This window comes from Duganella aceris (assembly GCF_011090165.1).
GTDB classification, from domain to species: Bacteria; Pseudomonadota; Gammaproteobacteria; order Burkholderiales; family Burkholderiaceae_D; genus Rugamonas; species Rugamonas aceris.
The window spans coordinates 223,104-278,847 of the sequence record NZ_JAADJT010000009.1 but is presented as its reverse complement, the minus strand read 5'-3'; the positions used below and the strand labels follow the sequence as shown (position 1 = coordinate 278,847).

At 64.5% G+C, this 55,744-nt stretch carries 53 protein-coding genes and 1 tRNA gene (2 of these 54 only partly in view); 22 read left to right on the top strand and 32 right to left on the bottom strand.

Translation table 11 applies throughout. The features are described from left to right. From gmhB to GW587_RS20660, 7 genes are all read right to left on the bottom strand, one after another. Positions 1 to 552, bottom strand: the 5' portion of a protein-coding gene (gene gmhB, locus GW587_RS20690) for a D-glycero-beta-D-manno-heptose 1,7-bisphosphate 7-phosphatase (protein ID WP_166106492.1). It extends 15 nt beyond the left edge of the window; the window shows 552 of its 567 coding nt (coding positions 1-552); it begins with the start codon at positions 550 to 552; its stop codon lies off the left edge, out of view. Positions 553 to 567: 15 nt separating this feature from the next. Beyond that, entirely contained in the window at positions 568 to 2,676 is a 2,109-nt protein-coding gene (glyS, locus tag GW587_RS20685; protein WP_166106491.1) for a glycine--tRNA ligase subunit beta, read from the bottom strand. 5 nt (positions 2,677 to 2,681) lie between these two features. Next, positions 2,682 to 3,599 (bottom strand): glycine--tRNA ligase subunit alpha, encoded by a 918-nt coding sequence (glyQ, locus tag GW587_RS20680; protein WP_166106490.1) that lies wholly within the window; start codon positions 3,597 to 3,599, stop codon positions 2,682 to 2,684. A 92-nt stretch (positions 3,600 to 3,691) separates the two neighbouring features. Next, positions 3,692 to 5,263, bottom strand: a complete 1,572-nt coding sequence (lnt, locus tag GW587_RS20675) for an apolipoprotein N-acyltransferase (RefSeq protein ID WP_166106489.1) — start codon at positions 5,261 to 5,263, stop codon at positions 3,692 to 3,694. Beyond that, positions 5,263 to 6,147, bottom strand: a complete 885-nt coding sequence (locus tag GW587_RS20670; protein WP_166106488.1) for a CorC family transporter — start codon at positions 6,145 to 6,147, stop codon at positions 5,263 to 5,265. The genes lnt and GW587_RS20670 overlap by 1 nt, the downstream gene beginning before the upstream one ends. 102 nt (positions 6,148 to 6,249) lie before the next feature. After that, positions 6,250 to 6,714, bottom strand: a complete 465-nt coding sequence (gene ybeY, locus GW587_RS20665; protein WP_166106487.1) for an rRNA maturation RNase YbeY — start codon at positions 6,712 to 6,714, stop codon at positions 6,250 to 6,252. Beyond that, positions 6,698 to 7,795: a PhoH family protein gene (locus tag GW587_RS20660; protein WP_166106486.1), complete on the bottom strand. Its 1,098-nt coding sequence runs from the start codon at positions 7,793 to 7,795 to the stop codon at positions 6,698 to 6,700. Before GW587_RS20660 ends, ybeY begins: the two co-directional genes overlap by 17 nt. Positions 7,796 to 8,164: 369 nt before the next feature. On the opposite strand from GW587_RS20660, the gene GW587_RS20655 reads away from it, so the two are divergent. Next, the gene (locus tag GW587_RS20655) at positions 8,165 to 8,497 is read left to right on the top strand and encodes a hypothetical protein (RefSeq protein WP_166106485.1); all 333 of its coding nucleotides are present in this window, start codon (positions 8,165 to 8,167) and stop codon (positions 8,495 to 8,497) included. Positions 8,498 to 8,559: 62 nt separating this feature from the next. Here GW587_RS20655 and GW587_RS20650 read toward each other — a convergent pair whose 3' ends face one another. Continuing rightward, on the bottom strand, positions 8,560 to 9,405 hold the full coding sequence (locus GW587_RS20650; RefSeq protein ID WP_166106484.1) for an HDOD domain-containing protein: 846 nt from the start codon (positions 9,403 to 9,405) through the stop codon (positions 8,560 to 8,562). After that, complete coding sequence (locus GW587_RS20645) at positions 9,398 to 9,745, bottom strand: hypothetical protein (RefSeq protein ID WP_166106483.1); 348 nt, start codon at positions 9,743 to 9,745, stop codon at positions 9,398 to 9,400. Before GW587_RS20645 ends, GW587_RS20650 begins: the two co-directional genes overlap by 8 nt. Before the next feature lie 178 nt (positions 9,746 to 9,923). On the opposite strand from GW587_RS20645, the gene GW587_RS20640 reads away from it, so the two are divergent. Genes GW587_RS20640 through GW587_RS20630 form a run of 3 tightly spaced genes read left to right on the top strand, consistent with a single transcriptional unit; the run spans position 9,924 to position 12,113 of the window. Further along, entirely contained in the window at positions 9,924 to 11,504 is a 1,581-nt protein-coding gene (locus GW587_RS20640) for a sensor histidine kinase (RefSeq protein ID WP_166106482.1), read from the top strand. 11 nt (positions 11,505 to 11,515) lie between these two features. Continuing rightward, positions 11,516 to 11,917: a DUF3224 domain-containing protein gene (locus tag GW587_RS20635; protein ID WP_166106481.1), complete on the top strand. Its 402-nt coding sequence runs from the start codon at positions 11,516 to 11,518 to the stop codon at positions 11,915 to 11,917. A 28-nt stretch (positions 11,918 to 11,945) separates the two neighbouring features. Continuing rightward, entirely contained in the window at positions 11,946 to 12,113 is a 168-nt protein-coding gene (locus GW587_RS20630) for a hypothetical protein (RefSeq protein WP_166106480.1), read from the top strand. A 45-nt stretch (positions 12,114 to 12,158) separates the two neighbouring features. On the opposite strand, the gene GW587_RS20625 is transcribed toward GW587_RS20630, so the two are convergent. Beyond that, the gene (locus tag GW587_RS20625) at positions 12,159 to 12,509 is read right to left on the bottom strand and encodes a PEP-CTERM sorting domain-containing protein (protein ID WP_166106479.1); all 351 of its coding nucleotides are present in this window, start codon (positions 12,507 to 12,509) and stop codon (positions 12,159 to 12,161) included. 189 nt (positions 12,510 to 12,698) lie between these two features. On the opposite strand from GW587_RS20625, the gene GW587_RS20620 reads away from it, so the two are divergent. The 6 genes from GW587_RS20620 to GW587_RS20595 all read left to right on the top strand — a co-directional run bounded on the left by GW587_RS20620 (position 12,699) and on the right by GW587_RS20595 (position 18,984). Next, the gene (locus GW587_RS20620) at positions 12,699 to 13,559 is read left to right on the top strand and encodes a ChaN family lipoprotein (protein ID WP_229259566.1); all 861 of its coding nucleotides are present in this window, start codon (positions 12,699 to 12,701) and stop codon (positions 13,557 to 13,559) included. Further along, positions 13,560 to 13,886: a thioredoxin family protein gene (locus GW587_RS20615; protein ID WP_166106478.1), complete on the top strand. Its 327-nt coding sequence runs from the start codon at positions 13,560 to 13,562 to the stop codon at positions 13,884 to 13,886. It begins immediately after the preceding gene. A gap of 69 nt (positions 13,887 to 13,955) precedes the next feature. Further along, positions 13,956 to 15,233 (top strand): MFS transporter, encoded by a 1,278-nt coding sequence (locus GW587_RS20610; RefSeq protein ID WP_166106477.1) that lies wholly within the window; start codon positions 13,956 to 13,958, stop codon positions 15,231 to 15,233. Positions 15,234 to 15,373: 140 nt separating this feature from the next. Beyond that, a complete protein-coding gene (locus GW587_RS20605) occupies positions 15,374 to 16,771 on the top strand; it encodes an MFS transporter (protein WP_166106476.1) in 1,398 nt (465 codons plus the stop codon). A 19-nt stretch (positions 16,772 to 16,790) separates the two neighbouring features. Then, complete coding sequence (locus GW587_RS20600; RefSeq protein ID WP_166106475.1) at positions 16,791 to 17,921, top strand: aldose epimerase family protein; 1,131 nt, start codon at positions 16,791 to 16,793, stop codon at positions 17,919 to 17,921. Between the two features lie 70 nt (positions 17,922 to 17,991). Next, positions 17,992 to 18,984 carry a LacI family DNA-binding transcriptional regulator gene (locus GW587_RS20595; RefSeq protein ID WP_166106474.1) on the top strand — a complete coding sequence of 331 codons (993 nt, stop codon included), beginning with the start codon at positions 17,992 to 17,994 and terminating at the stop codon, positions 18,982 to 18,984. Positions 18,985 to 19,084: 100 nt separating this feature from the next. Here the strand turns inward: GW587_RS20595 and GW587_RS20590 are convergent, their stop codons facing one another. From GW587_RS20590 to GW587_RS20570, 5 genes are read right to left on the bottom strand one after another with little or no spacing between them, the layout of a single operon-like run. Next, complete coding sequence (locus GW587_RS20590) at positions 19,085 to 19,996, bottom strand: dihydrodipicolinate synthase family protein (RefSeq protein ID WP_166106473.1); 912 nt, start codon at positions 19,994 to 19,996, stop codon at positions 19,085 to 19,087. 20 nt (positions 19,997 to 20,016) lie between these two features. Then, positions 20,017 to 21,267 (bottom strand): NAD(P)/FAD-dependent oxidoreductase, encoded by a 1,251-nt coding sequence (locus GW587_RS20585; protein WP_166106472.1) that lies wholly within the window; start codon positions 21,265 to 21,267, stop codon positions 20,017 to 20,019. After that, positions 21,264 to 21,506 (bottom strand): (2Fe-2S)-binding protein, encoded by a 243-nt coding sequence (locus GW587_RS20580; protein ID WP_371875630.1) that lies wholly within the window; start codon positions 21,504 to 21,506, stop codon positions 21,264 to 21,266. Before GW587_RS20580 ends, GW587_RS20585 begins: the two co-directional genes overlap by 4 nt. 43 nt (positions 21,507 to 21,549) lie before the next feature. Further along, the gene (locus tag GW587_RS20575) at positions 21,550 to 22,656 is read right to left on the bottom strand and encodes an NAD(P)/FAD-dependent oxidoreductase (protein WP_166106470.1); all 1,107 of its coding nucleotides are present in this window, start codon (positions 22,654 to 22,656) and stop codon (positions 21,550 to 21,552) included. After that, a complete protein-coding gene (locus GW587_RS20570) occupies positions 22,653 to 23,585 on the bottom strand; it encodes a 4-hydroxyproline epimerase (protein ID WP_166106469.1) in 933 nt (310 codons plus the stop codon). Before GW587_RS20570 ends, GW587_RS20575 begins: the two co-directional genes overlap by 4 nt. 102 nt (positions 23,586 to 23,687) lie before the next feature. Here GW587_RS20570 and GW587_RS20565 point away from each other — a divergent pair, with 102 nt between their 5' ends. Beyond that, entirely contained in the window at positions 23,688 to 24,446 is a 759-nt protein-coding gene (locus GW587_RS20565) for an AraC family transcriptional regulator (protein WP_166106468.1), read from the top strand. Here GW587_RS20565 and GW587_RS20560 read toward each other — a convergent pair. From GW587_RS20560 to GW587_RS20540, 5 genes are read right to left on the bottom strand one after another with little or no spacing between them, the layout of a single operon-like run. Further along, positions 24,443 to 25,939, bottom strand: coding sequence for a sensor domain-containing diguanylate cyclase (locus tag GW587_RS20560; protein ID WP_166106467.1), 1,497 nt, complete (start codon positions 25,937 to 25,939; stop codon positions 24,443 to 24,445). The genes GW587_RS20565 and GW587_RS20560 overlap by 4 nt on opposite strands. A gap of 57 nt (positions 25,940 to 25,996) precedes the next feature. Then, a complete protein-coding gene (locus GW587_RS20555; protein WP_166106466.1) occupies positions 25,997 to 28,354 on the bottom strand; it encodes a beta-galactosidase in 2,358 nt (785 codons plus the stop codon). Then, entirely contained in the window at positions 28,354 to 29,625 is a 1,272-nt protein-coding gene (locus GW587_RS20550; RefSeq protein WP_166106465.1) for a DUF2264 domain-containing protein, read from the bottom strand. The genes GW587_RS20555 and GW587_RS20550 overlap by 1 nt, the downstream gene beginning before the upstream one ends. A 14-nt stretch (positions 29,626 to 29,639) precedes the next feature. Then, on the bottom strand, positions 29,640 to 30,770 hold the full coding sequence (locus tag GW587_RS20545; RefSeq protein WP_207393579.1) for a glycoside hydrolase family 88/105 protein: 1,131 nt from the start codon (positions 30,768 to 30,770) through the stop codon (positions 29,640 to 29,642). A gap of 3 nt (positions 30,771 to 30,773) precedes the next feature. Next, positions 30,774 to 33,665, bottom strand: coding sequence for a TonB-dependent receptor (locus GW587_RS20540; protein ID WP_166106464.1), 2,892 nt, complete (start codon positions 33,663 to 33,665; stop codon positions 30,774 to 30,776). Between the two features lie 369 nt (positions 33,666 to 34,034). On the opposite strand from GW587_RS20540, the gene GW587_RS20535 reads away from it, so the two are divergent. Continuing rightward, positions 34,035 to 36,371 (top strand): glycoside hydrolase family 31 protein, encoded by a 2,337-nt coding sequence (locus GW587_RS20535; RefSeq protein WP_166106463.1) that lies wholly within the window; start codon positions 34,035 to 34,037, stop codon positions 36,369 to 36,371. 74 nt (positions 36,372 to 36,445) lie between these two features. Here GW587_RS20535 and GW587_RS20530 read toward each other — a convergent pair whose 3' ends face one another. Genes GW587_RS20530 through GW587_RS20515 form a run of 4 tightly spaced genes read right to left on the bottom strand, consistent with a single transcriptional unit; the run spans position 36,446 to position 38,720 of the window. Next, entirely contained in the window at positions 36,446 to 37,102 is a 657-nt protein-coding gene (locus tag GW587_RS20530; RefSeq protein ID WP_166106462.1) for a hypothetical protein, read from the bottom strand. Next, the gene (locus GW587_RS20525) at positions 37,099 to 38,151 is read right to left on the bottom strand and encodes a DUF2515 family protein (protein WP_207393578.1); all 1,053 of its coding nucleotides are present in this window, start codon (positions 38,149 to 38,151) and stop codon (positions 37,099 to 37,101) included. Before GW587_RS20525 ends, GW587_RS20530 begins: the two co-directional genes overlap by 4 nt. 12 nt (positions 38,152 to 38,163) lie before the next feature. Further along, entirely contained in the window at positions 38,164 to 38,505 is a 342-nt protein-coding gene (locus GW587_RS20520; protein ID WP_166106461.1) for a hypothetical protein, read from the bottom strand. Continuing rightward, positions 38,454 to 38,720, bottom strand: coding sequence for a PAAR domain-containing protein (locus tag GW587_RS20515; RefSeq protein ID WP_166106460.1), 267 nt, complete (start codon positions 38,718 to 38,720; stop codon positions 38,454 to 38,456). The genes GW587_RS20520 and GW587_RS20515 overlap by 52 nt, the downstream gene beginning before the upstream one ends. Before the next feature lie 217 nt (positions 38,721 to 38,937). On the opposite strand from GW587_RS20515, the gene GW587_RS20510 reads away from it, so the two are divergent. The 6 genes from GW587_RS20510 to GW587_RS20485 are packed head-to-tail and all read left to right on the top strand — an operon-like array spanning position 38,938 to position 44,465. Continuing rightward, positions 38,938 to 39,513 carry a TerD family protein gene (locus GW587_RS20510; protein ID WP_166106459.1) on the top strand — a complete coding sequence of 192 codons (576 nt, stop codon included), beginning with the start codon at positions 38,938 to 38,940 and terminating at the stop codon, positions 39,511 to 39,513. Positions 39,514 to 39,527: 14 nt separating this feature from the next. Further along, positions 39,528 to 40,544: an ATP-grasp domain-containing protein gene (locus GW587_RS20505; protein ID WP_166106458.1), complete on the top strand. Its 1,017-nt coding sequence runs from the start codon at positions 39,528 to 39,530 to the stop codon at positions 40,542 to 40,544. After that, entirely contained in the window at positions 40,544 to 41,725 is a 1,182-nt protein-coding gene (locus tag GW587_RS20500; protein WP_166106457.1) for a phosphoribosyltransferase family protein, read from the top strand. Before GW587_RS20505 ends, GW587_RS20500 begins: the two co-directional genes overlap by 1 nt. Further along, on the top strand, positions 41,703 to 42,455 hold the full coding sequence (locus GW587_RS20495; RefSeq protein WP_166106456.1) for an HAD family hydrolase: 753 nt from the start codon (positions 41,703 to 41,705) through the stop codon (positions 42,453 to 42,455). Before GW587_RS20500 ends, GW587_RS20495 begins: the two co-directional genes overlap by 23 nt. After that, positions 42,452 to 43,552: a cysteine protease StiP family protein gene (locus GW587_RS20490; protein ID WP_166106455.1), complete on the top strand. Its 1,101-nt coding sequence runs from the start codon at positions 42,452 to 42,454 to the stop codon at positions 43,550 to 43,552. The genes GW587_RS20495 and GW587_RS20490 overlap by 4 nt, the downstream gene beginning before the upstream one ends. Next, on the top strand, positions 43,545 to 44,465 hold the full coding sequence (locus GW587_RS20485; RefSeq protein WP_166106454.1) for an HpcH/HpaI aldolase/citrate lyase family protein: 921 nt from the start codon (positions 43,545 to 43,547) through the stop codon (positions 44,463 to 44,465). The genes GW587_RS20490 and GW587_RS20485 overlap by 8 nt, the downstream gene beginning before the upstream one ends. 126 nt (positions 44,466 to 44,591) lie before the next feature. On the opposite strand, the gene GW587_RS20480 is transcribed toward GW587_RS20485, so the two are convergent. Both GW587_RS20480 and GW587_RS20475 read right to left on the bottom strand, forming a co-directional pair. After that, positions 44,592 to 45,617 (bottom strand): phospholipase D family protein, encoded by a 1,026-nt coding sequence (locus GW587_RS20480; RefSeq protein ID WP_166106453.1) that lies wholly within the window; start codon positions 45,615 to 45,617, stop codon positions 44,592 to 44,594. A 759-nt stretch (positions 45,618 to 46,376) separates the two neighbouring features. Then, positions 46,377 to 46,453, bottom strand: a tRNA-Met gene (locus GW587_RS20475). 157 nt (positions 46,454 to 46,610) lie between these two features. On the opposite strand from GW587_RS20475, the gene GW587_RS20470 reads away from it, so the two are divergent. Further along, positions 46,611 to 47,015: a VOC family protein gene (locus tag GW587_RS20470; RefSeq protein ID WP_166106452.1), complete on the top strand. Its 405-nt coding sequence runs from the start codon at positions 46,611 to 46,613 to the stop codon at positions 47,013 to 47,015. A gap of 8 nt (positions 47,016 to 47,023) precedes the next feature. Here GW587_RS20470 and miaA read toward each other — a convergent pair whose 3' ends face one another. From miaA to GW587_RS20455, 3 genes are read right to left on the bottom strand one after another with little or no spacing between them, the layout of a single operon-like run. Further along, on the bottom strand, positions 47,024 to 47,977 hold the full coding sequence (gene miaA / locus GW587_RS20465) for a tRNA (adenosine(37)-N6)-dimethylallyltransferase MiaA (protein WP_371875629.1): 954 nt from the start codon (positions 47,975 to 47,977) through the stop codon (positions 47,024 to 47,026). 1 nt (position 47,978) lies between these two features. Beyond that, the gene (mutL, locus tag GW587_RS20460; protein ID WP_166106450.1) at positions 47,979 to 50,027 is read right to left on the bottom strand and encodes a DNA mismatch repair endonuclease MutL; all 2,049 of its coding nucleotides are present in this window, start codon (positions 50,025 to 50,027) and stop codon (positions 47,979 to 47,981) included. A gap of 7 nt (positions 50,028 to 50,034) precedes the next feature. Next, the gene (locus GW587_RS20455) at positions 50,035 to 50,967 is read right to left on the bottom strand and encodes a peptidylprolyl isomerase (RefSeq protein ID WP_166106449.1); all 933 of its coding nucleotides are present in this window, start codon (positions 50,965 to 50,967) and stop codon (positions 50,035 to 50,037) included. 137 nt (positions 50,968 to 51,104) lie between these two features. Between GW587_RS20455 and GW587_RS20450 the strand changes: the two genes are divergently transcribed. Continuing rightward, the gene (locus GW587_RS20450; protein WP_166106448.1) at positions 51,105 to 51,749 is read left to right on the top strand and encodes a VTT domain-containing protein; all 645 of its coding nucleotides are present in this window, start codon (positions 51,105 to 51,107) and stop codon (positions 51,747 to 51,749) included. A gap of 140 nt (positions 51,750 to 51,889) precedes the next feature. After that, complete coding sequence (locus GW587_RS20445; protein ID WP_166106447.1) at positions 51,890 to 52,945, top strand: carbonic anhydrase; 1,056 nt, start codon at positions 51,890 to 51,892, stop codon at positions 52,943 to 52,945. Here the strand turns inward: GW587_RS20445 and GW587_RS20440 are convergent. The 3 genes from GW587_RS20440 to tsaE are packed head-to-tail and all read right to left on the bottom strand — an operon-like array spanning position 52,942 to position 55,676. Then, the gene (locus GW587_RS20440; RefSeq protein WP_166106446.1) at positions 52,942 to 53,781 is read right to left on the bottom strand and encodes a D-hexose-6-phosphate mutarotase; all 840 of its coding nucleotides are present in this window, start codon (positions 53,779 to 53,781) and stop codon (positions 52,942 to 52,944) included. The genes GW587_RS20445 and GW587_RS20440 overlap by 4 nt on opposite strands. Positions 53,782 to 53,796: 15 nt before the next feature. Further along, complete coding sequence (locus tag GW587_RS20435) at positions 53,797 to 55,227, bottom strand: N-acetylmuramoyl-L-alanine amidase (RefSeq protein ID WP_166106445.1); 1,431 nt, start codon at positions 55,225 to 55,227, stop codon at positions 53,797 to 53,799. Then, complete coding sequence (gene tsaE, locus GW587_RS20430) at positions 55,191 to 55,676, bottom strand: tRNA (adenosine(37)-N6)-threonylcarbamoyltransferase complex ATPase subunit type 1 TsaE (protein WP_166106551.1); 486 nt, start codon at positions 55,674 to 55,676, stop codon at positions 55,191 to 55,193. The genes GW587_RS20435 and tsaE overlap by 37 nt, the downstream gene beginning before the upstream one ends. 59 nt (positions 55,677 to 55,735) lie before the next feature. Here tsaE and queG point away from each other — a divergent pair, with 59 nt between their 5' ends. Next, positions 55,736 to 55,744, top strand: the 5' portion of a protein-coding gene (gene queG / locus GW587_RS20425) for a tRNA epoxyqueuosine(34) reductase QueG (protein ID WP_166106444.1). The gene runs 1,092 nt beyond the window's last position; the window shows 9 of its 1,101 coding nt (coding positions 1-9); it begins with the start codon at positions 55,736 to 55,738; its stop codon lies off the right edge, out of view.

Genomic DNA, 55,744 nt, shown 5'->3' with positions numbered 1-55,744 from the left:
CAGCGCCGGCGGGGCGCTGGTTTTCAGCAGGTGGGTGACCATCGCCGCCAGATCCGGGAAAGTCATTGTACCGGGCGGCAGGCCACCCGTGGTTTGCGTTTTCTCGCCTTTGCCGGTCAGGACCAGATAAGGCACGCAGCCGCTGACATAGCCGGCCTGCAGGTCGCGCAGCGAGTCGCCCACCACCGGCACGCCTTTCAGGCTGACCTTGTAGCGCTGCGAGATTTCGGTGAACATGCCCGGTTTCGGCTTGCGGCAGTCGCAATTGTCGGCCGCCGCGTGCGGGCAGAAGAACACCGCGTCGATGTCGGCGCCGACCTGCTGCGCCAGGTTGTGCATCTTCTGGTGGATCGCGTTGAGGATGGTCATGTCGAAGAACTCGCGGGCGATGCCAGACTGGTTCGACGCCACCACCACCCGGTAGCCGGCCTGGTTCAGCCGCGCGATCGCTTCCATCGAGCCGGGGATCGGGATCCACTCGGCCGGCGATTTGATGAAGTCCGGCGAATCATGGTTGATGACGCCGTCGCGATCGAGGATGATCAGTTTCATGGACGGCGCACCCATTTACGCCGCCAGTTTCGAGATGTCGGCGACGCGGTTCATCATGCCGTGCAGGGACGACAGCAGCGCCAGACGGTTGTTGCGCAGCGCGACATCCTCGGCCATGACCATGACGTCGTTGAAGAAGGCGTCGACGTCGTCGCGCAACTGCGCCAGCGTTTTCAGCGTGCCGGCGAAGTCGCCGCGGTTGAACGCCGCGTCGATCTCCGGCAGCACGCGGATCACGGCGGCGTTGAGGTTGATCTCGGCCGCGTCCTGCAGCAGCGAGACGTTGACGCCGGATTCGCCGGCAGCGGCCAAGGCTTCCTCGTTCTTCTTCAGGATGTTGGTGATGCGCTTGTTGGCGGCGGCCAGCGAGGCCGATTCGGCCAGCGCGGCGAAGGCTTGCACCGCTTCCAGGCGCTGCACGATGTCGTCCAGGCGGTCCGGGTTCTGCGCCACCACCGCTTCGATCTCGTTCGGCGAGAAGCCGCGCTCGCGCAGGATGCCGCGCAGGCGGTCGATCATGAAGGTGGTGACGTCGGCGCTCGGGTCCTTGAAGCCTGCCACGAAGGTGAACAGCTGCGCGGCCTGCGCCAGCAGGGCGCTGATCGACAGCGGCAAACGCTTCTCGATCAGCATGCGCAGCACGCCCAGCGCGTGGCGGCGCAGCGCGAACGGATCCTTGTCGCCGGTCGGCGCCAGGCCGATGGCCCAGATGCCGACCAGGGTTTCCAGCTTGTCGGCCAGCGCCACGGCGGTGCCGGTGACGGTCGACGGCAGCGCGTCGCCGGCGAAGCGCGGCTGGTAGTGCTCGGACGCGGCCAAGGCCACATCTTCCGGCTCGCCGTCGTTGCGGGCGTAGTAGGTGCCCATGATGCCTTGCAGCTCAGGGAACTCGCCGACCATCTCGGTGACCAGGTCGGCCTTCGAGAGCTTGGCGGCGCGCATCGCCAGTGTGGCGTCGCCGCCGATGGCGGTGGCGATGTATCCGGCCAATGCTGCGACGCGTTCGCCGCGCGCGGCCTGGGTGCCCAGCTTGTTGTGGTAGACGATCTTGTCCAGCAGCGGCAGACGCGATTCCAGCGTCTTCTTCTTGTCCTGCTCGAAGAAGAACTTGGCGTCCGACAGGCGCGGACGCACCACGCGCTCGTTGCCGTCGATGATGGCGGCCGGCGTGTCGGTGGCGATGTTGGAGACGATCAGGAAGCGCGAGCGCAGCTTGCCGCTGGCGTCGGTCAGCGCGAAGTATTTTTGGTTGGTCTGCATGGTCAGGATCAGGCATTCCTGCGGCACGGCCAGGAACTCTTCCTCGAAATTGCATTCGTAGACCACCGGCCATTCGACCAGCGCGGCCACTTCGTCCAGCAGCGCTTCAGGCATCAGGACCTGGTCGGCGCCGGCCTTGGCCAGCAGCTCGGCGCGGATCTGTTCCTTGCGCTGTTCGACGCCGGCCAGTACCTTGCCTTCGCTTGCCAGCGTGGCGGCGTAGCTGTCGGCGTTGGCGATGGTGACGGCGCGCTGGCCCGGCGCGGTCAGGAAGCGATGGCCTTCGCTGACGTTGGACGCGGTCAGGCCCAGCAGCGTCAGTGGCAGCACCGTCGCGCCGTGCAGCGCGATCAGGCTGTGCGCCGGACGCACGAATTGCACCGTGGCGCCGTCTGGGCGCTGGTAGCTCATCACTTTAGGAATCGGCAGCTTGGCGACGGATTCCTCCAGCGCCGTTTGCAGGCCGGCTTGCAGCGCGCTGCCGGCCGCCGTGTAGGTGTAGAAGAAGCTTTCGGCCTTGCCGTCCTGCGCGCGTTCCAGATCGGCCACGGTCAGGTCGGGGAAGCCCAGCGCGGCCAGTTTCTTGGCCAGCGGCGGCGTGCCGTTGCCGGCGGCGTCCAGCGCGACCGACACCGGCAGCACTTTTTCGCGGATCGCCTTGTCCGGCGAGGTAGCGCGCACCTTGGTGATCGACACGGCCAGGCGGCGTGGTGTGGCGTACGACGTGGCGACGCTGTCGTCTTCCAGGAAGTCGCGCGATTTCAGGCCTTTGACGATGCCGTCGGCGAAGGCGGTGCCCAGTTTGGCGAGCGCCTTCGGCGGCAGTTCTTCGGTCAGCAGTTCGATGAGCAGAGTTTGAGTCATATTATTTATACAGTTTGTTCAGCGGCAGCCGTAGGTGCCATAGGGAAGCCCAGGCGCTCACGCGAATCGTAGTAGGCCTGCGCGACCAGGCGCGACAAGGTGCGCACGCGGCCGATGTAGGCGGCGCGCTCGGTCACCGAGATCGCGCCGCGCGCGTCCAGCAGGTTGAAGCTGTGCGAGGCCTTCATGATCTGCTCATAGGCCGGCAGCGTCAGTTGCAGCTCGATCAGGCGCTTGGCTTCCGATTCGTGGTTGTTGAACTGCGCGAACAGCAGTTCGGTGTTCGAATGCTCGAAGTTGTAGGCCGACTGCTCCACTTCGTTTTGATGGAACACGTCGCCGTACTTCAGCGATTTGGTGACGCCATTCTCTTCCCACGTGGTCCAGACCAGGTCGTACATATTCTCGACGCCCTGCAGGTACATCGCCAGGCGCTCGATGCCGTAGGTGATCTCGCCCAGCACCGGCTTGCAATCCAGGCCGCCGACCTGCTGGAAGTAGGTGAACTGCGTCACCTCCATGCCGTTCAGCCAGACTTCCCAACCCAGGCCCCAGGCGCCCAGCGTCGGCGATTCCCAGTCATCCTCGACGAAACGGACGTCGTTCTGCTTCAGGTCCAGGCCCAGCGCTTCCAGCGAACCCAGATACAGGTCGAGGATGTTTTCCGGCGCCGGCTTCATCACCACCTGGTACTGGTAGTAGTGCTGGCCACGGTTCGGGTTCTCGCCGTAGCGGCCATCCTTCGGGCGGCGCGACGGTTGCACGTAGGCGGCGCGCCAAGGCTCCGGGCCGATCGCGCGCAGGAAGGTGCCGGTGTGGAAGGTGCCGGCGCCGACTTCCATGTCGTACGGCTGGAGCAGGGCGCAGCCTTGCTTGTCCCAGTAGGTTTGCAAGGTCAGGATAATTTGTTGAAATGTCAGCATCTTGTGTGGTCGGTGGCGCGCCAAAAAAAGCGCGCGGTTGCGGTTTCGCTAAAGCGGCAATTTTAGCGGGTTTTACTGGGAGGCTGTAGAGATTAAGCGGCTTTTGGCCGGTTTTTTGCGCGGCGCGCCCAAAACCAGGCGCCTGCCAGCGACAGCGCGGCCAAGGCCAGGAACAGCTTGTTCCCCCACAGGATATACGGGGTGCTGCCGGCCGTGCCTTGCACCTGCGCCGCCAGCACGCCGTAGGTGTTGACCGGCAGCTGTTCGACGATCACGCCCGCGCCGTTGATGATGGCGGTGGCGCCGGTGTTGGTCGCGCGCAGCATCGGGCGGCCGGTCTCCAGCGTGCGCATCTGCGAGATCTGCAAGTGCTGCGGGATGGCGATGGTGTCGCCGAACCAGGCCAGGTTGGAGGTGTTGAGCAGCATGGTGGCGGGCTTCTGGCCCTGCGCCGGATTGTTCAGCTGCTCGGCGATCTCTTCGCCGAACAAGTCTTCGTAGCAGATGTTCGGCAGCACGCGCTGGTCCTTGATCGGGAACGCCGGCTGGATGTCGCGGCCGCTGGTCATGTCGCCCAGCGGGATCGACATCAGGTTGACGAACCAGCGGAAGCCGAGCGGGATGAATTCGCCGTACGGCACCAGGTGGTGCTTGTCGTAGCGGTAGTAGCTCGACCCCAGCCTGGACGGGATGCCGATCACGCTGTTGAAGTAGGCGGTCTGGCTGTCCGCCAGCGGGATGCCGAGGATCAGATTGCTGTTGGTCTTGTTGAGGAATTGCGCGATGCCGGACAGGTAGTCCGGCGGCAGCTGCTGCGGCAGCATCACCACCGCCGTCTCCGGCGTGGCGATCAGGTCGGCCGGGGCGGCCATGATGGCGTCCTGGTACAGCTTCATGGTCGCCATCACCTTGGCGCCGTTGAATTTTTCTTCCTGCGGGATATTGCCTTGCAACAGACGCACCGAGATCGGCTTGCCTTCCGGGTAGGTCCATTGCAGGAAGCTCAGGCCGACGCCGGCCGCCGAGATCGCGACGATCAGGCCGCCCGCCTGCAGGCGCGTGCGGTGCAACAGCAACAGCAGCGCGCCGGCGATCACCGCCGCCAGCCAGCCGAGGCCGTACATGCCGATGATCGGCGCGTAGCCGGCCAGCGGGCTGTGGTTGTGGGCGTAGCCGGCCGACAGCCACGGGAAACCGGTGAACAGCCAGCCGCGTATCCATTCGAACAGCGCCCACATCGCCGGCAGCACCAGCAGGTTGGCGGCCGGCAGCGGCAGGGTCCAACGCTTGCGCAGCCAGGCCGCGCCGCCCATCGCCAGCGCGACGTAGATCGCCATGCAGGCGGCCAGCAGCAGCACGGCGGCCACCGCCAGCGGCGCCGGCATGGCGCCGTAGGTATGCAGCGAAACGTAGAGCCAGTGGGTGCCGGCGGCGGTCCAGCCGAAGCCGAAGGCCCAGCCGATCAGCGCGGCGGACTTGACGTCGGCGCTGCGCAGCACCTGATAGAACAAGGTCGCCAGGCCGAGGATCTCCAGCGGCCACCAGCCGAACGGGGCGAAGGCGAACACGCACAGCGCGCCGGCCAGGCCGGTGATCAGCATCCGGCCCCGGGTGGAACGTTGCGGCTTGGGGGGATCGTTCGGATTGGCGCGGCGAAAACGCATTATGCGTCGTCGCCTTCGGCGGCGGCGGGCGGCAGTTTTTCCACCAGCAGCACGTGGATCTGGCGGGCGTCGGCGCGCAGCACTTCAAAGCGCATGCCGTCCATGTCGAAGGTGTCGCCCTTGTGCGCCATGCGGCCCAGGTGCTTGGAGACCAGACCGCCGATGGTGTCGGCGTCGTCGTCGGGCAGCGCGGTGTCGAGTTCCTCGTTGAACTGTTCGATCTCGGTCAGCGCCTTGATGCGCCAGCGCGGGCCGTGCACGCCTTCCTTGATCGAGAGGATGTTGTCCTCTTCCTCGTCGAAGTCGTACTCGTCCTCGATGTCGCCGACGATCTGCTCCAGCACGTCCTCGATGGTGATCAGGCCGGCCACGCCGCTGTACTCGTCGACCACGATCGCCATGTGATTGTGGTTGGCGCGGAAATCGCGCAGCAGCACATTCAGGCGTTTCGATTCGGGAATGAAGATGGCCGGGCGCAGCATGTCGCGGACGTCGAACGATTCTTCGGCGTAGTAGCGCAGCAAGTCCTTGGCCAGCAGGATGCCGATCACCTTGTCGCGTTCGCCTTCGATGGCGGGGAAACGCGAGTGGGCGGTCTGCAGCACCGCAGGCATCCACTCCTCGATCGGCTTGGAGATGTCGATGACATCCATTTGCGAGCGGGGAATCATGATGTCACGGGCGGACAAGTCGGAGACCTGGAACACGCCTTCGATCATCGACAAGGCGTCGGCGTCGATCAGGTTGCGTTCGTGGGCGTCGTGCAGAACTTCGAGCAGTTCAGCACGGTTCTCTGGCTCGGGGGAAATCAGTGCGGTCAGGCGTTCAAACAGTGACCGATGGGGTTTAGCGTCAGTCTTGACGCTACTAGAGTGCTCTTGCATAGGAGGCGTGAGCCGTTGTTTCGAAGACGCATAGGATACACCAAATGGGCAGGCGGGGCCGTTTTTGTCAAAAAGACAGCCCCGTTCATCCCACAACGGCGCCTAGTCGGCGTAGGGATCGGCGTAGCCGAGCCTGGCCAGCAGTTCGGTTTCGATGCCTTCCATTTCGGTCGCTTCCTCGTCGTCCATGTGGTCGTAGCCCTGAGCGTGCAGCACGCCGTGGACGATCAGGTGGGCGGCGTGTTCCTCGACGGTTTTCTTTTGCTCGGCGGCTTCCTGTTCCAGCACGTCGGTGCAGAGGATGATGTCGGCCTGGGTCGGCGCGTCGTCGTCGAGCTCTTCGCCTTCGTTGTAGGCGAAGGTCAGCACGTTGGTGGCGTAGTCCTTGCCCCGGTATTCGCGGTTCAGGCTGCGGCCTTCCTCGGCGTCGACGAAGCGGATGGTCAGTTCGGCCGGCGCGAACAGCGCGGCTTGCACCCAGCGGCGGATTTTCGGACGGGTGATGCTTTCCTGCAGGCGCGCGTCGGGATATTGCACCGACAGCGTCAATTTATTTTTTACGGACATTTTTCAGTGCGGTGGCTTTGAGGAGGGGAGCGATCTCGGCTTCGTGGTTGTGCGCGGTTTCGTAGGCGTCGACGATGCGTGCGACCAGCGGATGGCGCACCACGTCTTCGCTGTTGAAGTGGCTGAAGGCGATGCCGCGCACGTCTTTCAGCACCTGCACCGCGTCGACCAGGCCGCTCTTCTGGCTCTTGTGCAGGTCGACCTGGGTGACGTCGCCGGTGACCACGGCCTTGCTGCCGAAGCCGATGCGGGTCAGGAACATCTTCATCTGCTCGACGGTGGTGTTCTGCGCCTCGTCGAGGATGACGAAGGCGTGGTTCAAGGTGCGGCCGCGCATGTACGCCAGCGGCGCGATCTCGATGATTTGTTTCTCGAACATTTTCTGCGTCCGGTCGAAACCGAGCAGGTCGTACAGCGCGTCGTACAGCGGACGCAGGTAGGGATCGACCTTTTGCGCCAGGTCGCCCGGCAGGAAGCCGAGGCGTTCGCCGGCCTCCACCGCCGGGCGGGTCAGGATGATGCGCTTGACCGCGTCGCGTTCCAGCGCGTCGACCGCGCAGGCCACCGCCAGATAGGTCTTGCCGGTGCCGGCCGGGCCGACGCCGAAGCTGATGTCGTGCTCCAGGATGTTGCGCAGGTAGCGGATCTGGTGCGGCGTGCGGCCGCGCAGGTCGCTGCGGCGGGTCTTCAGCACCGGGCTGTTGATTTCCGGCTCGTTGAACGGGGCGATGGCGTCGACCACGACCCGCGCCTTGTCGCTGGCGGCGGCGCCGATCGCGGCGGCCGCAGCGCCGGCGGCGGCGTTGACGTTGGCACGCTGTTCGACCAGCGCCAGTTGCACTTCCTCGATCGGCACCACCTTGTTGGCGACGGCATAGAATTGTTCAAGAATCTGCACCGCGCGTTCGGCGTTGTGGCCGCTGACGATGAACTTCTCGCCACGGCGGAAGATGGTGACGTCCAGCGCGGCCGAAATCTGGCGCAGGTTTTCGTCGAGGGGGCCGCACAAGTGGGCCAGGCGCGCGTTATCGAGCGGCTCCGGGACGAAGTAGTGCGGCTGGACTGGAGTGTTGGTTTTCAATGGGCTGCTTTATGAGAAGAGGCCGGCCGTGCCGGCACAGGCGATAGTTTAACGTAATTTATCGGCGTGGGCCGCGATCGTCCCTTCCGGCGCTGGTGCGCGCCCTATTTCGGAACTTGTTTCCTACAAGTTCTTGCGTGCGACACACTCTCGCCCCATATGTTGAAATAGCATTGTTGTTAAGGTTTCTCGCCAGCGATTGATGTTGAACAATCTTCGCTCGACGCACGTTGGCGGGAATGGCCCCTTTGAGCATAAAATTATCTTGCTCGAATGGCAATCATGGGGCCGGCGAACTTATTCATGCAACCTAAGTTATTTTTAAGTTCGAACCAGCACTATCTCTTCACCCAACCAACGAGGAATATCATGGCACACCACGCTCTCGCTTCCCAAGAAAGCTACAACCCCAATCATCTGCTGGATATCTTGCTGGGCAAGATGCAGCTGAAAAACGACGCCGCGCTGTCGCGCCTGCTGGAAGTCGCGCCGCCCGTCATCAGCAAGATCCGTCACCACCGCCTGCCGGTCGGCGCCTCGCTGCTGATCCGCATGCACGAAGTGACCGGCATGAGCATCCGCGACCTGCGCGACCTGATGGGCGACCGCCGCACCAAATATCGTCTGTCCGACGCCCAAGGCCGCCCGAAGCCGGAAGACCGCACCGAAAAGGCCGAAGCAGGCAACTACGCGCGTCACTGATGTGCCCGCGGGGCCCGCACTTGCCGCGCCGGTGTGACAACCCGGCCCGGCAGGTAGCCAGTTCAGCTTAGCAGCACCATAGAAATTTCTTCATACTGCAACTCCGTTTCACGGAACAGCTGCAGATAGATTTCTTCATCGAGGCCCAGTGCGTTCCAGGCCACGGTGGAAACAGGCGGGACCAGATCGTCCTGCACCTGCGCCAGATCGAGCGCATGTACGATCGCGTCGGCCACATGGATGATGGCCGCCAGGAACCCTGCGCCCGGCGCTTCCGGGTCGTGGTGGCCGCCGATGGCCAAGCGCATCGTATCCGAAAAATTCCAATGTTCCGCCAAGGCGAGCCCGGCGTCGACGTGATCGACGCCGAGCACCGTGCGTTCCGCTTCCAGCAGGTAGCAATCCTGTTGCTCGCGCCAGGCGATGGTCTCGGAGTATTGGTTGGGGAAGCACGCCACCAGCACCAGCCGGCCGATGTCGTGCAGCAGCCCGGCCGTGAAGGCGTAATCCTGGTTGAAGCGCATCTGCCGCGCCAGCACCTTGGCGCAGGCGGCGGTGGCGATCGAGTGGCGCCAGAAGGCCTTGTGGTCGAAGCCGGGGCAATGGCCCTCGGCGAAGCAGCCGGTGACGGCGGCCGCCGTGATCAGGTTGCGCGTGGTCTGGAAGCCCAGGTAGGTGATCGCCTGCTGGATGGTGGTGACCTTGACCTGCAGGCCGTACAGCGAGGAGTTGGCCAGCCGCAGCGTCTTGGCGGTCAGCGCCTGGTCGTATGAGACCTTCTTGGCCAGCACCGAGATGTCGACATCGTCCTGGTCGATGCTGTTGAGCAGCTCCATCACCACCGCCGGCAGCGACGGCAGGTCGTCCAGGTTGCGCACCACGTCGTCGTAACTCAGTGTATTACTCATGCTCGGGAGTCTCCTCTACGCCCAGCCGGAAGTCGGTGACGAAGCGGCGCAGCGTGGCCGTGGCCCAGTCGTTGTCGCTGTCGGCGTCGTTCTTGCGAAACAAGTGGGCGATGCGCGCCTCGTGGTGGTCCAGCGTCGCCGCCGCCTGCTCCGGCGACACCTCGTCCTTGACGATCGGCAGCACGGCGATGCCGTGGCGCGGCATCAGCGCCAGCATCGCCTCGGTCAGCACCGTGCCTTGCGGCAACAGCACGTGGCCCTGCACGTCGAGCAGCACGTCGGACAGGACCATGCCCGGCCGCACCTCCGCCAGCGCCAGTTGATGATAATTGCTTGCCATGCTGCCTCCCGGTTGCATCCTGAACTATATTTCCCGATCTTACCATTGCGGGCGGGCAAAGTCTGCGCTCTGGATCAACGTGGTTGGCATCGGGCCACAGCCTATTTCTTGCCAAGTCGCGGCCCATACCGTACATTGGGATGTTGCCGTGAAATCCATATTGCCGGGGAGGGTGTAGATGTTTGGTATTCAAGGCCGGTTGACGCTGCTGTTTGTGGTCATCGTGACCCTGGTGCTGGGCATTTCCGGCACCTATGCGCAATACAGCCTCGGCCATGAACTCGAAGTCAGCAGCCAGCGCCTGCGCCAGGGCGTGCTGACCCGGCTGCAAACCAGCCTGCCGTCGGCGCTGTGGGATCTGGACAAGGCCAAGGTCGACAACATCGTCGCCGCCGAGATGATGCCGCCCGAGCTGGTCTCGATCCGCGTCTACGACACTTCGGTGGGCCTGTTTTCCGGCAAGCTGCGCAATGAAAACGGCAGCGTCAGCGCGATCGAGAACGATGCCGCCGTCGGCGGCACCCCGGTGGTGGCCGACCTGGCCTACCGCGATTCCGGCGCCGCCGGCGCCTCGCTCAAGCCGGTGATCGTCGGCCGCGTGGTGGTCAACTTCAGCCGCGCCCAGATCGACGCCACGCTGGCCGCCGAGGTGCGGCGCAAAGTCACCGAAGTGCTGCTGCTGGACCTGATCCTGGTGGCGGCGCTGGCCTTGTCGCTGCGCATCGTGTTCGACCCGCTCAAGCAACTGCGCGACGGCCTGTTCGACCTGGCCACGCGCGGCAGCGACGAGGTGGAGGAGTTGCCGGACAACCGCCACGACGAGCTGGGCGAGGTGATCCGCGGCTTCAACGCCATCCAGCGCAAGGTGAAATCGAATATCCAGCGCATCCGCGAGGCCGAGGACGAGGCGCGCAAATCGGCCCAGACCACCACCAAGGCGCTCGACGACCTGCGGCGCACGCAGGAATCGCTGCTGCAGGCCGAGCGGCTGGCGTCGCTGGGCGGACTGGTGGCCGGCGTGGCGCACGAGATCAACACCCCGGTCGGCATCGCGCTGACCAGCGCCTCGGTGCTGATGGAGGCCACCGAGAAGGTGCAGCTGGCGGTGCAGGACGGCAACATCAAGAAATCCGACATCACCCGCTACCTGGAGACGGCCGCCGAAAGCACGCGCCTGATCATGAACAACGCCTACCGCGCCGCGCACCTGATCCACAGTTTCAAGCAGATCGCGGTGGACCAGGTCAGCGAGGCGCGCCGCCGCTTCGAATTGCGCGACTATATCAACGAAGTGGTGTCCAGCCTGCAGCCCAAGCTGAAGAAGACCCGCATCACGGTCAGCATCGCCTGCCCGCCGGACGTCATGCTCGACAGCTATCCGGGCGCGCTGGCGCAGGTGATCACCAACCTGACCTTGAACTGCGTCGAGCACGCCTTCGACCCCGAGGACGAGGGCCGCATCATGATCGGCGTGGCGCAGCAGGGCGACTGGATCGAGATGCAGGTCACCGACAACGGCAAGGGCATTCCGCCGGACATGCTGGACAAGGTGTTCGACCCCTTCGTCACCACCCGGCGCGGCCAGGGCGGCACCGGACTGGGGCTGAACATCGTCTTCAACCTGATCGCCAAGCAGTTCGGCGGCAGCATCACCGTTTCCAGCGTGCTGGGGCAGGGCGCCAGCTTCGTGCTGCGCATGCCGTGCGTGACGCCGGTCGACGACGCCACGCTGCACGCCGACGCCCGTCTGCACGCTTAAAGGAGAACGCCATGCCCATGATTACCGGAGAATTCGAGGTCAAGATGCAGCCCGAAGCCATGTCCGCCGTCGCCGCCGACAGCGGCATCGGCCGGATGTCGCTGGACAAGCAGTACCACGGCGCGCTGCAGGCCAGCGGCAAGGGCGAGATGCTGGCGTATATGGATCGCGCGCTGGGATCCGGCGCCTATGTGGCGATGGAACTGGTGCGCGGCACGCTGGAAGGCCGCGACGGCACCTTCCTGCTGCATCACAGCGGCGTCATGACGCGCGGCGCGCCCGGGCTGGCGGTGAAGGTGGTGCCCGATTCGGGCGGCGGCCAACTGGCCGGGCTGGCCGGCACGCTGAACATCCGCATCGAGGGCGGCAAGCACTACTACGACTTCGATTACACGCTGGAGGCCGTTGCTTAAGCGTGGACCGGCAGGCTAGAATGCCGGCATGAATAAAGAGACGATCAAAGGCCTGCTGATTCTGGCCGGCATAGTGGTGGCGGTGGCCTTGTTTGCGGTGATCGCCACCGACAACGGCTGGCAAAAGGTGGGATGCGTGTTTCGCGCCATCCTGCACGGTGTAGCGCTCAGCAACATCCGTTCGATCTGCCTATAAAAAAAGCCCGCATGGCGCGGGCTGGTTCGGTGGCTGGCGGCTGGCTCAGTCCTTGAATTTTTCCGATGCGTTGCTGCGGCGCGAGGCGAAACCCAGCACCACCAATCCCAGCATCAACATCACAAAAGTCTGCGGTTCCGGCACCGGCGAGGCCGGCTCGGCGTTCGGCCGATGCTTCGGGTCCGACGGCGGCAAGGCGTGCAGATCGTCGGCGTCCGTGGTCTTGGCGTCGCTGGCGCCGATGCCGCACGGCGCAGGGCTGTTGGCGTCGCATGAGGCGAGTTCAATTGTTGCAGGTGCAATATTGCGAGTCGCGGGCACGTCGCTGCCGGCGTGGGCGGCGCCGGCGAGACTCACGGCGAGTAAAACAATCGAAATCAAGGTTGGGGATTTCACGGTGCACTCCTGGCGTTACGGCATGAACAGGGCGTTAAGCTGTATTTAATTAGAAAAACCTACATTGCGGGGCAGCAAACGCTACCGATTTGATATTAAACCACGTTTAATAACATAATGCCATTGATATTTCTCTGTGTGCAATTAAATTTTGCGCTGCAGCAACAACACTTTTACGATTGAGAGACGATGTCTACTTCCGCATATCAGATGATTTTCCAGAAAGCGGCACTGGCCGCTGCGCTGGCGGCCGTGGTGATGGCGACCGGCTGCGCCAGCGGCGGCAAGCCGGTGGCCGCCCCGGTCGTCGCCGCCGTCGCCGACAATCCGCAAGTGCTGCTGCTGGGCGAAGTGCACGACAACGCCGAAGGCCACAAGCTGCGTTATGAGTTGCTGCGGCGGCGGGTGGAGGCGGGCTGGCGCCCGGCCATCGTCATGGAGCAGTTCGACCGCGAGAACCAGGATGCGCTGACCCAGGCGCAGAAAGGTTGCCTGGACGCGCAATGCGTGATCCGCGTGGTCGGCGGCCCGCGCTGGGACTGGCAGCTGTATTACCCGGTGATCCAGCTGGCGCTGACCTACCAGCTGCCGCTGGTCGCGGCCAACCTGTCGCGCGCCGACGCCTCGCGCGTGGTGCGCGACGGCGTGCGCGCCACCTTCGATCCGAAGAGCATCCAGGACTACCATCTGGACCAGCCGCTGCCGGCCGACATCCGCAGCGCGCAGCAGCAGGAGATCGTCGTCGGCCACTGCAATATGCTGCCGGAGATGATGGTCGGCGGCATGGTCGACGCCCAGGTGGCGCGCGATATCTGGATGGCCAAGATCGTGCGCGAGCAGCGGCCGCGCGACGTGGTGCTGATCGCCGGCAACGGCCACGTGCGCAAGGACATCGGAGTCGCGCGCTGGATAAACCAGACCGCGCCTACACTGACGGTGCGCAGCATCGGCTTCATTGAAAACGGCGACAACGGCGGCCGATACGACAGCGTCCAGACGGTGGCGCCGCAGCAGCGCAGCGATCCCTGCAAACAAGTGAAAGCGAAATAAATGAAGACCCGCTATACCGCCGAGGCGCCGCAGCGCGCCGAAATCGATGCGCTGAAGGGCGCCGTGATGCTGGAGTTCGGCGCCAACTGGTGCGGCCACTGCATGGCCGCGCAGGCGCCGCTGGCCGAGGCTTACGCCGGCCACGACGGCGTGGCCCATTACAAGGTCGAGGACGGTCCCGGCCGGCCGCTGGGGCGCTCGTTCCGCGTCAAGTTGTGGCCGACCATGATCTTCCTGCGCGACGGCCAGGAAGTGGCGCGGGTGGTACGGCCGTTGGCGCCGGACGACATCGCCGCGGCTTTCGCGCAAATCGATATCAAAGGTTAATCATATCTGCTTGGCAACCTGCGGAAACGGTGTGTATGATGGCCCGCACACCCATCCGCAGGAGCATGTATGAGTCAGCCTCACCCGGGATCGCCGAAGACCAATTCGCCGGCCACCGTGCTGTTCGCCAGCCTGATCGGCACCACCATCGAATTCTTCGATTTCTACATCTACGCCACCGCCGCCGTGCTGGTGTTCCCCAAGCTATTCTTCCCCGCCAGCGACCCGGCCGCCGCCACGCTGCAATCGCTGGCCACGTTCGCCATCGCCTTCTTCGCGCGGCCGGTCGGTTCGGCCGTGTTCGGCCACTTCGGCGACCGCATCGGGCGTAAGGCGACCCTGGTCGCGGCGCTGCTGACGATGGGCATCTCGACCGTGGTGATCGGCATGCTGCCGACCTATGCGTCGATCGGCACGCTGGCGCCGGCGCTGCTGGCGCTGTGCCGCTTCGGCCAGGGCCTGGGCCTGGGCGGCGAGTGGGGCGGCGCGGTGCTGCTGGCGACCGAGAACGCGCCGCCGGGCAAGCGCGCCTGGTACGGCATGTTCCCGCAGCTGGGCGCGCCGATCGGCTTCTTCCTGTCGGGCGGCATCTTCCTGCTGCTGAGCCAGACGCTGAGCGACGCCGAGTTCTTCAGCTACGGCTGGCGCATCCCGTTCCTGGCCAGCTCGCTGCTGGTGATCGTCGGCTTGTACATCCGTCTGAAGATCCATGAAACGCCGGACTTCCAGAAGGTGCTGGAAAAGAACGAGCGGGTCAAGGTGCCGGTCATCACCGTCTGGCGCGAGCACCGCCGGGTGCTGGTGCTGGGCACGCTGATCGCGCTGTGCACCTTCGTGCTGTTCTACCTGATGACGGTGTTCGCGCTCAGCTGGGGCACCACCGCGCTGAAATTCTCGCGCAAGGACTTCCTGATCCAGCAATTGTTCGCCGTGATCTTCTTCGGCGCCACCATCCCGCTCGCGGCGGTGTGGGCCGACCGCTACGGCCGCCGCCGCACGCTGATCTGGGTCTCGGCCGCGATTGCCGTATTCGGGTTGGCGCTGGCGCCGCTGTTCGGCTCCGGCAGCGCGGTGCAGGTCACCGTCTTCCTGTCGGTCGGCCTGGGTCTGATGGGCATGACCTACGGCCCGCTGGGCACCATCCTGTCCGAGCTGTTCCCGGCCGAGGTGCGCTACACCGGCGCCTCGCTCACCTTCAACCTGGCCGGCATCCTCGGCGCCTCGCTGGCGCCGTACGCCGCCACCTGGCTGGCGACCAACTACGGCTTGCAGTACGTCGGTTACTACCTGTCGGGCGCAGCGGTGATCAGCCTGGTGGCGCTGGTGATGGCGAAATCGGCCAAATAGGCCGACCGGCGCGGTTGTCATACAACCGCGCATCTTTCCGCTTGCTTATCCTGTTTTATGGTTGTACGATGACATACGACTTGAATGATCTCGTGGAGACCGAGAGATCATCACCAAAAACCATAATATAAAGTGATGCCATGAACCTGAGCGAGCCTGTGAGTGCGGTGGGTCAATCCGTCGGTAAATACCGCTGGACCATCTGTGCACTGTTGTTTTTTGCCACCACCGTCAATTATCTGGACCGCCAGGTATTGAGTCTGCTGGCCCCCTCGCTGTCGACGGAATTTGGCTGGAGTAATACCGACTACGCCAACATCGCCGCCGCCTTCCAATTCGTCTACGCGATTTCGATGCTGTTCGCCGGCCGCGTGGTCGACAAGATCGGCACCAAGGCGGCCTATGTGGTCGCGATCTGCGTCTGGTCGATCGGCGCGCTGATGCACGCGGCCTCGGTGCCGATGGGCGAGGCCGGCGCCAAGGTGCTGGGCCTGTTCGGCGTGGTCGCCGTGCCGTCCATCGTCGGCTTCATGATTTCGCGCGCGGTGCTGGCGGTCGGCGAGGCGGGCAACTTCCCGGCCGCGATCAAGGCCACCGCCGAATACTTCCCGAAAAAAGAGCGCTCCTTCGCCACCGGCATCTTCAACTCCGGCGCCAACGTCGGCGCCATCCTGGCCCCGATCACGGTGCCGCTGATCGCCGCCGTGTGGGGCTGGCAGGCCGCCTTCATCATGATCGGCATGCTGGGCTTCATCTGGATGAGCGTGTGGCTGTGGCTGTACGAAAAGCCGGAGCAGCAAACGCGGCTGTCCAAGCAGGAGCTGGCCTACATCCGCAGCGACTCGGTGGCGCCGGTGGAGACCACGGAAGAAGCGTCGATCGCCGCCGCCAAGAAGGTGTCGTGGTTCCAGCTGTTGAGCTATCGCCAGACCTGGGCCTTCGCCTTCGGCAAATTCATGACCGACGGCGTGTGGTGGTTCTTCCTGTTCTGGCTGCCGACCTATCTGTCGGCGCAGTACGGCATGAAGGGCGAGGCCATCGTGCTGCCGCTGGCCGTGTTGTACAGCATGACGATGATCGGCTCGATCGGCGGCGGCTGGTTCCCGAGCTACTTCATGGCGCGTGGTTACGCGCCGTATGACGGCCGCATGAAAGCCATGTTGATGATCGCCTTCTTCCCGCTGGTGGTGCTGCTGGCGCAGCCGCTCGGTTCGATCAGCTACTGGATCCCGGTGCTGCTGATCGGCGTCGGCGCCTCGGCGCACCAGGCGTGGTCGGCGAATATCTTCACCACCGTGTCGGACATGTTCCCGCAAAAATCGGTGGCCTCGGTGATCGGCATCGGCGGCATGGCCGGCGGCATCGGCGGCGTGCTGCTGACCAAGCTGGGCGGCTGGGTGTTCGACTACTACAAATCGATCAACGACATCCACACCGGCTACATGATCATGTTCGGCATCTGCGCGCTGGCCTATCTGGTGGCGTGGGGCGTGATGAAGGCCCTGGTGCCGCGTCATAAGGAAATCACCGATCTGTAAGCGCGCCATATGGATGCTGGTGTCGTTGCTGGCCGTGGGCACGGCGGCGGCCGCCACCGGCATCCGCGTCCAGCCGTACGGCGTCACCGCCAAAGGTGAGCCGGTGGAGCGGGTCGTGCTGGAAAACGCGCGCGGCATGCGGCTGGTGTATATCGACTACGGCGCCACGCTGGTCGCCGCCGACGTGGCCGACCGCCACGGCAAGCGCCGCAACGTGGTCCTGAGCCTGCCCGATCTTGCCGCGTTCGAGAAAACCAGGGGGCGCTACGGCGCCATCATCGGCCGCTACGCCGGCCGCATCGGCAACGCGGGTTATACGCTGGACGGCAAACGCGTCAGCCTCCACGCCAACAGCCGGGGCGTCTTCATCCACGGCGATCCCGATCCGTACGACAAGCGCGTATGGCGGCGCCAGGACTTCGCCGACCGCGCGTCGATCGGCTCGATCTACCGCTTGCACAGTCCCGACGGCGACCAGAACTTCCCCGGCGCGATGGACATCAGCGTCACCTACCGGCTGCTGCGCGACAGCGACGAATTCCGCATCGAATACCGTGCCGTCTCCAGCGCGCCGACGGTGCTCAACCTGACCAACCACGTCTACTTCAACCTGGGCGGCGCCGCCGCCGGCGTCGAAGGCATGCAGACGCACCGCTTCCAGATCGACGCCGACCGCTACGCCGAAACCGACGCGCTGCGTGTGCCGACCGGCGTGTTGCGCGGCGTGGCCGGCACGCCGCTCGATTTCCGCGCCGGCGGCAGCGTCAGCGCGCGCTTGCGGGCGCCGCAGGACACGCCGTTGCAGGCGCCGAACGGCGGCTTGGCGGGCTACGATCACAGTCTGCTGTTCAGCAAGAAGGACGGGGCCTACGCCAGGGTGGCGACCATCGCCGATACGGCCAGCGGCACGCGCATGGAGGTGTGGACGTCGGAGCCGTCGGTGCAGCTGTACAGCGTGAATGGTTTCGACGGCAAGGAGGTCGGCAGCGAAGGCGTCGGCTACCAGCGTTATGGCGCCTTCGCCTTCGAAACCCAGCACCTGCCGGACAGCCCGAATCATCCCGAGTTTCCCAGCACGGCGCTGTATCCGGGGCAGCGTTTCGAGTCGACCACCAGTTTTCGTTTTTCCGCCACCGCGCCGCGACGCTAGACGGCGCATACCGACATGATAAGATTGTCGCTTTAGCGCAGCAACCGCCACGCTTTCCGACCATCCGATCATGAAAAAAAACGTAGCAACCATCCGCGATGTCGCGGCGGCGGCCGGGGTCTCGACCGCTACCGTCTCCAAGTTCGTCAACGGCGCGCAGCGCTTCTCGCCCGCCGTCGAAGCGACCATCAAGGAAGTGATCGCCAAGCTGGGCTACCGTTCCAATCCGCTGGCCGCCTCGATGATCACCGGCCGCACCAAGAGCATCGGCCTGTCGGTGCTGGACGTCAGCAATCCCCACTTCACCAGCATCGTCAAGGGCGCCAACCGGGTCGCGCAGGCGCACGGCTACACGGTGCTGCTGGTCGACACCGAGGAGAATCCCGGCCGCGAACGGCCCTTGCTGGAGGCGCTGAGCCGGCGCGTGGACGGCATCATCGTGTTCTCGCGCATGGTCGAGGCGGAAATGGACTGGATGACGGAGCTGGGCAAGCCGCTGGTGTTCTTCGGCCGCCTGACGCGGCTCGACATCCCGTGGGTGATCAGCGACGACCATCGCGGCGCCTACATGCTGACGCGGCACCTGGTGTCGCTGGGACACAAGCGCATCGCCTACCTGGGTTTTCCGCGTTCGCGGCGCGACGAGGAACGGCTGGGCGGCATCCGCGAATGCCTGGCCGCGCACGGGCTGGAGCTGGAGGTGCACGAAGGCAGCGCGCCGACGTCGGCGGAAGGGGAGCGGGTATGTTCGGCCATCATGCTGGGCGCCGAGCATCCCGAAGCGCTGATCTGCTACAACGACCTGATGGCGCTGGGCTTCATGAAATCGGCGCAGACGCTGGGTTTCAAGCTGCCGGAGGATATCTCGGTGGCCGGCTTCGATAATATTCAATACGGTTTATACACTTCACCGCCGCTGACCACGGTGGATCTGCAGAGCGAGCGGATGGGATCGGCCGCGATGGAAAAGCTGCTGGCCGCGATCGACGGCAAGACGCCGCCGAACACCACCACGATCGAGCCGCAACTGATCCTGCGCGGCTCGGTCGCCAAGCGCAGCTAGCCTCCTTCGGTGTCAGTGCCGACATTCGGACACGAGCTCAACCGTAATGGTCAGTTACGGTTGAGCTCGTGTCCGAATGTCGGCACTGACACCGCTGGGGTTAGAAGAAGTTGCCGACGTCCGGGCGGGTCGCCAGCGCCTGCTGGACGATGGCGGTGACGCGGGCGCGGTCGGCGCCTTGCAGCGGCTGTCGCGGACGGCGCACGTTTTCGTTGCCGACGCCGGCCAGCGTCTCCACCAGCTTCAGGTTCTGTACCAGCTTGTTCGAGACGTCCAGGTGCATCAGCGGCATGAACCACTGATACAGCTTGAGCGCTTCGTCCCAGCGCTTGGCCTTCATCAGCTTGTACAGCGCGACCGTCTCTTTCGGGAACGCGACCACCAGCCCGGCCAGCAGGCCGTCGGCGCCAACCGCCAGGCCTTCGAACGACAAATCGTCGACGCCCATGAACAGCTGATAGCGGTGACCGACGGCGTTGCGCAGGTCGGTGATGCGGCGCACGTTGTCGGTCGATTCCTTGATCGCGACGATCCATTCGCAATCGGCCAGTTCCTTGAAGTCGTCCGGCGTCAGGTCGACCTTGTACGACACCGGATTGTTGTAGACCATGATCGGCAGCTGCGCCGCCTTGGCGATGGTGCGCAGGTTGTCCATCGCTTCGCGTGCGTCGGCCGCGTACAGCACCGACGGCATCACCATCAGGCCCTGCACGCCCAGTTCATGCGCTTTTTCGACAAAGCGGCAGGCGGTCGCGGTGCGCGTTTCGCTGACGTTGACCAGTACCGGCACGCGGCCGGCGGCGACGTTCAGCGCGGTCCTGGTCACTTCCAGCTTTTCGTCGAACGACAGCGTGCTGGCTTCGCCCAGCGAGCCGCAGGTCATCAGTGCGTCGACGCCGCTGTCGATCTGGAACGCGAAGTGTTTTTCCATCGCGGCGTGGTCGAGATCCTCGTTCTCCTTGAACTTGGTGGTTACTGCGGGGAAGACCCCTTCCCATTTTGCTGCCGTCATGCTGTTCTCCTTGGTGAGTGCTAATCGATGATGCTTGAAACCCGTGCGGGCGATATCGGCAAGCGGACGGCGTCGGGACGCCAGCCGTACAGAATGTCGGTGGCGCCGCCGCAGATGCGGCCCTGGCACGGACCCATGCCGCAGCGCGTTTGCAGCTTGGCGTCGCGCCATGCGGTGTGCGTGCGCAGTTCGCCGTGGCGCACGTCTTCGCAGCGGCAGACGATGGTGTCGTCGTCGGCCAGCGTGGCCAGCTCCGGCCGCAGCGCGAAGGTGCGCGTCAGCCGCGCGGCGAATTTTTTCCAGTGGGCGCGGCGGCCGAAAGCCTCCTGCGCTTGCCCGACGTGGCCGCTGGCGGCCAGGCCTGCGATGCGGCCTTCGGCCAGTGCGAGGTCGACGCCGCCGACACCCGTGCTTTCGCCGGCGCAGTAGATGCCGGGCACGGTGCTGTGCTGCCATTCGTCCACGTGGACCGCGCCGTCCGTGGTCGTGCAGCCCAGTGCTTGCGCCAGTTCCAGGTTGGGCAGCAGGCCGTAGCCGCAGGCCAGGTAGTCGCATTCCAGCGATGCCGGTTCGGGCCGGCCGCCGCGTTGCACTTGCACCGATCGCAGCGCCTGGTCGCCGTGTGCGGAACGCACGTAGCTGTCGCGCAAGTAGGGAACGCCTTTCAGTTGGCGGGCCAGTTGCAGCGCTTGCGCGATCTTGGATGGTGTCGCCGCCAGGCTCAGAACGAAGCGCGCCAGCGCCGGCGTGGCGGCCTGCTCGACGATGGCGACGATGTGCGCGCCCTTGTCCCGCAGCGTGGCGGCCACCGCCAGCAGCAGCGGGCCGCTGCCGGCCACCACCACGCGTTTGCCTTGCAGCGGGTAGCCGCCCTTGGCCAGCGCCTGCAGGCCGCCGGCGCCGGTGACGCCGGGCAGCGTCCAGCCGGGGAAGGGCAACAGTCTTTCGCGGGCGCCGGTCGCCACGATCAGCTGGCTGTAACGCAGCGTTTCAGATGCGGTGGGCGTTTGCACCAGCAGCCGCCCGGCTTCCGGCGAATACAGGACGCGCGTCTGCCGCAACCATTGGACGTGTTCCGCCGCTTGCAGTTCGCGCCACAGCTGTTGCGCGCGCGGGTCGGCTTGTCGCTCCGGGCCGCCGCGCCAGATCTGGCCGCCGGCCAGTGGGTTGTCGTCGATGATGGCGACTTGTGCGCCATGCGTGGCCGCCGCGTGGGCAGCCGCCAGTCCGGCCGGACCGGCGCCGATGATGATGATGTCGTGGCGCTTCATGATACCGCTCCGGTTACCACTTGCATGCCTTCGGTGCAGAGCGTTTGGCAGGACAACTGGTGCATGCGGCCGTCGATGGTGACGCGGCACTCCTGGCAGATGCCCATGCCGCACAAGGGGGCACGCGGTGCGCCGCCGACCGAGCGGCGCGTCACCCCGCTGCTAGACATCGCGATCGCGGCGGCGACGCTGACGCCGGCGTCGACGCGAATCTCGCGCGCGTCGATGCGAAGCGTCACGCCACCGCCCGCGCCGATGCCGGCGCCATCGCCGATGTCGATGCTATTCATGGAAGCGCCCTGGAAGGTAAGGCGTGGTGGGGATGCGCGTGGTTTCGCCTTGCACCTGGGCGGCCAGCAGCTGCGCCGTCGCCAGCGAGGTGGTGATGCCCAATCCTTCGTGGCCGGTGGCCAGCCACAGCCCGCGCCGCGCCGCGCTGGGGCCGATCAGTGGCAGGCCGTCCGGCGTGGCGGCGCGCAGGCCGGTCCAGCAGCGCAGCACGTTCAGCTGCGCCAACTGCGGCGTGAAGGTGGCGGCATGACGCAGCATGCGCCGCAGCATGTCCGGCTCGACCTCCGGATCGACCGTGTCGAACTGGCGCGAGGAGCCGATCAGGATTTGTCCGGTGGGACGCGGTTGCAAATTGAACGCCACCGAATCGCCGCTGGCCGCATGGGCGCTCTTGATATAGCCCAGCTCCACCAGCTGATGCCGGACGAAGCCCGGATAGCGATCGGTGATCGCCAGGTGTCCTTTTTTCGGCTGCATCGGCAGCTCCGGCAGCAGCGCGGTCGAGCGCGCGCCGGCGGCCAGCACGATGTGCTGCGCCTGGTGTCGCGTGCCGTCGGCCAGCAGCACGCCGTGGTCTTCGATCGCCGCGACCGTGGCGCGACGGGACACGGCGCCGCGCCGCATGGCGCGGTCCAGCAAGATGCGCGCGCTCTTGGGCGGATACACCAGCCCATCGCCGCCGACCAGCAGCCCGCCAGCCAAGCCGGCCCGTAACTGCGGCTCGCGCTCATACAGGCGCGCCGGCGACAACAGCTCGCAATCGAGACCATGCGCCGACAGCGTTTGCGCCTTGACGCGCGCGGCCTCCAGTTCCTCCTCGTCGGCGGCGACCCAGATGGTGCCGCAGCCGCTGTACTCATGCCGCTGCGGCCGGTCGCCCACCAGATCCTTCCATAGCGCGACCGAATACGACGACAGCGCCAGCTCCGCCGCGTTGTCGTCCATGACCACCAGGTGGCCCATGCCGGCGGCGGTGGCGCCGCCGCCGGCGATGTCCTGCTCCACGACCGTCACCCGCAGCCCGCGCTCGCTGAGCGCGTCCGCACAGGCGGCGCCGACGATGCCGGCGCCGATGACGATCACGTCCGGATTGTTCACCGGATGCCCCACACGAAAGGATCGGTGGGATCGAGGATCAACTGGGCCTGCGCGTTGACCCAGGCCTTGCCGCGTATGCTGGGAATCAGTTTCTCGCCCTGGTATTTGTACGACGCTTCGAACACGCTGCCGATCACACTCTCCTGCTTCCACAGCGCGCCCTCGGCCAGCTTGCCGTCGGCCGCCAGGCAGGCCAGCTTGGCGCTGGTGCCGGTGCCGCACGGCGAGCGGTCGTAGGCCTTGCCGGGGCAGAGCACGAAACTCTGGCTGTCGGCGCCGGTGCGCGATGGCGCGAACAATTCGATATGGTCGATCAGCGCGCCGTCGTCGCCGGTGACGCCGTCGCGGACCAGCGCCGCGCCGATGGCCGCGCTGCAGGCCGTCAGCGCTTCGACGTTGTGCACGCCCAACTCCAGGCCATGGTCGGCGACCAGGAAGAACCAGTTGCCGCCGTAGGCCACATCGCCGGTGACCGTGCCGTAGCCCGGCACCTCGACCGCGACCTGCGCGCGGCTGCGGTACGAGGCCACGTTGTCCACGGTGACGCCGCCGTCGGCGTGCAGTTCCGCCTCGACCACGCCGACCGGCGTATCGATGCGGTGCCGTCCCGGCCCGATGCGTCCCATGAACGCCAGCGACGCGATCAAGCCGATGGTGCCGTGGCCGCACATGCCGAGGTAGCCGACGTTGTTGAAGAAGATGACGCCGGCCACGCAGTCGGCCGCATGCGGTTCGCACAGCAGCGCGCCGACCAGCACGTCCGAGCCGCGCGGTTCGCACACCACGGCGGAACGGAAGTTGTCGTGCGCGGCGCGCAGCATGGCCACGCGTTCGCTCAAGGGGCCGGCGCCCAGGTCCGGGCCGCCGTCGGTGACCAGGCGGGTGGGTTCGCCGCCGGTGTGGGAGTCGATGATGGAGATGGTTTTCATGCTCGAATCTTAGGCTTCCCGGGCGCCGCTGTCTTGCACCGTCTGCGCACGATGAATGACGAAATCTGCACAACCGCAAAAAACCTCGCTACAATCGGCGGCATGGAAACCGACTCCCCGCACGACGACGCGCGCCGCGCCCTGGGCGCCGGCATCGCCGATCCTTTCTTCGCCGAGGCGCTGTTCGACGCGCTGCCGGACGTGGTGTTTTTCGTCAAGGATGAGCAGGCGCGCTACGTGGTGGTGAACCAGACGCTGGTGCAGCGCTGCGGCCAGCGGCACAAGTCGGCGCTGATCGGGCGCACCCCGGCCGAGGTTTTCGCCCATCCGTTCGGCCAGACCTACATGGCGCAGGACATGGCGGTGCTGGCCGGCGACAGCGACATCGAGGACCAGCTGGAGCTGCACCTGTATCCCAACCGCGACCCGGGCTGGTGCCTGACGCGCAAGACCGCGCTGCGCGACGCGCACGGCCGCATCGTCGGCCTGACCGGCGTCTCGCGCGACCTGGCGATGGCGGACAAGAAGAACCCGGCCTACCGCAAGGTGGCGGCGGCGGTGACGCTGATTCATGAGCAGTACGGCCAGCCGCTGCATCTGCCGGACCTGGCGCGCACCGCGAATATGTCGGTGGCGCAGATCGAGCGCTACTTCCTGCGCATCTTCCACCTGACACCGCGCCAGATGATCATCCAGACCCGCGTCGACGCCGCCTCGCGCATGCTGGCCGGCGACGCCAGCGTGGCGGAGATCGCGCAAGCCTGCGGCTACGGCGACCACTCCGCCTTCACCCGCCAGTTCAAGGCCACCACCGGGCTCACGCCCAGCCAGTACCGCCAGCTGTCGACCGGCCGGCCTTAGGCCGACTGCTGGGTGGCGCGGCGTTCGATATCGGCCACTTCGACCCGGTTGCGGCCCAGCTGCTTGGCGCGATACAGCGCCGCGTCGGCCGCCTTGAGGAAGGCGACCACGGAATCGTGCTCGCCCGGGACCACCATCGCCACCCCGACGCTCACCGTCAGCACGCCGACGGGGGAGGTGAGATGCGGCGTCTTCATCGCCTCGATGGCGCGGCAAATATTGGATGCGGTGGCCAAAGCCTGTTCCTCGCTGCCCGCTTGCGCGATCAGTGCGAACTCCTCGCCGCCGTAGCGCGCCACGAAATCGCCGCTGCGGCGGATGCGCGCGGTCAGCTCGCACGCCACCGCGCGCAGCACGTCGTCGCCGGCCTGGTGGCCGTAGTGGTCGTTGTATTGCTTGAACAGGTCGACGTCCAGCATCGCCAGCATCAGCGCCTGCTTGCCGCGGCGGGCGCGGCTCCATTCGGTCGCCAGCGTTTCGTCGAAGCGGCGCCGGTTGGCGATGCCGGTCAGGCCGTCGGTGGCGCTGATCGCCGCCAGCCGGTCGTTCGATTGTTCCAGCTCGCGGGTGCGGTCGCGCACGCGGCTTTCCAGTTCCCGTTCGCGCGCCTGCAATTCGCTCAGCAGCACCGCGAAGCCGATGCCGACGATGCACAGCGTCAGGATGAACTCCTGCGCGCGCACCACCTCCAGGTGCGCCGCCACCTCGCCGAAGGGTTTGAGGCCGGTGCTCATCATCATCGCCGTGGCCAGCGAGATCAGCGCCACGAACAGCGTGGTCAGACGCGTGCCGAAGCGGAAGGCGATCACCGCCACCGCCGGCAGCAACAGCGTCGGCGTGACGGAGACGCCGTCGATCTCGCCGCCGTGGGCCGACAGGATGGCGGTCGCCAGCAATAGCGTCAGCACCAGCGCCATGTCGTCCCAGCGGGTCAGGCGCACGCGCTGGTGCTGGCGCTGGGTGAAGGCCAGCAGCAGCGGCGTGTAGATCAATAATCCGAGACCGTCGCCGAACCACCACACCCGCGCCAGCGTGAGGTAGGACGTGGTGGCGCCGCCGAACTGCTGCAGCACCACCGCCGCCAGCAGGCCGGCCAGCATCGCGCCGAACAACGGTCCGGCGAGGATGAACTTGACCAGGTCCTGCACCCGCTGCAGCCGGAACGAGGCGCCGCTGCGCCGCATCAGGTAATAGGTGAAGAAGATCTCCAGCAGATTGACGACGCTCAGCAGCACCGCCTCGTACCAGGGGAAGGGCACCAGGTTGGCCAGCACGTCGGAACTGAAGGTGAGGCAGGCCAGCAAGGGCGCGCGCTGGCCGCGAAAGCGCAGCAGCGCCGCCAGCAGCACCGCGTTGGGCAGCCAGACCACCACCGAATTTTCCGGCGTGACGGCGCAGAAGAAAGTGAGTTTGACGCTGGCGAAGTGAAACAGGGGAAGCAGCAGGCAAAACAACCAGTTCGGTCGTTCCCAGAATTTGTGGCGTTTTATCATTGACAGATGATTCCCGACAACCCGGGGCCTGTCAATCCCCGGGTATCGGCGGTTCACCTATCCATTGGTCAGGCTTTCACCTACATAAACGCGGTAATGGCGGATGCGGCCGGTGACGCCCTCCGCGCCCTGGCGCGGCGTGTAGCGCATGCCGGCCACGATCGCGGGCTTGCCCAGGTCGATGATCAGGCGATGCGGGTGGGCCGGATGCGGCGCCTTGCCGCTGTAAGCCGTGTGCCAATGGTCGGTGTTCTGGCCATTGATGGCATTGAGCGCGGAGCCGTCCTCCTTGGTGGCTTCCTCGCTGCTGGCGTAGGCGATGGTCCAGTTGGACTGGTTCAGCGGCTTGCCGTCGACCCCGAGCAAGGCCAGTTCGGCCACGGCGGCGTAGCCTTTGCCGTCGAAGGCGTCCAGCGATTCGAGGCAGAACTGGCGGCCGCTGGCTGGCTGGGCGAACAGCACATCCTGCGTCGCCGCGCCGCGCGCGAACTCGCCTTCGTGCACCGGCTTGACGCCGTCCAGCCGCGGCTTGACCTTGCTCGGCGGGCGAGGCAGATCGCGGTCGGGACGCAGCCGGTCCAGGATCGGCATCTTCAGGCCGGCGATGCGCGCGCTTTGCGGCCCGGTCAGGTCCAGCACCACCACCTCGTTGCGTCCGCGCTTGATCCATGGGCCGGGCAGGTACATGGTCTGCGTCGGGCCGATGCTCCAGTAGCGCCCCAGGCAGCGGCCGTTGACCCAGACGATGCCCTGGCCCCAGCCCGACATGTCGAGGAAGGTGTCGCCGGTTTGCGCCGCGTCGAAGCCGCCGCGCCAGAAGGCCGGGCCGGCGCTGCGGCCGGTCTTCCATGTCAGCGCCGGAAGCACGCCGTCGGCGTCGAAGTCGATGGCGCGGATTTCCCAGTTTTCCAGCGGTTTCCCGCCCAGCAGCACCGGGCCGTGCAGGCCCTTGCGGTCGTGGATCTCGACGCCGAAGTTGACGCGGGCGATGGTGTACAACAGGATCTCCAGCGTCGCCGGCTGGTCGCGCGCCGGCAGGTCGACGCTGAAGCGGCGGTGGCGCGTGTCCATCGTACCGACCTGCTTGCCGTCGAGGTGGACCCAGGCCAGGTCGCGCACCTTGGCCGCCTCCAGCGTGGCGGCCGGGCCGGCGGGCAGCGTGACGCGGTACGACACCAGGCCACGGCTGATATCGTACTGTTCGATCGGCTGCGGCGAGACGGCCTTGATGACGGCATTGGGCGCCATCGCCGCCATCGCCGCGAGCACCGGCGACGATTCCTTGAACGCGAACGGCGCGATGGCGATCAGCGCGTTCTGCGGCGGCGCGGCGGGCAGCGTTTCGCCGGTCATCAAATGCGGCTTGATGCCGTCGCGGTAGGCCTGGAACTTCTCGCCGGTCCATCCAGCCTCGCTGATCGGGGCGTCGTAGTCGTAGCTGCTGGTGTCGGGGCGGAAGGGGCGGTCGCAGCCGCCCCACAGACCGAAGGTGGTGCCGCCGTGCGCCATGTACAGGCTGAACGAGCCGTTCGCCTTCAGCATGGTCTGGATGTCGGCGACGGCGCCGTTGGCCGAGCCGCGACGGTGCGGCGCGCCCCAGGTGTCGAACCAGCCGGAGTAGTATTCGCCGCACATGCGCGGCCCCTTCTGCACCTTGTCCAGTTCCTTGAAGCCGGCCGCCGGATCGCTGCCGAAGTTGACCACGTCGAACAGGCCGTCGATGTGCGACTTGACCACGGCGTTGGTCGGGTTGCACTGGAATAGCGGCACGTCGAAGCCGGCGCCGAGCAGCATGGCGCGCATCTCGCGCATGTAGTCGAGGTCTTCGCCGAAGAAGCCGTATTCGTTCTCGACCTGCACCATCAGTATCGGGCCGCCTTTTGTGATTTGCTGCGCCCCGAGCACGCGGCCCACTTCGGCCATCCAGCGCCGCGCCGGCTGCACGAAGCTGGCCTCGCGCGTGCGCAGGAAGGCGTCGCCGGGACTTTTCAGCAGCCACCATGGCAGGCCGCCCATTTCCCATTCGGCGCAGGCGTAGGGACCGGGACGCAGGATCACCCACAAGCCCTCCTGCTGCGCCAGGCGGCAGAATTCGGCGGCGTCGCGCTGCCCGCGCCAGTCGTATTTACCTTCGCGCCATTCGTGGTAGTTCCAGAACAGGTAGGCGCAGACGGTGTTCAGGCCCATCGCCTTGATGGCTTTCAGCCGATGGGTCCAGTATTCGCGCGGGACGCGGGCGAAGTGCATTTCGCCGCAGCGGATTTGCAAGCGCTGGCCGTCGAGCAGGAAGTCGTTGTCGCCGATGGCGAAGCGCGGCGTGGCCGCGGAGGCTGCGCCCGCAGGCAGCAGCATGCCGCCCATCGCCGCGCCGGCGCCGCGCAGCACGCGGCGCCGTGATTCCAGGGGTTTGCTCATTAATAGTCCACCGGGTAGTCTTTGGGGAATTTGGCGCCTGCGAAGGCTTTCTTCTGCGTCCAGTCCTGCGCCGGCGCGGTCCAGTAGCTGTCGGTCGGCGCGAGGCCCAGCGGCAGCAGGCTGGCCGAGGCGATGTACATGCTGCCGTTGTTGGAGTACCAGTCGCCCAGCTCCGGATGATGGCCGACGAAGCCGATGGTCAGGTAGCCGTCCTTGGTGAAATTGCTCGGCTCCGTCCACACCGCCCGGTGCACCGCTTGCAGCGCGGCGCGCACCTGGCCCTCGGGCAGGCTGGCCGGCAGCTGCTTGCGCAAGGCCAGCAAGGCCAGCGGCTGGAACGCGGCGGTGCGATAGGTCAGCGAGCGGCCGATCGGCGCAAAGGTGCCGTCCGTGCCGATGAAACGCTCCAGGTGCTCGCCATAGCGCTGCATGCGCTTGACCGCCTGCGCCCGCAGTTCGCTCGGCTTGCCCTTCCAGAATTCGCCCTTGCGCTCATCGAGCACGTCGAGGATTTCGACCAGCATCGGATGCATGACGAAGGCGTTGTAGTAGTCGAAGTGGAAGGCGTCGCCGTCCTTGTACCAGCCGTCGCCGACATACCATTCGTTGAGCTTGCGGATCGCGACGTTCATGCGCAGCGGATCGAACTCCTCGCCGATCGACATCAGCCAGGCCTCGTTCATCGCGGCGAACAGCATCCAGTTGATGTACGGCGGTTCAATGCGGCGCAGCGACTTGATCTCGGCGATGATGCGTTGCTTGGTCCTGGCGTCCAGCGGCTCCCACAGCGCTTTCGGCGCGCGCATCAGCGCGTTGGTGTAGTAGGCCGAATCGACCAGCGTCTGGCCCGGCGCCTTCCATTGCAGGTAGTCCGGACTGGCCGGATCGACCGAGTTGGTATAGCTTTGCAGCGCCAGTTGATGCAGACGCTTGCGGGTGGCGCCTTCCGGCGTGCCGTCGTCGGCCAGGGCCAGCCACGGCGCGATGCCGGCGATCAGGCGGCCGAAGCATTCCAGATACGCGACGTTCTTGTCGCGGCCATCCCAGGTCGGGCTGACTTCCAGCGCGAAGTTCTTCTTCAGCGTGCCGGCCGCCATGTTGACCAGCACCGGTTCGGACATCTTCTGCGCCAGCGCCGCCAGCTCGGCGCGGCCGTTGCCGGCCGGCCCGGTCTTGGCGGCGGCCGTCGCCGCGGCGGCGCCTTGCGCCGCCAGCATGCCGCCGGCGGCCGATCCGGCCACCATCGCCTGGATGAAATTACGTCGTTCCATTGAGTCTCCGTTGTTTATTGACGCAGCAGGCGCACCAGCTCCGACGACGCCAACAGGTAGGCGCCGACGCCGAACGCCGTGGTCGAGTTCTGATCCACCACCTGGCCAGGGATCGCGCGGTCGCCGATCGGCTGCACGTAGCCGATCTTGCCGTCCGCTTGCAGCGCGGTCTTGCTCAGGTAGTGCCAGCCCTTGCGCACCGTCGGCAGGTACTCGTCGCGATCGAGCACGCCGTTGTTGATGCCCCACAGGTAGCCGTAGACGAAGAAAGCGGTGCCGCTGGTCTCCGGTCCCGGCGCGTGCTGCGGATCGAGCAGGCTGCGGGTCCAGTAGCCGTCGGCCGATTGCGCTTTCTTCAGCGTCTGCGCCATGCCCTTGAACTTGGCCACGTATTCGGCGCGGTAGGGATCGTCCTTCGGCAGATCCTTCAGCACCTTGGCCAGGCCGGCGAACACCCAGCCGTCGCCGCGCGACCAGAAGTCCTTCTTGCCGTTGACGCTCTGGTGCTTGGGATAGACGTAGCGCGCGTCGCGGTAATACAGCTGCTCGGCGTCGTCGAACATGATGCTGTTCGAGTACTGGAAATATTCGTGCAGCTTGTCCAGGTACAGGCGGTTTCCGGTGATGTTGTACATCTTGGTCATCACCGGCATCACCATGTACAAGCCATCCGACCACCACCAGTAATCCTTGTTGGCGGTGCTCATCTGGTATTCCATCACCTCGCGGGCGCGGGCGATCTTTTGCGGATCCTTATCCAGCTGATACAGGTCGGCGTAGGTCTGGAAGCAGATCTGCCAGTCGCCGAACATTACATGGTCGTCGGTCTCGCCGTACTGGTACTTCCATGTGGACTTGTCGGTGGCCTTGGCGCCTTGCCACTGATTGTGCCTGGCCCAGTCCTCCGAGTACTTGCGGTAGGCGGCGTTGCCGGTGATCTGGTAAGCCTCCATATTCCCGGTGTGGTAGGCGGCGATATCCCAGAACGCCCATTTCTGCGGGGCTTCGCGCTGCTGCCAGTAGCCGTTGACCTTGTTGATGATGCCGACCACCTCCTGCTCGGACGTGTCGACTGCCGGCTGCAGCGTGCTGCAGCCGGCCAAACCCAGCGCCAGGGCGCCGGTCGCAAAGAGTCGTTTCATCATGGATTACAGTTTTCCCCGGATGCCGAATTTGATCGTGCGACCATCATACTTGGCATAGTCCATGCGCGTCTTCTTGCCGCTGCCGTACTGGCCGCTGGCGTCCTCGAAGTAATCCTGCGCCAGCGTGTTGCTCAGGTTGAGCGCATCGATGCGGAACTCGAGGCTGTCGCTGATCTTGTAGCTGATGTTGGCGTCGAGGTAGCCGCGTCCCGCGCGCCAGCGGATCAGGTCATCGCCCAGGTTGCGCGGGTTATCCGGGTGCAGCGACTTGTCCTTGTAGTTGTAGGACATGCGCAACGCCAGCGGCCCCTGCTCGAAGTAGATGGTGGCGCTGTAGGCATACTTCGGCACCGAGTTGACATCGATGACCTTGCCCGCGTTGGTGATCCACGCCGCGCTGTTGAAGGGGCTGATGTGGGTGTAGCTGCCCAGCGCACCCAAGCCATTGAACGGCGCCGGCAGGAAGCTGAAGGCCTGTTGGTAAGCCAGCTCGTAGCCTTTCAGCGTCTGTTCGCCGGCGTTGGTGTAGGTGCGCAGCGTCATCGCCAGGTTCGGATCGACGTGGCCGTTCGCATCCTGGAACAACGGGCCGAGCGCGGTGTCCGGCAAGCCGAGCGAGGAGAACGGCACCACCTGGGTGTTGGCGACGGTGGCGTCGGTCAGCTTTTTCTGGAACACGGCGGCCGACAGCAGGCTGCCCGGCTGGAAGTACCATTCCAGGCTGGTGTCCAGGTTCTTCGACTGCTGCGGACGCAGGTTCGGATTGCCCGACGTGGCCGAGTTGTCGAACTGGTTCGGGATCACCGTCTGCGCCGCGATGATCGACAGCGAGGCGCGGGTGATGGTCTTGCCCCACGAGGCGCGCCACATCAGGTTGTCGGTCAGGTCCAGCGCGCCGCTGACGGCCGGCAGCAGATTGTTGTACGAGCCTTGCTCATGGTTCGGCGAGTACACCAGGCTGGTGCCCTTCTGCTTGAAGTTGTCGATCTTGGTCTCGGTGTCGGAGAAGCGCACGCCGGCGTTGAAGCGCAGCTCGTGGCCGCCGACCGATCCCTTGAAGTCCGACTGCACGAAGGCGGTCTTCACATCCTCTTCCGCCTCGAAGCTTTGCGACGGCGTGAACGCCGACGCCGGGTTGTAAGTGTTCGGATCGAACTGCGAGTAGAAGTAGTTGCTGTTCCACGTCGCCCAGCTGTGCGGCCAGCCGGCGCCGAAGTCCAGGTTATCGATCGGCAGCTGGCTGGTCATCGCGCTGCGCAAGCCGGCCGCGCCGATGCTGTTCAACTTGGCCGTCGCCAGCGAGGTGCCGTTGCGCTTGTTGACGCCCTTGATGGTGGCGACGTAGGTCAGGCCGGTCTTCAGGTGGCCGGTCCATTCGCCGGGCAGATCGTAGTCCCAGTCGGCCATCACGCGCGCCTGCTTGCCCTTGTCGGTTTCCTTGGTCCAGCCGGTGCCGATGGTGAAGCCGGACCAGTTGTTCGGATCGGTGTAGCTGGTCGGCGACGACAGCGACGGGTAGACGTGGTCGTCGCCGTAGCCGATGGTCGACGTGGCGCCGTAGATGTAGCCGGACAGCTGGCCGGTGGCGCTGGTGGCGGTGCTCTGATTCAGGCTGGCCTGGCCGGACAGCGTCAGTTTCGGGCTGGCTTTCCAGCTGGCGTTCAGTGCGCCGTAGCCGAACTTGGTTTCGTCCTCGGTGTATGCCGCGCCGGCGTTGTAGGTGGTGTTGGCGAAGGTGCCGGTCAGCAGGTTGGTGGTCGGGTCGATCTGCACGTTGACCGGAATCAGGCCGTTGTGGCCGGTGGCGCCCTCCGCCAGATTGCGGTTGGTGGTGCTGGTGCTGCGGATCAGGATGCCGAACAGCTGCTCCTTGCGGGTGTTCTCCAGCTTGGAGTACATGGTGTCGAAACTGACGTTCAGCGTCGGCGTCTTCCACTGCACGGACGAGACCAGGCCGTCACGCGTACGCTCGTTTTCCGAACCGTAGAAGCGGTAGATGCGCGGCAGGAAGGCCTTGGCGATCTGGTCGCGGGTGTAGCCGCCCAGGTTGGCGCGCGGATCGTCGAAGTCCAGCGTGTAGGCGAAGTTGCCTTTGACCGGGCTCTGGCTGCCGTTGAAGGAGCTGTTGTAGCCGCCGGTGGCCTCGAAGCCGGAGCGGGTGTTGATGCTGCCAGAATGCGACACGCCGACCAGGAAGCCCAGATTGTCCCAGGTGTTGGAGAACAGCGCGAAGCCGTTCGGGTCGTTGTGCTTGGAGCTGGTGTTGTAGGTGTCGGTCAGGCCGTAGCGGATGGTGCGCTTCGGATTGTCGAACGGACGCGGGGTCTGTAGATCGACCACGCCACCGAGGCCGCCCTCGGTCAGCTCGGCCAGCGGCGATTTGTAGAAGTCGACGCGGCCGAACAGTTCGGACGCGAACACGTCGTAGTTGAAGCCGCGCGCGGCCGAGCCGATGGTGGCGGTCGAGGTGGTGTTGACCGGCGCGCCGTTCAGCGTGGTGACCGAGTACTCGGTCGGCAGGCCGCGGATCGAGATGCGCTGGCCTTCGCCGGACGATTCGTCGCGGTTCAGGATCACGCCCGGCACGCGCTGCAGCGATTCGGCCACGTTCGCCTCGGGGAATTTGCCGATGTCCTCGGCGACGATGGAGTCGCGCACGCCGATGGCCTGCTGCTTCAGGTTCAGCGCTTTTTGCAGGCTGGAGCGGAAGCCGGTCACGGTCACGGTGTTTTCCGGCGAGGCCAGCGCCTGCGCCGCGATGTCGGCGTCGGCGGCGGCCGGGGCGGTGGTCGGGGCGGCCGGCAGTTGCGCCGGCGCTTCCTGGGCCAGCGCCGCTTGGTTGTACATCGCCGCCAATGCTAGCGGTACCATTGTCTCCAGTATTTTCTTTTTCATATCGTCCTCAGTCTCATTCGGGATCTCTGAGTAGTCTCCTCAGTACGGTCAGACTAAGCATTTACTAGGCACCCGGCAACCGGGCCGAATTCGACGCCGTCTGGCGGCCGTTTTTGCCCGCCGCACTGTGAAAACGCGCAAAAACCAGTCTTGACCAGGGCGCAAAAATGGTCGAAACAATCAAATTACTGATTATTTACTAGCGTGGTATTCCCACTTCGTATAGGCGAACGCAAATTTTCTATACGAAGTTGTGGAAAAAAACCTACGCCAGCAGAAAATCGTTTTCCAACTTGGTGATTTTCATAATTGCCTGTAAACCGGAGAAGGAGGAAACTTGGCGCCCCGACACTCTGCGGCAGATGCTTAATGAAATCACTTTCACTCGTGGCCATCGCGGCTGCCCTGGCCTCGGCCTCGCTGGCGCAGGCCGCGCCGCTGGTCACCCTGGACCGCAACGGCGCCTGGGTCTCGATCCAGGCCTACGGCCCGAACATCGTCCACGTCAGCATCGCCGCCGACAAGGCGGAGGCGCTCAAGGCGCCCGGCTACGGCATCATCGCCGAGCATGCGGACGCCAGCGCCTTCAAGCACAGCGCCGGCGCCGACGGCGACACGTTCGCCTCGGCCGGGATGACGCTGCACGTCGATCCGGCGCCGGCGCCGCGCGTGCCGACCATGGGACAGAAATACTTCGCGCCGTCGCTGGCGCCGGTCGGCCTGCAGGTCAAGAACGCCAAGGGCGAGACGGTGCTGCGCATGAACGGCTGGGAGATGTCGCCGCAGACCGTCAACACCGAGAAGACCTACCAGGTCGGCGCCAGCTTCGCCGCGCCGGCCGACGAGCATTACTATGGCATGGGCCAGAACCAGGAATCGCTCGGCCCGCTGGACCTGCGCGGCCGCACCATCGACTGCGCCCACTGGTACGACGCGCCGGCCGGCGAGACGGTGTGCGTGCCGTTCATGGTCAGCTCCAAGTCGTACGGCATCGTCTGGGACAACGCCTCGGCCACGCGCTTTGTCGCCGGCATCAATGGCCGCACCATGTTCCAGTCCAAGGTGGGGGAGCGGGTCAGCTTCTTCGTCATCACCGGCGACAAGCCGGACGCGCTGTACTCGGGCTATGCGCGGCTGACCGGCAAGACGCCGATCCCGCCGAAGGCCGCCTTCGGCCTGATCCAGTCCAAGGCGCGCTACGACAGCCAGGAATCGCTGCTGACGGTGGCCAAGACCTACCGCGAGAAGAAGTACCCGCTCGACGTCATGGTGCTGGACTGGTTCTACTGGACCCGCATGGGCCAGATGGACATCAACCCGGCCGAGTTCCCGGATCCGGACGGCATGAACAAGCAGCTGCACGACATGGGCATGCAGTCGATCATCTCGATCTGGCCGCGCTTTGAGACGGCGGGGCGCTACTTCAACGAGCTCGATACCAAGGGCTATCTGCTGAAGGACAAGGAGGGCAAGAGCGTCGACGGCCTGCCGTTCCGCTCCGACCGCACCGGCGGTTTGATCGACCCGACCAATCCGGCCGCGCGCGCGTGGTTCTGGGAAAAGGCGCGCGACAACATCCTGTCGCACGGCTTCGACTATCCGTGGCTGGACGAGACCGAGCCGGATCTGGTGCCGGACGGCTTCTTCTACTCGATCGGCTCGGGCGACCGCTATCACAACCTGTTCCCGCTGATGCACGTCGAAGGCGTGGCGCAGAACCTGCGCGCCTGGAAGCCGAGCAAGCGGGTGCTGATCCTGTCGCGCGCGGCGTATCTGGGATCGCAGCGCACCGGCGCGTTGTTCTGGTCGTCGGACATCCAGCCGACGTGGGAAGCGCTGACGCGCCAGGTGCCGTCCGGCTTGAACATGACCGCGTCCGGCATCGCCTACTGGGGCAACGACATCGGCGGCTGGCAGAAGCTGTCGCCGACCACGCAGGCGACCAAAGCGCCGTTGCTCGATCCTTCCGACGCGCGCGACGTGGTCGGCCAGTATCACGACTATCCCGAGCTGTTCACGCGCTGGTTCCAGTACGGGACCTTCCTGCCGACGCTGCGCGTGCACGGCGACCGCAAAGGCGCCGAGCTGTGGGCCTTCGGCCGCGCGGCGGAAACCATCCTGGCCGATTACGACCGTCTGCGTTATCGTTTGATTCCGTATCTGTATTCGAGCGCCAAGGGCACCTACGACACCGGCGCGCCGTTCATGCGTCCGTTGTGGATGGACTTCGGCGGCGATGCCAACGTCGCCAACATCGGCAACCAATACATGTTCGGCCCGGCCTTCCTGGTGGCGCCGGTGACGGAGCAGGGCCAGACGCAGAAGGATGTCTACCTGCCGGCCGGCGCGGACTGGTACAACTACTGGACCAACGAGAAGTTCAGCGGCGGCCAGTGGATCAAGGTCGCGGCGCCGATCCAGCAGATACCGGTGTTCGTCAAGGCCGGCTCGATCGTGCCGGTGGGCGCGGATGTGCAGTCGACGGTGGGCAAGCAAGCGATCGCCGCGATTCACGTCTACCCGGGCAAGGACGGCGAGTTCGCGCTGTACGACGACGACGGGTCGAGCTACGACTACGAAAAAGGCAAAGGCGCGACCACCACCACGCTGCGCTGGGACGACGCCAAGCAAACCCTGAGCGCCAGCGGCGGCGACAAGGCGCTGGCCGGATCGGCGGCGAAGCTGGTCAAGGTGATCGGCAAGTAAGAATGGAAAGGCCAGCGTGAAGCTGGCCTTTTTTTTGACGGTGTTGAACTCTACGGACGCGTTACCTAATGTGATTATTTTCGAGACTCAAAGGCATTTCTTTTCCTAATTTCCGATTTAATATCTGCGCTGATTCCGATATCTATAAGGTAGCGATCCAGACCAATTGTGCTATCGCAACTGTCGGCGCACCAGAGACGAAATGTCATCTCATATTTTTCCGGAACAACAAGCATTGCTGTCTTCATGAAGTTATTGCTTCCGTTTCGAACGTGTTCGCGTAATTGTTTGCGCCCTTGTGAAGTGAGGTCAAACCACTGTGTGTTGAGTTCCGGTTGCCACCCGCCGGCTTGGAACTGGTGCTGCAATATTTCAAGCGTCGTCATAGCCTGATCGAACGTCACTTTCTTTAACATGGGTGAAGTAGAAATGTCATCGACCTTTTGGTCCATGTATCCAATCGCTGCGAATGTCGTCGCCGGCAGAGTGAAACCATGTATGGGATCATTAAATTTAATGACGACAGCAGGCTCTTGGACCCAAGTCGCGCCTGATCCATTTGGATGGTTCGGGATGTTCGAAGAGGCGATGACCGGGAAGGTCGATGAACGTACCACCTCATCGAAAGTCTGCCCAATTCGCACAGACAGGATAGCTGATGCCGGAATTCGAATATAGCTCCATGCCACAAATCCTAGTAACGCGGCTATGGCGATATAACGACTATTCATTTCAGCCCGCCGTCTAGCGCGATTCGCTGAATCGATGCTTCCAAGGCTTCGCGATTATCGCTGTTTAACATCGCATTAAAGCGAGCCGCTGCCGCGTACACAAAAGCCATACGTTGGTCCTGATGGTACAGCTTGGCTGTTTTGTTCTTTGAAAACCAGATGTTGTACGAATCATTTTTTGCTCGACACTCCGAGGAAAGTGTTAGTTCGATCTCTGCGGCTGCGCCATTGGGAAAGCCGGTCGCCCAAGAAAATTGATTGGCGTCGAGGGCGCGGCGCATCGCGACGTCGTTATAGATCGCCGCCTGTAGTATGTTAATTTGCTCATGGTAAGCCAATCTTTCCACGCTTTTTGCAATCTGATTTGTGTCGATCAGATTGAAAGCGTTGACGATCACGTTAAAGGGCTTGCCAAATTCAAGCTTATTCTTCATAACAGGCCATAAGACCTGCTGGGTAATTGCGATGCGCTCCGGAAGGCAATTTGCCAGGTGTTCGGCTCCACGCAGCATGTAGAAGCGGTGCAGTGGATAGATGTCGAGGAACAGTGTCGTATTTCCCAGCGCGAGTTGTTGGAACATGTATGCCGAGCTTCCGCTGATCCCGCTTGGCATGATGTCGATGGCCGCGCCATCGCTGCTGTTCAGGATGTCGGTCCGAGCGTGGTTTTGCCGCATCTCATCTTGCGCCTTCTCGATATTGCCGGCCGCATGCAGCAGGCCGCAGCCGACTTGTTTGGAGGCGAACGCGGCCAAGCCGGCCCACTGGAAACGTTTGTCCGCCAGCCATAGCTGGGCGTAGGCTTTGTTGATCTGGCGATTGCGCTGGATGGGGTCCGCGATCAGTTTGCCGCCTGATGTGATCCACGCCTCCGCCTCCTTCTGCACCCGCAGCCAGACACTCGCGCAGCTCAGTATCGGCACGTCGATCGCTTTGCACGGCTTGCCGCCGACGGTCGCGTTGTGCACGCCGCACTCGGCGACCGGCATTGTGTTGCGGTGCAGTGGAACGGGATCTTGCTGGTGCTCGGTGAAGACTTCATTCGGCATGGTCAGCCTCCGCTAATCAATGATGCGCCATGCGGTCAGGCGCGTGCGGTCGGCCGCGTCGATCGCCTGGGTATAGCCATCCGCATCGGTCATTCCTTCGATCACGCGCTCGGGCAGTTCCAGCCGATAGCGCTTCGATGCAATCGGCGCTTGGGTGAATTCATCCACGAAGCGGAGCGCGACTTGATCGACTTGCTCGGTTATTGCCGCCGCCTGGGCTTGCTCGCGCGCGGCGGAAGCTACGCTGACGGCTGCGGCCTCGCCATGTGCTGCGGCCACACCACCGCCTACCACCTGGCATTTCAGGCTTTGATTGCCACCAGCCGTGGCGGCGACGGGCACGCGCAGACGCACAAGTCGTCCTGCAACGCGACCTGCTTGCCGTCCCAACTCTCCGGAATGCGCGGGCCGAAGATCTTGATGACGCCTTTGGAACGACAGGCGGGACAGACAATGGAGTCGCCCTCGACCGCGACTTTCACGCCATTAATCGAGCAGCAACTGCTGGCCGTGATGACGATTCCACCGGCCGTGGTCTTGGCGCCTATGGTGATGTGGTAGCGTTTCATGAGATTCCCGCTGAGGGCAGAAAGTCTCAACGTTAGCGGGGCGGTTCGCGCTGTGCCTTGTGACGGCACAATAAATGCAAGAGTTGTGACAGCTCGCGCTACCCGCCGCAGCCGGATAGCGTATTCTTGTTAACTCATTCATATCGAATTAAGCGTGTCTTAATTCCAATGGGGATACTGTTGCCCCGAGACATTAACGACCACAAGGAGCGAGAACATGGCAATCAGTTTGCAAAAAGGCGGCAACGTCAACCTGAGCAAAGAGGCCCCGGGCCTGAAAAAAATCGTCATCGGCCTGGGCTGGGACCCGCGTTCCAGCGACGGCGCGGCTTTCGATCTGGACGGCAGCGCCTTCCTGCTCAAGACTGACGGCAAAGTCCGCAGCGATAGCGATTTTATCTTCTATAACAACCTCAAATCGGTCGAGGGCTCGGTGGTCCACGCCGGCGACAACCGCGACGGCCAAGGCGACGGCGACGACGAGAAACTGACCGTCGACCTGGCCGCCGTGCCGGCCGCCGTCGAGCGTCTGGCGGTCAGCGTCACCATCCACGAAGCCGACGCCCGCCGCCAGAATTTCGGCATGGTCGCGAAAGCCTACATCCGCTGCGTCAACGCCGACAACAACATGGAAATCGCCCGCTTCGATCTGTCGGAAGACGGTTCCACCGAAACCGCGATGATTTTCGGCGAAGTCTATCGCGCCGGCGCCGAGTGGAAGTTCCGCGCCATCGGCCAGGGCTTCAAGGGCGGCCTCGGTCCGCTCGCGCGCTCGTTCGGCGTCGACGCTTAATCGTAAGGATGTCCATGCGCGTCTGGTTCAACCGAACTTTCTCCTCCGTCTACACGGCCATGCGCTTGATCCGTGAAGCGGACCAGGCGCACCGCTATCACCTGATCTACACCAGCACCTCGCCGGTCCCGGCGGGGCGCGCGGCGCATCAGTTCGAGCTGGAGCCGATCGGCGTGAAAGGCGAAGACTACGTCGCCTGGTGCCTCGACTTCTGCCGCCGGCATGACGTCGGGATTTTAGTGCCCGGCAAAGAGGCGCGCCTGATCAGCGCCGCGCGCCAGCGCTTCGCCGACATCGGCACGCGCGTGCTGTCGGTGGCGCCGGCCGAGTCGCTGCAACTGTTGCACGACAAGGCGCGCTTCTATGCCACCGTCGATTGCGCCGCCGCGCCGCCGCCGCATTCGATCGCGGTCAACAACGTGGCGCAGTTCGACGCGGCCTACGCCGAGCTGCGTGCGCTGTATCCGCAGCTTTGCATCAAGCCGTCCGAGTCGGTGTATGGCCTGGGCTTCAGCGTCATCGACGAACAGCGCAGCTGCGCCGAGCTGCTGCTGGCCGGCGCGCAGTACACCATCGGCCTGGCCGATCTGCGCGGCGGGCTGGCGCGGCTGCCGGAGTTCCGCACCATGCTGGTGATGGAGTATCTGGAGGGGCACGAGTACAGCGTCGACTGCGTCGGCGAGAACGGCCGTCTGGTCTGCGCGGTGCCGAGGAAGAAGCCGCTGGCGGCCGGCGTCGGCCAGACCATCGACCTGAATCCGCGGATCCTGGAGGCCAGTGCGGCGCTGGCCCGGGCCTATGGACTGAACGGCGTGTTCAACGTGCAGTTCCGCGAAACCGGCGGCGTGGTGCGGCTGCTGGAAATTAATCCGCGCATGTCGGGCGGGATCGGCATGGCTTGCATGGCCGGTCCGAATCTGCCTTACATCGCGCTGGCCGGTTTCGATCGTGGCTTCGGACACATCGAGATCCCGGCCATTCGCGAGGGCATGCGCGTGGCCGAAGTCTCCAATGCGGTCGAGGTATTTTGATGGAACTGCTCGCGGAACGCGACGAGCTGCGCGAGGTGCTACTGCCGACCGGCCGGCTGACGGTCAGGGCGCAACCTGGGCGCTACACGCTTGATGCGCTGGTGGGCTTCGCCGCGCGCGCCAACGCCAAGCGCGGCTTCCTGTTCGTCAGCAAGGTGCTGGGCAAGCACTGGCCGGTGCGCCCGAGCGTGATGCGCGAGCTGCACGTGTCGCTGGCGCGCGATCTGCCGGCGGAGCTGCCCGGCCCCGTGGTGTTTATCGCCATGGCGGAAACGGCGGTGGGACTCGGCCAGGGCGTGTTCGAAGCCTGGCTCGATGCGGACGCTGAACGCGAGGCGGTGTTTCTGCATACGACGCGTTACCGCGTCGGCGACGGCGCGCTGATCGAGTTCGAAGAAGCGCACAGTCACGCGCCGCGCCAGTTCCTGCACATGCCGGAGGATCCGGCGATCGCAGAGCGTTTCGCGCGCGCGCGCTCCATCGTGCTGATCGACGACGAGGCCAGCACCGGCAATACCTTCGTCAACCTGGCGGCGGCCTGCCGCTCGGTCAATCCGGCGATCCATCACGTGCACCTGGTGACGATCACCAATTTCATGGGCCAGGAGGGCAGCGAGCGCCTGATGGGCCGCTTCGGCGTACCGGCCAGCCATAGCGCGGCGCTGAACGGCGAGTTCGCGTTCGAGGCCGGCCAATTGAAAGCCGGCGAGTCGCCGGCGCAGCGCTATGATGGCGCGGCGGATCGCGGCGCCAGCCCCGCCTTCGGACGCCTGGGCGTCGCCGCGCCCTTGCCGCTGCCGCGCGCGCTGGCGGCGGAGCTGGCGTCAGCCATCGCGCCGGGCGAGCGTGTGCTGGTGCTGGGCACCGGAGAGTTCATGCATCCGGCCTTCCTGCTCGGCCGCGCGCTGGAGGCGCACGGCGCGGACGTGGCGGTGCAGTCGACCACCCGTTCCCCGATCCTGGAATGGGGCGCGGTGACCTGCGCGCTGACCTTCCCGGACAACTACGGCGAAGGCATCGCCAACTTCGTCTACAACGTCGCGCCGGGCCAGTACGATCATGTCTTTGTCTGCCACGAGACGCCGCCCACCGCCGCGCTGTATGCGCTGGCGGACAAGGTGCGGGGTCGATTGTTTCACTATCAGCCGGAGAATCTCGTTGAAGAAATACCTGTTCGTTGACCTTGACGATACCCTGTTCAGCTCTCTCGCCAAATGCGGCAGCGACGCTGAACTGCGGCCGGCCGCCTATCTGAAGGACCGTTCGGCGATTTCCTTCACGACCGCCAAACAGCGCGCGTTCTTCGGCATGATGGATCAATCGATGACGCTGATCCCGGCCACGGCGCGCAACCGCGACGCGTTCAGCCGGGTCGACCTGCCGTTCAGCGGCTACAAGATCCTCAACTACGGCGGCCTGATTCTGCAGCCGGACGGCGAGCCGGATGCCTGGTGGATGGAACACATGCGTGCCGAAATGGCGGCGGCGCTGCCCGGCCTGCAGCAGGCGATGGCGCTGATCGACGGCTACGCCGACAGCGTCGGCCTGAAGACGCGCGCGCGCCTGATCGAGGATTGCGGCCTGCCGTTCTACGTGGTCGCCAAGGATCCGGACAAGATCGGCGACCGCCTGGCGCCGTTCGACAGCGAGGTGCTGGCGCCGTGGGTCGCCGATGCCGGCAGTGGCTACTACATCCACCGCAACGGCAACAACCTGGCGCTGCTGCCGAACGCCTTGAACAAGGCGCGCGCGGTGGAATACCTGACGCGCAAACTGCGCGAGCAGCACGGCGAGATTCTGACCATGGGCATGGGCGACAGCCGCTCCGACGCGCGCTTTATGGCCGCCTGCGACTACGCCATCGTCCCGAACGGCACCCAGTTGGCGGCGCTGACGGTGGGCGCCTTATGACGCAGCTACCGCACTTCTCGGGCAGCTACCGCGCGGACGATGTGCGGATCCTGCTCAAGCGCCTGCCGCTGCAGCAGTTCGTCAGCGTCGAGGACAAGGAAGTTCTGATCCAGTCGAAGCAGAAGCACTACAGCGAAATGCTGTCGCCGGAATCGCTGCCGTCGGCGCGCTACCTGCAAATCTTCGAAGACGCCTGCGCCGCCAACCTGCAGCAGATGGCGCGCGACTGCCTGCTGCTGGCCGGCCTGATCGCCGCCCGTCGCGACGGCGACATCACGCTGGTGTCGCTGGCGCGCGCCGGCACCCCGGTCGGCGTGATCCTCAAGCGACTGCTGGACCAGGTGTTCGGCCGCCGCGTCAGCCACTACTCGGTGTCGATCATCCGCGACCGCGGCATCGACGAAGCGGCGCTGCGCTTCATCCTCGACAGCGGTCACGCACCGGAATCGATCGTCTTCGTCGACGGCTGGACCGGCAAGGGCGTGATCTCGCGCGAGCTGACGCACTGGATTGGCAAATACAACGCGGAGCACGGCGTCCGCATCGACCCCGGCCTGCACGTGCTGGCCGACCTGGCCGGCACCGCCGCCTGCGCCAGCTCCTCGGCCGACTACCTGATCCCGTCGAGCATTCTGAACGCCACCGTGTCCGGCTTGATCAGCCGCTCGATCCTGAACGACGCCATTGGTGCGGGGGATTTCCACGGATGCGTCTACTATGAAGCGTTCGCCCCGCACGACCGCTCGCGCCAGTTCGCCGACCAGGTGGTGCAAGCCGCGCTGGCGATCGGCAGCGACGGCATGCCGCCGCCGGTGGCGCAGGATGCGCAGGCCTCGGCCCGCGTCTCGCGCGACTGCATGGCGCAGCTGCTGGCCGCTCACGGCATCAGCGATGCGAATCTGGTCAAGCCCGGTATCGGCGAAGCCACGCGGGTGCTGTTGCGCCGCGTGGCACGGCTGCTGATCCTGCGCGACGCCGATGCGCCGGACGTGCGTCACCTCAAGTTGCTGGCACAGGAAAAACAGGTGCCGGTTGTGATCGACCCAGATCTGCCTTACCAGGCGGTGTCGCTGATTAGGAGTGCGTTGGATGGTTAACAAGCCGCTGGGCGCATCGCTGTATGTGCCGACCACCCACAAGGATCTGCTGGAGATCGCCAACGGCGAGAAGATGCCGAAACTGCGCTCGGTGATTTTCTGCACCGAGGACGCGGTCGCTGATCGCGAGCTCAGTTACGCGCTGTTCAACCTGTCGATGATGTTGGAGAACATGGACGCGGTCGGCGTGCTGGATCGCTTCGTCCGCGTGCGCAATCCGGAAGTACTGGAGCGGGTGCTGGCGATGAAGGGCGCGGAGAACCTGACCGGCTTCGTCATCCCCAAGGCCACCAGCGCCAATTTCGACAGCTATTTCAGGCTGGTGAAAAATACCGGCCACCTGCTGATGCCGACGCTGGAAACCGCCGAAGTGTTCGATGATCTCGAGATGGCGCGCTTCCGCGACGTGCTGCGCGCGCCGGGCGTGGTAGGGCGCATCCTGGCGCTGCGCATCGGCGGCAACGACTTGCTGGCGCTGCTGGGCATACGCCGTCCGCGCACGATGACGATCTACCGCACGCCGCTGGGGCAGGTGATCGCGCGGCTGGTGACCACCTTCGCGCCGTATGGCTTCCGCCTGACCGCGCCGGTGTTCGAGCATCTGGACAACGACGCGCTGCTGGACGCCGAAGTGCTGGAGGATCTGGCGCACGGCCTGGTCGGCAAGACCGCGATCCACCCGGACCAGCTGGCGCTGATCGAGAGCCACTACCGGGTGCAGCCGATCGACGTGGCGGTGGCTGAGAAGATCATGGACCAGGACAGCCCGGCGGTCTTCAAGATGGGCAATTCGATGTGCGAAGTCGCCACCCACCGCGCCTGGGCGCAAACGGTGATCCAGCAAGCCAACTACTTCGGCACCTACCCCAACAACAATTTCCCTGTCTATAACCCGATAGCGGACCCGAACTAGCACCGGCCTTACTACGATGCCGGAATGTTTGAGGCGTTCACTTAATCTTTAGGTCATGTAGAAACTCAAACAGGGAATCAGGTCGAGTCGGTCTACCAGACCTGTTCCTCACCTCGGCTACGCTAATTACGCCGTGGCTAAGCGTTTCCATTCGGCGACAAAAGCCTTGAAATTGGGGAATGTCCGATTTAGAGACCATGCCTTACCACTCGAATCGGGGAAAAATTCGGGAAATTTTCCGCTAACGAGGAGTTCCTTAAGTGCCGCTTTTTGTTTTTGCTTAAGTGTGAACGGTGGTGAACCTATGCCACGCGCACCTTCCCACTGTATTGCGAGTTTTGTGTAGCCATATTCACGATCTTCTGCTCCGTTCGGAACAATCGCTTGAATGTACATCCACTGCGCCTCCATCTTCAGCGGAGCTGGTTCATCGATCCACGCTTTCCACATCAGCACCCAGTGGCCACTTAATATTTTATCTTTTGACAAAAATGGGAGGTTCGCCTTTATCAGTTCGTCTGGATTGAATACTTCTGAATTAAACTTGGCCGGATGTTGTTTGCGAAGCGCCTGTTCGTTGTACTTCAATTTCTCGTTGGTATAGAACGCGCAATAGAAGTCGGTGTCAGTTACCGGGTTGTACTCTTCCAAAGTTCGAGTCCGTGAGGATGCGGGGGCGCCGAATCCCACTTCGCGTGCCTTTGCGTTGATCTCGATAAGTCGGGAAAGTTGCTGTTCTTTTTTTATTTGTGAGTCATATTGTTGGACGGCTCGACCTTTCAAATCTGCGTAAAATTTTCGTAAAAATTTCAACTGAGCAGGGTCTTGGATTAGGTAACCGGCTTCAATCAACGCGTGACCGGACAAACCATTGGCTGTTAAGTTGAAACTACCCATCGCAGCCGAAGTCTCGCCCAAATAAATCTTTGCATGCAGTTCGTCGAGAAAATGTACATTTTTCCAGCCAAGGCACTGTACCAACTCTTTTATCGCGTCTGCGGAGCTTCCTGCTGTTGGCGATACAATGATTTCGTCGAGAGTATTCTCATCTACAAAGCTCTTCCAATCGGCGCCGACATAGGCCACGGCGATGTGTTTCGATCGAACTGCGTGTAAAGCTTTTTTGATCTGAGTGTCATTTATCAAATTCATCGTATCTCCGTTTTTTGGGGTCAATTTGTACGAGGGTATCTTCGTGGTTATATCACGTCGTTCGGTAGCATATATAGCTTCTGCCTCTTGTCAGGGCTTGCTTGCACCGTGCGCGCAGTCGAGCAGAATGTGGCGAGCTTGGCAAGCAGATTTGCCGTTGGGCGATCCGCAGGGCGCCGGGGTTTGCGGTAGTATTGTTGTTCTAAAAAAGGGCGAATACTCAGCCGCCGCCATCTACGAGAAGATCCAGCTCATCGCGCCGTTAGAGGATCAAGTTATCGCAGAAATGAGGGACTTTGATTGAATAAGCATCTCTACCAGCGCAACGCGATTGGCCGCATACACGCACATCCCCTTGGATGCTGACGCTAGTTATCGGTCAGGCGGCTCATTCTTGAACTTGGCTTGGTGCTTTCGCCGTCCACTCATGTCCCCGATTGTCGGCCCGCCCAGCTGATTCTGATGGGCGGCAATCGCTTTCAAGCTCGTGCATTTGCGCAGGTTCTCCAAGTGGCCCATCATCCTGGAGAATTCGACAGAGACTAGTTCCCGAGCCTTATGGCCCTTGTCGAGGAGGACGACTAGATGATTATAAATTCTGCGGGCAAACGAACTCTCGTCGTCAAAAATAGCAGATGGCCCCGTCCCTTGATCTAGTTAGGGATTTGCTGCAATGTGTAGCGCCTTTGTGCGACACCAGCGACTAGACCGACAACAAAAAAGCCGCTGAACCTTTCGGATCAGCGGCTTTCGGAATCTTGGTGGTGATAGGTGGACTTGAACCACCGACCCCAGCATTATGAATGCTGTGCTCTAACCAACTGAGCTATATCACCTGCAACGCCCAGCATTATCGGGGTTGGGGCTTGGACTGTCAAGACCGGTCCAAAAATTTTTTGAAAAAAGTGCGCGGGATCGCGCGGTGGTCGTCAAAACATTGGCATATTGGTATTCTGGTCCCCGGGGTGTGATTATTTTTTTAACGGGGATAACATGGCGACCAATATCTATGTCAACTTGCCGGTGCGCGATCTACAGGCGTCGGTCAAGTTCTTCACGCACTTGGGCTACAGCTTCAATCAGCATTACACCGACGATAGCGCCACCTGCATGATGGTGGCCGAGAACATCTTCGTCATGCTGCTGACCGAAGCCCGCTTCAAGGAGTTTACGCCGAAACCGATCGCCGATGCGCACACTTCGACCGAGGTGCTGGTCTGCCTTCAGGTGGAGTCGCGCGAGGCGGTGACGGCGCTGGTCAACAAGGCCATCGAGGCCGGCGGCAGCGCCTACAAGGAGCCGCAGGACCATGGCTTCATGTACGGCCACGGTTACCAGGACCTCGACGGTCATCTGTGGGAACTGGTCTACATGAGCGGCGAGCCGCCGAAGACCTGAGTCGGCGATCAGCCCAGCTGGTCGGCGATGCGCGCCAGCATGGCGCCGGCCGGATCGGGCGCGAGGCAGTCGAGCACCACGCGGTCCGGCATCGAGCGCAGCCACGTCAGCTGGCGCTTAGCCAGCTGGCGCGTGGCGATGATGCCGGTCTCGCGCATGGTCTTGTAGTCGATGCTGCCGTCGAGGTATTCCCACGCCTGGCGGTAGCCGACGCAGCGCATCGACGGCAGCCCGGGATGCAGGTCGCCCCGGCGGCGCAGCGTTTCCACTTCGCTGATCAGGTTACCGGACGGCGTTTCTTCCAGCATGATGTCGAAGCGGCGCACGATGCGCTGGTGTAGCACGGCGCGGTCCGACGGCTCCAGCGCGAACGACAGCAGCTCGAACGGCAGCTCGGTCTTTTCGCGCAGCGCCAGCAGTTCCGACATCGGCTTGCCGCTCAGCGTGCAGATCTCCAGCGCGCGCTGGATGCGCTGCGCGTCGTTGGGCGCGAGCCGCGCGGCGGTCTCCGGATCGAGCACGGCGAGCCGGGCGTGCATCGCCGGCCAGCCGATGGCGGCCGCTTCATCTTCCAGTTGCGCGCGAAGTACGGGATCGGCGCCGGGCAAGTCATCCAGGCCGTCGGCCAGGCCTTTGAAGTACAGCATCGTGCCGCCGACCAGTAACGGCAGCTTGCCGCGTGCGACGATGTCGTCCACCAGCCGCAGCGTGTCGGCGCGGAACTGCGCCACCGAGTACGAGTCCAGCGGGTCGATGATGTCGATCAGGTGGTGCGGCGCGGCGGCCAGTTCTTCGCGCGTCGGCTTGGCGGTGCCGATGTCCATGCCGCGATACACCAGCGCGGAATCGACCGAGATGATCTCCGACGGGATGCGCGCGGCGATCGCCAGCGCGGACGCGGTCTTGCCCGATGCCGTCGGGCCCATGATGGCGACCGCCAGCGGCTTGTTCATCGGCTCCATGTTATTGGCCGCGCAGGAACAGCTTGTCGAGCGCGCCGATTTCGACCTGCACCCAGGTCGGGCGGCCGTGGTTGCACTGGTCGGCGCGTTCGGTGATTTCCATCTGGCGCAGCAGGGCGTTCATTTCCTGCGTCGCGAGGATGCGGTTGGCGCGCACCGCCGTGTGGCAGGCGAGGGTGCCGAGCAGTTCGTTCTGGCGTTCGATCAGCACCCGCGAGCCGCCGAATTCGCGCACGTCGCGCAGCACGTCGCGCGCCAGCGTTTGTGCGTCGGCGTTCTTCAGCAGCACCGGCACCGAGCGCACCGCCAGCGTGGTCGGCGACAGTACGGCGATGTCGAAGCCCAGTGACTGCAAGGTCTCCCGGTGTTCTTCGGCGGTGCCGACTTCCACCGCGTCGGCGTAGAAGGTGACCGGGATCAGCAGCGGTTGCACTTGCATCTCTTCGCCGGCGACGCGGCTTTCCAATGCGGTCTTCAGTTGTTCGTACAGGATGCGTTCGTGCGCGGCGTGCATGTCGACCAGTACCAGGCCCTTGGCGTTCTGCGCCAGGATGTAGATGCCGTGCAGTTGCGCCAGCGCGAAGCCGAGCGGGAATTCTTCCTGCGCCATCGCGGCGCCGGAGACGGTGAACGGGCTGGCTTGCGGCAGCGCCATGTCCGATTCGGCGCGGTAGCCGGTGACCGGGCCGGCGCCGCCGAACAGGGCGCCGTATTTTTCGGTGCTCTGCGCGACGCCGCCTTCGTTGCCGCCAAAGCGTGGCGCGCCATAGCCGCCCGCGCCGAAGCCGCCCGCGTTCGCGCCGCCCGCCGCGCCAGGGGCGCCGCCGAAGCCACCGGCTGCGCCGCCGCCAAAGCCGCCGCGCGCGTCGCCGGCGGAACCGTCAGCGTTGCGCGGTCCGAACGGCGACGGCGAGAAGGTCGGCGCATAGTCCGGCGCCAGCAATGGTCCGAACGAAGTCTGCTCGCCGCGCCAGGTCGAGCTGCCGAGGCTTTCGGCCGCCGGCAGCGGCGACGGCACGCTGCCGTGCGACGTGGCCGAGGTCAGCGCCAGCGCGCGCTGCACCGCGTGGAAAACGAATTGATGCACCGCGCGGCTGTCGCGGAACCGCACCTCGATCTTGGACGGATGGACGTTGACGTCGACCAGCGCCGGATCGAGATCGAGCGCCAGCACATACGACGGGAAGCGGTCGCCATGCAGCACATCCTGGTAAGCCGCCTTGACCGCGTGCACCAGCACCTTGTCGCGCACGAAGCGCCCGTTCACGTAGAAGAACTGGCCGTCGGCGCGCGCCTTGGAGGCGGTCGGCAAGCCGGCGAAGCCGTGGATGCGCAGCGGCCCGGCCGATTCGTCGATCGCCAGCCGCGCCTCGGCGAAACCGTCGCCGAGAATGTGCGCGCTGCGCTTGGCCATTTCGCTGACGTTCCAGTGATCGATGGTGCGGCCGTTATGGCTCAGCGAGAACGACACGTCCGGCCGCGCCAGCGCGATGCGGCGCACGACCTCCGCGCAGTGGCCGAATTCGGTCTGCTCGGACTTGAGGAATTTGCGCCGCGCCGGCGTATTGAAATACAGATCCTGCACATCCACCGTGGTGCCCTGCGCGCCCGACGACGGCGCGGGCGTGGCGTTGTGCGAGCCGACGATTTCCCAGGCATGGGCCGCGTCGGCGGTGCGCGAGGTCAGCGTGACGGCGGCCACCGAGGCGATCGACGCCAGCGCCTCGCCGCGGAAGCCCAGCGTGCCGACGTTTTCCAGGTCGCTCAGCGAGGCGATCTTGGAGGTGGCGTGGCGCGCCAGCGCGAGCGGCATCTGCTCGGGCGGAATGCCCCGGCCGTTGTCGGTGATGGCGATGCGTTTGACGCCCCCTTCCTCCAGCCGCACCGTGATCTGGGTGGAACCCGCGTCGAGCGCGTTTTCCAGCAGTTCCTTGACCACCGCCGATGGCCGCTCGACCACTTCTCCAGCGGCGATTTGCGAGATCAGCTGGTCGGGCAGGGCCTGGATAGGGCGTGGGGTGCGGGCGGAGGTGGTGTCGGGGGCGTTCATCCCCAGATTATAACTTGGGCCGCTCGCGCACCGGAATCATGGCGTTGCACAGCTCTATATAGTTGGCCGTGTATTTGTTCCACGGTCCGCCGCGATTGCGCTGGGCGTCGATCACCTGCTGGTAGATCGGCGCTTCGCTGCGCATCACCTCCAGGTTGCTGCGCTCGGACTCCGGCACGTCGGCCGCCAGCCGCACCGATTTGATCGGCAGGCGCGTGTCGTTGTCGCCGTAGAAGCCCATGGCCTGGCTGCCGCGCGGCAGAGTGCTCAACAGCTCCATGCCCCACACCACGCGGCCGATGGCGGTGATGTTGCGGTCCAGGTGACGCGGCGCGTGGCCGGTCACCGCGTACAGCTCGGCGCCGCTGCCGCTGTCGGTATCGTTGTCGCGGCCCACGCCGACGGTGGCGTAGCAGTGCGCGATCCAGGTGGTGTTGGCCTTCGGATCGCGGCCGACCGGGAAGCCGTTGGAGTGGCCGACCTGCGGCGCGTAGCCGTCGAAGTCCTTCTGCTGCACGAAGTTCTTATCGTTCGACATCGGCACCGTGAACTCGCCCGGCACCTTGGCCTTGGCCGTGCCCAGCGGCTTGGGAGTCTTCTCGGCGTTCGGATCGCCCCATTGCGCCACGTAGTTTTCCTGCGAGCGCAGCAGCGTCAGGCCGTCGAAGTAGCGTTCCTTGATCATGGTCTTGATATTGGCGATGCCCAGCGGCGCGAACTGCGGCGCCAGCTCGATCACCACGCGGCCGGTCGGCAGGTCCATGTAAATGGTGTTGTTCGGATCCAGCGGACGCCAGTCGGAAGGCTGCGATTTCTTGACGATGTCGCCGGCGGCGGGACGTATCGGCAGGTCGGCGGCGGTGGCCAGGGTGGCCGCCGCGCCCAGGCCGAGGGCCAGGGCGGAGAGGGGCAGGGCGCGTAACAGGTAAGTCAAAGACATCCGGAATCTCCTAGGTTGATCACATCCGCTTGCTGCGCGGGCTCAGACGATTGTAAACTGGTTATCATGGGCTTGGAAACTTCCGCCGCGCCGTCGCCGGTGGTGTATGATTCCGGCGCACACTTTATGGGAAGAATATGGATTTTATGCAATTTTTTGACATGATCCTTCATGTCGACAAGACACTGGAAGTGCTGATCCAGCAATACGGTACGCTGATCTATGTCGTGCTGTTCGCCATCATCTTCTGCGAAACCGGCTTGGTGGTGCTGTTTTTCTTCCCTGGAGACACCCTGTTGTTCATCGCCGGCGCGCTGTGCGCGGTCGGTGAACTGAACCTGCCGTTCCTGATGGTGCTGCTGAGCGTCGCGGCGATCAGCGGCAACACGGTCAATTACTGGATCGGCGAGGCGGTGGGGCAGCGGGTGTTCACCCATGACTATCGCTGGCTGAACAAGGCGGCGCTGACCCGCACCCACGAGTTCTTTGAAAAACACGGCGGCAAGACCATCGTGCTGGCGCGTTTCGTGCCGGTGGTGCGCACCTTCGCGCCGTTCGTGGCCGGCGTGTCCGACATGACGCATACCCGCTTCCAGCTGTACAACATCTCCGGCGCGGTGCTGTGGGTGGCGCTGCTGACCACGGCCGGCTACTTCTTCGGCAACATGCCGATCGTGCGCGACCACCTGACCGAGATCGTGCTGGTGGGCGTCGGCGTGGCCATCGTGCCGATGGCGCTGGGCGGCGTTTGGAAATTGTCGCGTCGCTTGCAAGGCCGCTGAAACCCGCATGAATGCACGCCGCGCAGGCCGCGCGGTGTGTTGTTGTGGAAATAAATTCCCTCTGCCAGGCCGGCATGTCTCAAGTTTTGCCCAAATGCATCCGTAAACCAGTAGGTAAAGCTTCTTACTTCTGGACACCCATGCGTACTCTGCTCACCCTGATCGCCTGCTGCTGCGTGGCCACCGCCACCGCCGCGACGACCAAAGATCCGCTCATTTCGCCGTCGACGAAATCGCCGCTGGGCGGAGTCGCGGGCGCGAGCGAGGCGTCCGCATCCGCTGCTTCGTTGTCTTCGTCGGCACCACCGGCCGCCGCCGCCAAAGCGTCGTCCGGGCCGGTGCGCAAGTTGAGCGAACGCGAACGCGAGGCCGAGGCGGAGGCGGATTTGTCGGCCAAGATCGCGGCGCGCCTGGCCATCATGCGCGCCAACCAGCAGGCCCGGATCGCGGCCGCGGCCAAGGCCAAGAAGGCCGCCGCCGTCGCCGCCGTGGTGGCCGCCGCGCCGCCGCCGCCGAGGATCAGCAATGTCTGGTCGTACGAGGGCGAGAACGGCCCGGCCTATTGGGGCAAGATCAATCCGGCGTGGGCCAAGTGCGGCGACGGCAACCGCCAGTCGCCGATCGATATCCGCGACGGCATGAAGGTGGAGCTGGAGCAGATCACCTTCGATTACCATCCGTCCTCGTTCAACGTGACGGACAACGGCAAGACCGTGCAGGTGATGGTCGGCAGCGGCAATTTCATCACCGTCGGCAACCGCACCTATGAGCTGATCCAGTTCCATTTCCACCGGCCGTCGGAGGAGCGCATCAACGGCAAGGGTTACGAGATGGTGGTGCACCTGGTGCACAAGGACGGCGAGGGCCGCATCGCGATGCTGGCGTTGCTGCTGGAACGCGGCAAGCCGCAGCCGGTGATCCAGACGGTGTGGAACAACCTGCCGCTGGAGAAGCTGGAGACGATGGCGCCGTCGATCGCGCTCGATCCGATGGATCTGCTGCCGGCGCGGCGCGATTACTTCACCTTCATGGGATCGATGACCACGCCGCCGTGCCAGGAGGGCGTGCTGTGGCTGGTGATGAAGGAGCCGGTGCAGGCGTCGCCGGCGCAGATGGCGTTGTTCAGCCGTCTCTATCCATTGAATGCGCGGCCGATCCAGCCGAGTTCCGGCCGCATCATCAAAGAGTCGAACTAAACACAGATCTTGTGTTGGCCGGTCCAGCTGGCGCCCGCTTCCAGCGGCTGCTGGTCGATGCGCGCCGGCTCGATGCAGACGAAGCGCAGATACTCGTCGTCCGCCAGATCCACCAGCGCCGCCGCGTCGGCCTGGCCCGGATTCCACACCACCCATTCGCTGAACCCTTGCTGCTCCAGGCGCAGCGTGGCGTTGGCCGTGTTCAGCGTCAGCGCCGGCGTCGACTTGTACAGCCGGTCGTGCTTCTCGGTGAAGTGCAGCGCCGGATGCTCCTGCGTCAGCGTGTTCAGATGATGGTCGGTGTACTGCTGGTGTTGCAGTCCGCTGATGCTGGTCGCGGCCAGCTGGCCGACGTCGTAGTAGGTATGCAGCGCGACGCCGAACGCGAACGCCTGCGCGCCGGTGTTGGCGACCTTGAACTCGGCGTCGAGCGCGTCGCCGTGCAACGTGAAGCGCAGCGTCAGCGCGAAGGCGTGCGGCCAGGCTTGCGCGTGTTCCGGCGGCAGGTCGTTCTGATCCAGGCTGAATTCCAGGAAGGACCGGCCGCCGTCGCCGCCGCTGCCGCTCAGGCGCCAGGTGCTGACGCGCGCGAAGCCGTGGCGCAGGCCGGGGCCGCGCACATTAAACTGCGGGAAGATGACCGGCACGCCGCCGCGTATCGCCTTGCTGCCGTCGAGCGGCGTCCGCGAGCTGACGAACAGGCGCTCCTGGCCGTCGGCGGTTTTCCATGACAGCAGATGCGCGCCGAACAGCGACACCGTCGCCTGCGCGCCATCGGCCGCGGTGATTTGTACTGCCGGCAGCGCGCCGTATTCCGTCATCGTTACAACAGCCATGTCTCTTCCATTCGGTTAGGTCAGCCGGTTCTTCGCCAGCGGTGGGTTCTTCGCGAAATAACGCCGTATGCCCTTGACGATGGCATCGGCCATTTGATTCTGGTAGCCGTCGTCGAGCAGCTTGGCCTCTTCCTCCGGATTGGAGATGAAGGCGGTCTCGATCAGGATCGACGGGATGTCCGGCGCCTTCAGCACCGCGAAGCCGGCTTGTTCGACCGAGCCTTTGTGCAGCCGGTTGATGCCGCCGATCTCGCCCAGCACCGAGCGGCCCAGTTTCATGCTGTCGTTGATCTGCGCCGTGGTGGACAGGTCGAACAGCACGCTGGCCAGTTGCCGGTCGTGGCTCTTGACGTTGACGCCGCCGATGGTGTCGGCCAGGTTTTCCTTGTCCGCCAGCCAGCGCGCCGCCGTCGATGTCGCGCCTTTTTCCGACAGCACGAATACCGACGAGCCGCGCGCCGAAGCCTGCACGAAGGCGTCGGCGTGGATCGAGACGAACAGGTCGGCCTGCACCTTGCGGGCCTTTTCCACGCGCGTGCCGAGCGGGACGAAGTAGTCGCCGTCGCGGGTCAGCATCACGCGCATGTTGGGGAATTCCTCGATCTTGGCCTTGAGGCGCTTGGCGATGGCCAGCACGATATCCTTCTCGCGGCTGCCGTTCTTGCCGGAGGCGCCGGGGTCCTCGCCGCCGTGGCCGGGGTCCAGCACCACCGTCAGCATGCGTACCAGCTTGCCCGGCTTGTCGCTCTTGGCCTGCGACTCGGCGGTTTTCAGCTGTTCCTTGAGTTCCGCGCGCGGCTCGGCCTTCAGGTCCGGCTTGAGCGCTTCCAGCTGCTCCTTCGGCGGCTGCGGCGCGGCGGCGGCGACGTCGGCCTCGCCCGGCTTCAGCGGCGCCATCTCGGTCTTGGCGGCGTCCTTGCCGTCGCTGGACCAGTCGCCCTTTTCGATCATCGCGGCGATCGGGTCGACCGCCTTGACCGGGTACAGGTCGAAGATCAGGCGGTGCTTGTAGCTGCCGGCCGGCGGCAGCGTGAACACCTGCGGCGTGATCTCTTCCTTCAGGTCGAACACCAGCCGCACCACGTTGGGCCGGTTCTGGCCCACGCGCACCTGCTTGATGTACGGGTCGTTGGACTGGATCTTGGCCACCAGGCTTTTCAGCGTCGGGTTCAGCTCCAGGCCCTCGATGTCGACCACCATCCGCTCCGGATCCTTGACGATAAAGTGGGTGGCCTTGAGCACGGCGTCGTTTTCCAGCGTGACGCGGGTGTAGTCCTCGGCCGGCCAGACGCGCACGGCGAGGATTTGCGCGGCGTAGGCGCGCATCGGCGCGACCACCGACAGCAGCAGCGTGGCGCCGGCCTTCAGCACGGTGCGCCGGGAGACCGGTCCGGAGTCGGCTTGGCCGCTCACATGTTGGGAGCGAATTTGAGGCGTTGAAGGCATGAATGACCCAGGGCGGTGGACGCCTGCAATTCTACATCACGACCGTGGCCCGCCACGGTCAAAAACAGGTTCAGATCGGGCGGCGGCAGCACGCCGTCGGCCTTTTCCGGCCATTCGACGATGCAGATGTTGTCGCCGTTGAAGTCCTCGCGGAAACCGGCGTCGAGGAATTCCTCGGCGCTGCCCATGCGGTACAGGTCGAAATGGATGACTTCGACCGCGCGCCCGCCGAGCTGGATGCGGTACGGTTCGGACAAGGTGTAGGTCGGGCTCTTGACCGTGCCGACGTGGCCGGCCGCGTGCAGCAGGGCGCGGGTGAGGGCGGTCTTGCCGGCCCCCAGGTCGCCGTGCAGGTGGATCGCCAGGCCGGGCGCGAGCGCGCGCGCCAGCGCCGCGCCCAGGGCGGCGGTGGCTTCCTCGTCGTGGAGATGGGCTGTAAAGTGCTGCATCGAATAGAATATCGTGTTGGTGGTGTCGCCAGCCATTGTAACCTCTTAGTTCCCCGCCGATGTCTCTG

What these genes read in the sequence shown, in the direction of transcription:
- glyS (WP_166106491.1), bottom strand. Translation starts at nt 2,676, where the DNA reads ATGACTCAAACTCTGCTCATCGAACTGCTGACCGAAGAACTGCCGCCG.
- glyQ (WP_166106490.1), bottom strand. Translation starts at nt 3,599, where the DNA reads ATGCTGACATTTCAACAAATTATCCTGACCTTGCAAACCTACTGGGAC.
- lnt (WP_166106489.1), bottom strand. Translation starts at nt 5,263, where the DNA reads ATGCGTTTTCGCCGCGCCAATCCGAACGATCCCCCCAAGCCGCAACGT.
- GW587_RS20670 (WP_166106488.1), bottom strand. Translation starts at nt 6,147, where the DNA reads ATGCAAGAGCACTCTAGTAGCGTCAAGACTGACGCTAAACCCCATCGG.
- ybeY (WP_166106487.1), bottom strand. Translation starts at nt 6,714, where the DNA reads ATGTCCGTAAAAAATAAATTGACGCTGTCGGTGCAATATCCCGACGCG.
- GW587_RS20655 (WP_166106485.1), top strand. Translation starts at nt 8,165, where the DNA reads ATGGCACACCACGCTCTCGCTTCCCAAGAAAGCTACAACCCCAATCAT.
- GW587_RS20650 (WP_166106484.1), bottom strand. Translation starts at nt 9,405, where the DNA reads ATGAGTAATACACTGAGTTACGACGACGTGGTGCGCAACCTGGACGAC.
- GW587_RS20645 (WP_166106483.1), bottom strand. Translation starts at nt 9,745, where the DNA reads ATGGCAAGCAATTATCATCAACTGGCGCTGGCGGAGGTGCGGCCGGGC.
- GW587_RS20640 (WP_166106482.1), top strand. Translation starts at nt 9,924, where the DNA reads ATGTTTGGTATTCAAGGCCGGTTGACGCTGCTGTTTGTGGTCATCGTG.
- GW587_RS20635 (WP_166106481.1), top strand. Translation starts at nt 11,516, where the DNA reads ATGCCCATGATTACCGGAGAATTCGAGGTCAAGATGCAGCCCGAAGCC.
- GW587_RS20630 (WP_166106480.1), top strand. Translation starts at nt 11,946, where the DNA reads ATGAATAAAGAGACGATCAAAGGCCTGCTGATTCTGGCCGGCATAGTG.
- GW587_RS20620 (WP_229259566.1), top strand. Translation starts at nt 12,699, where the DNA reads ATGTCTACTTCCGCATATCAGATGATTTTCCAGAAAGCGGCACTGGCC.
- GW587_RS20615 (WP_166106478.1), top strand. Translation starts at nt 13,560, where the DNA reads ATGAAGACCCGCTATACCGCCGAGGCGCCGCAGCGCGCCGAAATCGAT.
- GW587_RS20610 (WP_166106477.1), top strand. Translation starts at nt 13,956, where the DNA reads ATGAGTCAGCCTCACCCGGGATCGCCGAAGACCAATTCGCCGGCCACC.
- GW587_RS20605 (WP_166106476.1), top strand. Translation starts at nt 15,374, where the DNA reads ATGAACCTGAGCGAGCCTGTGAGTGCGGTGGGTCAATCCGTCGGTAAA.
- GW587_RS20595 (WP_166106474.1), top strand. Translation starts at nt 17,992, where the DNA reads ATGAAAAAAAACGTAGCAACCATCCGCGATGTCGCGGCGGCGGCCGGG.
- GW587_RS20590 (WP_166106473.1), bottom strand. Translation starts at nt 19,996, where the DNA reads ATGACGGCAGCAAAATGGGAAGGGGTCTTCCCCGCAGTAACCACCAAG.
- GW587_RS20585 (WP_166106472.1), bottom strand. Translation starts at nt 21,267, where the DNA reads ATGAAGCGCCACGACATCATCATCATCGGCGCCGGTCCGGCCGGACTG.
- GW587_RS20570 (WP_166106469.1), bottom strand. Translation starts at nt 23,585, where the DNA reads ATGAAAACCATCTCCATCATCGACTCCCACACCGGCGGCGAACCCACC.
- GW587_RS20565 (WP_166106468.1), top strand. Translation starts at nt 23,688, where the DNA reads ATGGAAACCGACTCCCCGCACGACGACGCGCGCCGCGCCCTGGGCGCC.
- GW587_RS20560 (WP_166106467.1), bottom strand. Translation starts at nt 25,939, where the DNA reads ATGATAAAACGCCACAAATTCTGGGAACGACCGAACTGGTTGTTTTGC.
- GW587_RS20555 (WP_166106466.1), bottom strand. Translation starts at nt 28,354, where the DNA reads ATGAGCAAACCCCTGGAATCACGGCGCCGCGTGCTGCGCGGCGCCGGC.
- GW587_RS20550 (WP_166106465.1), bottom strand. Translation starts at nt 29,625, where the DNA reads ATGGAACGACGTAATTTCATCCAGGCGATGGTGGCCGGATCGGCCGCC.
- GW587_RS20545 (WP_207393579.1), bottom strand. Translation starts at nt 30,770, where the DNA reads ATGATGAAACGACTCTTTGCGACCGGCGCCCTGGCGCTGGGTTTGGCC.
- GW587_RS20540 (WP_166106464.1), bottom strand. Translation starts at nt 33,665, where the DNA reads ATGAAAAAGAAAATACTGGAGACAATGGTACCGCTAGCATTGGCGGCG.
- GW587_RS20535 (WP_166106463.1), top strand. Translation starts at nt 34,035, where the DNA reads ATGAAATCACTTTCACTCGTGGCCATCGCGGCTGCCCTGGCCTCGGCC.
- GW587_RS20530 (WP_166106462.1), bottom strand. Translation starts at nt 37,102, where the DNA reads ATGAATAGTCGTTATATCGCCATAGCCGCGTTACTAGGATTTGTGGCA.
- GW587_RS20525 (WP_207393578.1), bottom strand. Translation starts at nt 38,151, where the DNA reads ATGCCGAATGAAGTCTTCACCGAGCACCAGCAAGATCCCGTTCCACTG.
- GW587_RS20515 (WP_166106460.1), bottom strand. Translation starts at nt 38,720, where the DNA reads ATGAAACGCTACCACATCACCATAGGCGCCAAGACCACGGCCGGTGGA.
- GW587_RS20510 (WP_166106459.1), top strand. Translation starts at nt 38,938, where the DNA reads ATGGCAATCAGTTTGCAAAAAGGCGGCAACGTCAACCTGAGCAAAGAG.
- GW587_RS20505 (WP_166106458.1), top strand. Translation starts at nt 39,528, where the DNA reads ATGCGCGTCTGGTTCAACCGAACTTTCTCCTCCGTCTACACGGCCATG.
- GW587_RS20500 (WP_166106457.1), top strand. Translation starts at nt 40,544, where the DNA reads ATGGAACTGCTCGCGGAACGCGACGAGCTGCGCGAGGTGCTACTGCCG.
- GW587_RS20490 (WP_166106455.1), top strand. Translation starts at nt 42,452, where the DNA reads ATGACGCAGCTACCGCACTTCTCGGGCAGCTACCGCGCGGACGATGTG.
- GW587_RS20485 (WP_166106454.1), top strand. Translation starts at nt 43,545, where the DNA reads ATGGTTAACAAGCCGCTGGGCGCATCGCTGTATGTGCCGACCACCCAC.
- GW587_RS20480 (WP_166106453.1), bottom strand. Translation starts at nt 45,617, where the DNA reads ATGAATTTGATAAATGACACTCAGATCAAAAAAGCTTTACACGCAGTT.
- GW587_RS20470 (WP_166106452.1), top strand. Translation starts at nt 46,611, where the DNA reads ATGGCGACCAATATCTATGTCAACTTGCCGGTGCGCGATCTACAGGCG.
- miaA (WP_371875629.1), bottom strand. Translation starts at nt 47,977, where the DNA reads ATGGAGCCGATGAACAAGCCGCTGGCGGTCGCCATCATGGGCCCGACG.
- mutL (WP_166106450.1), bottom strand. Translation starts at nt 50,027, where the DNA reads ATGAACGCCCCCGACACCACCTCCGCCCGCACCCCACGCCCTATCCAG.
- GW587_RS20455 (WP_166106449.1), bottom strand. Translation starts at nt 50,967, where the DNA reads ATGTCTTTGACTTACCTGTTACGCGCCCTGCCCCTCTCCGCCCTGGCC.
- GW587_RS20450 (WP_166106448.1), top strand. Translation starts at nt 51,105, where the DNA reads ATGGATTTTATGCAATTTTTTGACATGATCCTTCATGTCGACAAGACA.
- GW587_RS20445 (WP_166106447.1), top strand. Translation starts at nt 51,890, where the DNA reads ATGCGTACTCTGCTCACCCTGATCGCCTGCTGCTGCGTGGCCACCGCC.
- GW587_RS20440 (WP_166106446.1), bottom strand. Translation starts at nt 53,781, where the DNA reads ATGGCTGTTGTAACGATGACGGAATACGGCGCGCTGCCGGCAGTACAA.
- GW587_RS20435 (WP_166106445.1), bottom strand. Translation starts at nt 55,227, where the DNA reads ATGCCTTCAACGCCTCAAATTCGCTCCCAACATGTGAGCGGCCAAGCC.
- tsaE (WP_166106551.1), bottom strand. Translation starts at nt 55,676, where the DNA reads ATGCAGCACTTTACAGCCCATCTCCACGACGAGGAAGCCACCGCCGCC.